Origin of the sequence: Paenibacillus planticolens (assembly GCF_013141725.1) — a bacterium.
GTDB lineage: Bacteria > Bacillota > Bacilli > Paenibacillales > NBRC-103111 > Paenibacillus_E > Paenibacillus_E planticolens.
The window spans coordinates 346,030-403,700 of record NZ_WHNZ01000061.1; the positions used below are offsets into that span (position 1 = coordinate 346,030).

Annotated in this window: 52 protein-coding genes and 1 other annotated feature (1 of these 53 running past the window's edge); of the genes, 9 read left to right on the plus strand and 43 right to left on the minus strand. The window is 47.6% G+C overall.

Annotated elements, in window-relative coordinates; translation table 11 throughout:
* The first annotated feature begins 192 nt into the window (after positions 1 to 192).
* The 4 genes from GC097_RS26030 (at position 193) to GC097_RS26045 (ending at position 5,761) form a co-directional block, all read left to right on the plus strand.
* On the plus strand, positions 193 to 1,917 hold the full coding sequence (locus GC097_RS26030; protein WP_171686181.1) for an ABC transporter ATP-binding protein: 1,725 nt from the start codon (positions 193 to 195) through the stop codon (positions 1,915 to 1,917).
* Complete coding sequence (locus GC097_RS26035; protein ID WP_171686182.1) at positions 1,914 to 3,800, plus strand: ABC transporter ATP-binding protein; 1,887 nt, start codon at positions 1,914 to 1,916, stop codon at positions 3,798 to 3,800. Before GC097_RS26030 ends, GC097_RS26035 begins: the two co-directional genes overlap by 4 nt.
* A gap of 108 nt (positions 3,801 to 3,908) precedes the next feature.
* A complete protein-coding gene (gene dapD, locus GC097_RS26040) occupies positions 3,909 to 4,619 on the plus strand; it encodes a 2,3,4,5-tetrahydropyridine-2,6-dicarboxylate N-acetyltransferase (protein WP_171686183.1) in 711 nt (236 codons plus the stop codon).
* A gap of 20 nt (positions 4,620 to 4,639) precedes the next feature.
* On the plus strand, positions 4,640 to 5,761 hold the full coding sequence (locus tag GC097_RS26045) for an N-acetyldiaminopimelate deacetylase (RefSeq protein WP_171686184.1): 1,122 nt from the start codon (positions 4,640 to 4,642) through the stop codon (positions 5,759 to 5,761).
* 61 nt (positions 5,762 to 5,822) lie between these two features.
* Here the strand turns inward: GC097_RS26045 and GC097_RS26050 are convergent, their stop codons facing one another.
* Genes GC097_RS26050 through lspA form a run of 3 tightly spaced genes read right to left on the minus strand, consistent with a single transcriptional unit; the run spans position 5,823 to position 8,452 of the window.
* On the minus strand, positions 5,823 to 6,977 hold the full coding sequence (locus tag GC097_RS26050; RefSeq protein ID WP_171686185.1) for an aminotransferase A: 1,155 nt from the start codon (positions 6,975 to 6,977) through the stop codon (positions 5,823 to 5,825).
* Positions 6,978 to 7,008: 31 nt separating this feature from the next.
* A complete protein-coding gene (locus GC097_RS26055; protein ID WP_171686186.1) occupies positions 7,009 to 7,959 on the minus strand; it encodes an RluA family pseudouridine synthase in 951 nt (316 codons plus the stop codon).
* Complete coding sequence (gene lspA, locus GC097_RS26060) at positions 7,934 to 8,452, minus strand: signal peptidase II (RefSeq protein WP_171686187.1); 519 nt, start codon at positions 8,450 to 8,452, stop codon at positions 7,934 to 7,936. The genes GC097_RS26055 and lspA overlap by 26 nt, the downstream gene beginning before the upstream one ends.
* A 168-nt stretch (positions 8,453 to 8,620) precedes the next feature.
* On the opposite strand from lspA, the gene GC097_RS26065 reads away from it, so the two are divergent.
* Positions 8,621 to 9,361 carry a TraR/DksA C4-type zinc finger protein gene (locus GC097_RS26065; RefSeq protein WP_171686188.1) on the plus strand — a complete coding sequence of 247 codons (741 nt, stop codon included), beginning with the start codon at positions 8,621 to 8,623 and terminating at the stop codon, positions 9,359 to 9,361.
* A gap of 51 nt (positions 9,362 to 9,412) precedes the next feature.
* Here GC097_RS26065 and ileS read toward each other — a convergent pair whose 3' ends face one another.
* The 39 genes from ileS to GC097_RS26260 form a co-directional block, all read right to left on the minus strand.
* The gene (gene ileS / locus GC097_RS26070; protein ID WP_171686189.1) at positions 9,413 to 12,181 is read right to left on the minus strand and encodes an isoleucine--tRNA ligase; all 2,769 of its coding nucleotides are present in this window, start codon (positions 12,179 to 12,181) and stop codon (positions 9,413 to 9,415) included.
* 68 nt (positions 12,182 to 12,249) lie between these two features.
* Positions 12,250 to 12,496: a binding site (T-box leader), on the minus strand.
* 73 nt (positions 12,497 to 12,569) lie between these two features.
* A complete protein-coding gene (locus GC097_RS26075) occupies positions 12,570 to 13,049 on the minus strand; it encodes a DivIVA domain-containing protein (RefSeq protein ID WP_167063776.1) in 480 nt (159 codons plus the stop codon).
* Positions 13,050 to 13,154: 105 nt separating this feature from the next.
* Positions 13,155 to 13,943 carry a YlmH family RNA-binding protein gene (locus tag GC097_RS26080; RefSeq protein WP_171686190.1) on the minus strand — a complete coding sequence of 263 codons (789 nt, stop codon included), beginning with the start codon at positions 13,941 to 13,943 and terminating at the stop codon, positions 13,155 to 13,157.
* A gap of 2 nt (positions 13,944 to 13,945) precedes the next feature.
* Positions 13,946 to 14,218, minus strand: coding sequence for a YggT family protein (locus tag GC097_RS26085; protein WP_512699055.1), 273 nt, complete (start codon positions 14,216 to 14,218; stop codon positions 13,946 to 13,948).
* 32 nt (positions 14,219 to 14,250) lie between these two features.
* Positions 14,251 to 14,673: a cell division protein SepF gene (locus GC097_RS26090; RefSeq protein ID WP_171686191.1), complete on the minus strand. Its 423-nt coding sequence runs from the start codon at positions 14,671 to 14,673 to the stop codon at positions 14,251 to 14,253.
* A 41-nt stretch (positions 14,674 to 14,714) separates the two neighbouring features.
* Entirely contained in the window at positions 14,715 to 15,401 is a 687-nt protein-coding gene (locus GC097_RS26095; protein WP_171686192.1) for a YggS family pyridoxal phosphate-dependent enzyme, read from the minus strand.
* Between the two features lie 45 nt (positions 15,402 to 15,446).
* On the minus strand, positions 15,447 to 16,280 hold the full coding sequence (gene pgeF / locus GC097_RS26100; protein WP_312875731.1) for a peptidoglycan editing factor PgeF: 834 nt from the start codon (positions 16,278 to 16,280) through the stop codon (positions 15,447 to 15,449).
* Between the two features lie 124 nt (positions 16,281 to 16,404).
* Complete coding sequence (locus GC097_RS26105) at positions 16,405 to 16,704, minus strand: YlmC/YmxH family sporulation protein (RefSeq protein WP_171686194.1); 300 nt, start codon at positions 16,702 to 16,704, stop codon at positions 16,405 to 16,407.
* Positions 16,705 to 16,843: 139 nt separating this feature from the next.
* Complete coding sequence (sigG, locus tag GC097_RS26110; RefSeq protein ID WP_127451991.1) at positions 16,844 to 17,626, minus strand: RNA polymerase sporulation sigma factor SigG; 783 nt, start codon at positions 17,624 to 17,626, stop codon at positions 16,844 to 16,846.
* A 215-nt stretch (positions 17,627 to 17,841) separates the two neighbouring features.
* On the minus strand, positions 17,842 to 18,564 hold the full coding sequence (sigE, locus tag GC097_RS26115; RefSeq protein ID WP_171686195.1) for an RNA polymerase sporulation sigma factor SigE: 723 nt from the start codon (positions 18,562 to 18,564) through the stop codon (positions 17,842 to 17,844).
* 117 nt (positions 18,565 to 18,681) lie between these two features.
* Positions 18,682 to 19,605: a sigma-E processing peptidase SpoIIGA gene (gene spoIIGA / locus GC097_RS26120; protein ID WP_171686196.1), complete on the minus strand. Its 924-nt coding sequence runs from the start codon at positions 19,603 to 19,605 to the stop codon at positions 18,682 to 18,684.
* A 235-nt stretch (positions 19,606 to 19,840) separates the two neighbouring features.
* Positions 19,841 to 20,977 carry a cell division protein FtsZ gene (ftsZ, locus tag GC097_RS26125; RefSeq protein WP_171686197.1) on the minus strand — a complete coding sequence of 379 codons (1,137 nt, stop codon included), beginning with the start codon at positions 20,975 to 20,977 and terminating at the stop codon, positions 19,841 to 19,843.
* Positions 20,978 to 21,007: 30 nt separating this feature from the next.
* Entirely contained in the window at positions 21,008 to 22,255 is a 1,248-nt protein-coding gene (gene ftsA / locus GC097_RS26130) for a cell division protein FtsA (protein WP_171686198.1), read from the minus strand.
* 297 nt (positions 22,256 to 22,552) lie between these two features.
* A complete protein-coding gene (locus tag GC097_RS26135; RefSeq protein WP_171686199.1) occupies positions 22,553 to 23,446 on the minus strand; it encodes a cell division protein FtsQ/DivIB in 894 nt (297 codons plus the stop codon).
* A gap of 126 nt (positions 23,447 to 23,572) precedes the next feature.
* Positions 23,573 to 24,841 (minus strand): UDP-N-acetylglucosamine 1-carboxyvinyltransferase, encoded by a 1,269-nt coding sequence (gene murA, locus GC097_RS26140; protein ID WP_171686200.1) that lies wholly within the window; start codon positions 24,839 to 24,841, stop codon positions 23,573 to 23,575.
* A 15-nt stretch (positions 24,842 to 24,856) separates the two neighbouring features.
* Entirely contained in the window at positions 24,857 to 25,762 is a 906-nt protein-coding gene (gene murB, locus GC097_RS26145; protein WP_171686201.1) for a UDP-N-acetylmuramate dehydrogenase, read from the minus strand.
* Positions 25,763 to 25,967: 205 nt separating this feature from the next.
* A complete protein-coding gene (murG, locus tag GC097_RS26150; RefSeq protein ID WP_171686202.1) occupies positions 25,968 to 27,038 on the minus strand; it encodes an undecaprenyldiphospho-muramoylpentapeptide beta-N-acetylglucosaminyltransferase in 1,071 nt (356 codons plus the stop codon).
* 7 nt (positions 27,039 to 27,045) lie between these two features.
* Complete coding sequence (gene spoVE / locus GC097_RS26155) at positions 27,046 to 28,143, minus strand: stage V sporulation protein E (protein WP_171686203.1); 1,098 nt, start codon at positions 28,141 to 28,143, stop codon at positions 27,046 to 27,048.
* A gap of 103 nt (positions 28,144 to 28,246) precedes the next feature.
* Positions 28,247 to 29,641 (minus strand): UDP-N-acetylmuramoyl-L-alanine--D-glutamate ligase, encoded by a 1,395-nt coding sequence (gene murD / locus GC097_RS26160; protein ID WP_171686204.1) that lies wholly within the window; start codon positions 29,639 to 29,641, stop codon positions 28,247 to 28,249.
* 3 nt (positions 29,642 to 29,644) lie between these two features.
* Positions 29,645 to 30,550, minus strand: coding sequence for a phospho-N-acetylmuramoyl-pentapeptide-transferase (gene mraY / locus GC097_RS26165; protein WP_216625910.1), 906 nt, complete (start codon positions 30,548 to 30,550; stop codon positions 29,645 to 29,647).
* A gap of 126 nt (positions 30,551 to 30,676) precedes the next feature.
* Entirely contained in the window at positions 30,677 to 32,062 is a 1,386-nt protein-coding gene (locus GC097_RS26170; RefSeq protein ID WP_171686206.1) for a UDP-N-acetylmuramoyl-tripeptide--D-alanyl-D-alanine ligase, read from the minus strand.
* Positions 32,059 to 33,546 (minus strand): UDP-N-acetylmuramoyl-L-alanyl-D-glutamate--2,6-diaminopimelate ligase, encoded by a 1,488-nt coding sequence (locus GC097_RS26175; protein WP_171686207.1) that lies wholly within the window; start codon positions 33,544 to 33,546, stop codon positions 32,059 to 32,061. The genes GC097_RS26170 and GC097_RS26175 overlap by 4 nt, the downstream gene beginning before the upstream one ends.
* A gap of 112 nt (positions 33,547 to 33,658) precedes the next feature.
* A complete protein-coding gene (locus GC097_RS26180; protein ID WP_171686208.1) occupies positions 33,659 to 35,587 on the minus strand; it encodes a stage V sporulation protein D in 1,929 nt (642 codons plus the stop codon).
* An 87-nt stretch (positions 35,588 to 35,674) separates the two neighbouring features.
* Positions 35,675 to 37,963: a penicillin-binding transpeptidase domain-containing protein gene (locus tag GC097_RS26185; protein WP_171686209.1), complete on the minus strand. Its 2,289-nt coding sequence runs from the start codon at positions 37,961 to 37,963 to the stop codon at positions 35,675 to 35,677.
* A gap of 15 nt (positions 37,964 to 37,978) precedes the next feature.
* The gene (gene ftsL2, locus GC097_RS26190) at positions 37,979 to 38,413 is read right to left on the minus strand and encodes a cell division protein FtsL (RefSeq protein WP_171686210.1); all 435 of its coding nucleotides are present in this window, start codon (positions 38,411 to 38,413) and stop codon (positions 37,979 to 37,981) included.
* Positions 38,414 to 38,433: 20 nt separating this feature from the next.
* Complete coding sequence (gene rsmH / locus GC097_RS26195) at positions 38,434 to 39,384, minus strand: 16S rRNA (cytosine(1402)-N(4))-methyltransferase RsmH (protein WP_171686211.1); 951 nt, start codon at positions 39,382 to 39,384, stop codon at positions 38,434 to 38,436.
* Between the two features lie 91 nt (positions 39,385 to 39,475).
* Positions 39,476 to 39,913 (minus strand): division/cell wall cluster transcriptional repressor MraZ, encoded by a 438-nt coding sequence (gene mraZ / locus GC097_RS26200; RefSeq protein WP_127451955.1) that lies wholly within the window; start codon positions 39,911 to 39,913, stop codon positions 39,476 to 39,478.
* Positions 39,914 to 40,037: 124 nt separating this feature from the next.
* Positions 40,038 to 41,129, minus strand: a complete 1,092-nt coding sequence (locus GC097_RS26205) for a DUF4349 domain-containing protein (RefSeq protein ID WP_171686212.1) — start codon at positions 41,127 to 41,129, stop codon at positions 40,038 to 40,040.
* 502 nt (positions 41,130 to 41,631) lie between these two features.
* On the minus strand, positions 41,632 to 41,793 hold the full coding sequence (locus GC097_RS26210; protein WP_171686213.1) for a hypothetical protein: 162 nt from the start codon (positions 41,791 to 41,793) through the stop codon (positions 41,632 to 41,634).
* A gap of 110 nt (positions 41,794 to 41,903) precedes the next feature.
* A complete protein-coding gene (locus GC097_RS26215; RefSeq protein WP_171686214.1) occupies positions 41,904 to 43,166 on the minus strand; it encodes an adenosylhomocysteinase in 1,263 nt (420 codons plus the stop codon).
* A gap of 12 nt (positions 43,167 to 43,178) precedes the next feature.
* Positions 43,179 to 44,807, minus strand: coding sequence for a bacillithiol biosynthesis cysteine-adding enzyme BshC (bshC, locus tag GC097_RS26220; protein ID WP_246294449.1), 1,629 nt, complete (start codon positions 44,805 to 44,807; stop codon positions 43,179 to 43,181).
* Between the two features lie 159 nt (positions 44,808 to 44,966).
* Entirely contained in the window at positions 44,967 to 45,929 is a 963-nt protein-coding gene (locus GC097_RS26225; protein WP_157321594.1) for an ABC transporter ATP-binding protein, read from the minus strand.
* A complete protein-coding gene (locus tag GC097_RS26230) occupies positions 45,922 to 46,956 on the minus strand; it encodes an ABC transporter ATP-binding protein (RefSeq protein ID WP_171686216.1) in 1,035 nt (344 codons plus the stop codon). The genes GC097_RS26225 and GC097_RS26230 overlap by 8 nt, the downstream gene beginning before the upstream one ends.
* A gap of 16 nt (positions 46,957 to 46,972) precedes the next feature.
* Positions 46,973 to 47,905 carry an ABC transporter permease gene (locus tag GC097_RS26235; RefSeq protein ID WP_171686217.1) on the minus strand — a complete coding sequence of 311 codons (933 nt, stop codon included), beginning with the start codon at positions 47,903 to 47,905 and terminating at the stop codon, positions 46,973 to 46,975.
* 3 nt (positions 47,906 to 47,908) lie between these two features.
* Entirely contained in the window at positions 47,909 to 48,841 is a 933-nt protein-coding gene (locus GC097_RS26240) for an ABC transporter permease (RefSeq protein WP_171686218.1), read from the minus strand.
* Positions 48,842 to 48,944: 103 nt separating this feature from the next.
* On the minus strand, positions 48,945 to 50,630 hold the full coding sequence (locus GC097_RS26245) for a peptide ABC transporter substrate-binding protein (protein ID WP_171686219.1): 1,686 nt from the start codon (positions 50,628 to 50,630) through the stop codon (positions 48,945 to 48,947).
* 396 nt (positions 50,631 to 51,026) lie between these two features.
* A complete protein-coding gene (locus tag GC097_RS26250) occupies positions 51,027 to 51,428 on the minus strand; it encodes a DUF3397 family protein (RefSeq protein ID WP_171686220.1) in 402 nt (133 codons plus the stop codon).
* A gap of 15 nt (positions 51,429 to 51,443) precedes the next feature.
* A complete protein-coding gene (locus GC097_RS26255; protein WP_171686221.1) occupies positions 51,444 to 52,412 on the minus strand; it encodes a ketopantoate reductase family protein in 969 nt (322 codons plus the stop codon).
* Positions 52,413 to 52,521: 109 nt separating this feature from the next.
* Positions 52,522 to 53,175, minus strand: coding sequence for an RsfA family transcriptional regulator (locus tag GC097_RS26260; RefSeq protein WP_171686222.1), 654 nt, complete (start codon positions 53,173 to 53,175; stop codon positions 52,522 to 52,524).
* Positions 53,176 to 53,485: 310 nt separating this feature from the next.
* Between GC097_RS26260 and GC097_RS26265 the strand changes: the two genes are divergently transcribed.
* Entirely contained in the window at positions 53,486 to 53,716 is a 231-nt protein-coding gene (locus GC097_RS26265; protein ID WP_028558057.1) for a DUF2626 domain-containing protein, read from the plus strand.
* 62 nt (positions 53,717 to 53,778) lie between these two features.
* On the opposite strand, the gene GC097_RS26270 is transcribed toward GC097_RS26265, so the two are convergent.
* Entirely contained in the window at positions 53,779 to 54,903 is a 1,125-nt protein-coding gene (locus GC097_RS26270) for a class I SAM-dependent methyltransferase (protein ID WP_171686223.1), read from the minus strand.
* A gap of 89 nt (positions 54,904 to 54,992) precedes the next feature.
* Here GC097_RS26270 and GC097_RS26275 point away from each other — a divergent pair, with 89 nt between their 5' ends.
* The 3 genes from GC097_RS26275 to GC097_RS26285 form a co-directional block, all read left to right on the plus strand.
* Complete coding sequence (locus GC097_RS26275) at positions 54,993 to 55,958, plus strand: hypothetical protein (RefSeq protein WP_171686224.1); 966 nt, start codon at positions 54,993 to 54,995, stop codon at positions 55,956 to 55,958.
* A gap of 103 nt (positions 55,959 to 56,061) precedes the next feature.
* On the plus strand, positions 56,062 to 57,156 hold the full coding sequence (locus tag GC097_RS26280; protein WP_171686225.1) for a coiled-coil domain-containing protein: 1,095 nt from the start codon (positions 56,062 to 56,064) through the stop codon (positions 57,154 to 57,156).
* A 37-nt stretch (positions 57,157 to 57,193) separates the two neighbouring features.
* A protein-coding gene (locus GC097_RS26285; protein WP_171686226.1) for a hypothetical protein crosses the window boundary here: on the plus strand, positions 57,194 to 57,671 show its 5' portion. Its footprint extends 11 nt past the window's final position; 478 of the gene's 489 nt are visible here — the first part of the coding sequence; it begins with the start codon at positions 57,194 to 57,196; its stop codon lies beyond the right edge, outside the window.

Here is a 57,671-nt window from a genome sequence, read left to right on the forward strand (position 1 = left end):
TCTCATCGACTACCTTGCCAGCCTCTCTGGACTGTTTTTAAAGGTACATATGTAATTAAAAGAATTATGCCACTTTCGACAAGACATGTCAATATGCATAACGTTGAATTTTTGAGCAGAGGATTTCCTATGTGTTATAATTTACATATTAAATAGGATTCCGCTTTGTTACGAAACTCTAAGGAGGAAAACATGTTCAAACTGTTCAAGCTTTTGAAACCGTACAGAATTTCAGTTGCTGCTATCATTACGTTAATGCTTCTGCAGTCGCTGGCCCAATTATATCTCCCCACTTTGCTCGCGGACATCGTCGATGTCGGGGTCTTAAAAGGAGATGTTGCATACATTCTCCGTTTTGGGGTTTATATGCTTTTAGTAGCTATGGGCGCTATGGGCTGTGTCATCATCGCAAGCTACTTGCTGGCTCGGACGGCTACTGGATTCGGAAGAGATTTACGCGGCAAGCTTTTCAGCCATGTCGAAAGCTTTTCATTGCATGAATTTGACAAGCTCGGCACCTCCTCTCTGATTACAAGAACGACGAACGACATCGCGCAAGTCCAGCAGGTAATCGTCATGATGCGGATGTTCATCGGCGCGCCGACGATGCTGATTGGCGGTGTGATTATGGCCACCTACAAAGATGCTCATCTGGCGATTGTCCTGATCTCCGTTATCCCGATTCTTGCGTTGGCGATCATTGGCATCATGCTCAAAGGGCTTCCGCTTTTTAAATTGCTGCAAGTCAAAATCGACGGCATAAACCTCGTGCTTCGCGAGCATTTAACCGGCATTCGGGTCATTCGCGCTTTTAACCGTTCCGGACATGAAAAACAGAAGTTTGAGAAAGCGAACCTCGATTACACCCAAACAGCCATCAAAGTAAACACCATCATGGCGACCATGATGCCGGTGATGATGCTGGTCTTTAACCTGGGCATTGTCGTCATCCTTTGGTATGGCGGAGTGCGGATTGACGATAACCAAATGCAGATTGGCGATTTGATGGCTTTCATCCAATATGCGATGCAAATTATGTTCTCGATGTTCATGATGACGATGATCTTCATGATGATACCTAGAGCATCCGCATCTTCCGTGCGTATTCATGAAGTTTTGTCCATGAACTCTACGATCCATGATGCCAATGAGGCGAAAAGCCTTTCTTCGAATCAAGCTGCGATCGAATTTAAGAATGTGACTTTCAGCTATCCTGGCGCAGAACAGCCGGCGATTCGTGATATTTCCTTCCGGGCCGAGCCCGGTGAGGTAACTGCCATTATCGGAGGTACAGGTTCCGGTAAAACGACACTGATTAATTTGCTTTTACGCTTTTACGATATAAACGGAGGCAGCATTACCGTTGGCGGCCTTCCCTTGCCTGCACTGAAGCTGGAAAGCCTCCGGCAGCATATCGGTTACGTGCCTCAAAAGGCAGCGTTATTTTCCGGAACCGTTGCCGATAACATCCGTTTCGGACATGAGACGGCGACGGACGAGGAGATCCGCCAGGCGGCTGCGACTGCGCAAGCGGCAGATTTCATTGCCGAGCTGAAAGACGGATATGAATCGATTCTCGCCCAAGGCGGAACGAATTTATCAGGCGGTCAGAAACAGCGGCTCGCCATTGCAAGGGCGCTCGCCCGCAAACCGGAAATCTATGTGTTCGACGACAGCTTCTCCGCGCTTGACTTCAAAACCGATGCTAAGCTGAGAGCAGCGCTTAAAGTGGAGACGGTACAAGCAACGAAGATCATCGTAGCCCAGCGTGTCAGCACCATTATGGACGCTAACCGGATCATCGTTTTGGAAGATGGGCGTATTGCAGGTATCGGCACGCATGCCGAGCTGATGAGCACCTGCAGCGTATATCAAGAAATTGTGGCTTCCCAGCTGTCAGAGGAGGAAATTGCATGAGTGAACAATCGAAAAAGCAGCCCCCTTCTTCCTCACAAGGAGTAAATTCGGCTCATTTTGGCCGTGGAGGCATGGGGGCAATGGGCAGGCCGGTTCAAAAAGCGAAAGATTTCAAAGGGACATTGCGCCGCCTTTTCAGCTATATGAAACCGTTCCGGGTATCCATCTTTTTTGTTATTGGGGCTGCTATCCTGAGTACGGTATTCAGCATCATTAGTCCCAAACTGATGGGGAACGCAACGACAAAGCTGTATGAAGGCTCCATGGCCAAACTGAAAGGTGTGGCCGGCGCCAAAATCGATTTCGATGCGCTCCTTCAGATCGTTTTGATCCTCGCTGCGCTTTATGTATTCAGTGCTGTATTAACCTTTATCCAGCAAAGGATCATGGTTGGCGTCACTCAGAAAATCGTGTTTAATCTTCGTAAAGATATCAGCGAAAAGCTGACCCGGGTCCCTCTTTCCTTTTTTGACACACGCAGCCACGGGGATACGATGAGTCGCGCCACGAACGACGTGGATACGATCTCGTCCACCATGCAGCAGAGCTTGACGCAGTTGATCACCTCGGTCGTAACACTGCTGGGGATCATCATCATGATGCTTACGATTAGCCCTTTGCTCACATTAGCCACCATCATTACTTTGCCTTTAAGTATTTGGGGAACGAAGATCATTGCTTCACGGTCTCAAAAGTATTTCAAAGGACAACAACAAACGCTTGGCGAGCTAAACGGCCACGTCGAAGAGATGTATACCGGGCATACCATTGTTAAAGCTTTCGGACGCGAAAACAAATCGATCGAGAAATTCAATGAAATTAATAACGGGTTATATCACTCCGGCTGGAAGGCGCAATTCATTTCCGGGATGATTTTTCCCCTCATGTCGTTTATCGGCAATATCGGTTATGTGCTTGTCAGCGTTATCGGGGGGATCATGGTTACGAATGGCTCGATCAAAATCGGTGATATTCTGGCGTTCATTCAATACTCCGGACAATTTGGAATGCCGATCACACAGGTTGCCAACATCGCGAACATTATTCAGTCCACAATCGCAGCCGCCGAACGAATCTTCGAGCTTTTGGATGAGCCTGAGGAAGTGTTGGAAGAGGCAGCCGGCAAAGCTTTATCCAATGTGCGCGGGATTGTGCAATTTAAGGACGTCGCTTTCTCCTACAAAGCGGATACGCCGCTTATCGATCATATGAATATTGAGGTAAAACCGGGACAAACGGTAGCCATTGTCGGACCGACCGGAGCGGGCAAAACGACGATTGTCAACCTGCTGATGCGCTTCTATGAATTGCAAAGCGGGACGATTTCCATCGATGGCGTAGATTCACGCAAAATGTCTCGCAGCGATCTTCGCGGACTTTTCGGGATGGTCCTTCAAGACACTTGGCTGTTCAACGGGACAATTCGCGATAATATTGCTTACGGCCGAGAGGGCGCGTCCGATGAAGATATTGTGAATGCAGCGCGGGCGGCTTACGCGGATCATTTCATTCGAACGCTGCCGGACGGTTACGAAACAGTGCTCAATGAAGAAGCCTCCAATCTCTCTCATGGACAAAAGCAGCTGCTGACTATTGCCCGGGCAATTCTCGCGGATCCTGCGATCCTGATTCTCGATGAGGCGACCAGCTCCGTAGATACACGGACGGAAGTTTCCATTCAGAGAGCGATGAACAATCTGATGGAGAATCGCACGAGCTTTGTCATTGCGCACCGTCTTTCTACCATTCGAGATGCCGATCTCATTCTTGTAATGAATCATGGTACTGTGATTGAGCAAGGAACTCACGAACAGCTCCTCTCGCAGCAAGGCTTCTATGCCGACCTTTACAACAGCCAATTCGCCTCAAATGCCGTTTCATAATCAGGGGACTGCGTACCGAGTTCATCGGGCTCCTTACGCAGTCCTTTTCACCTCGTCCCCTATCTGCTAATATAGGAGAGTCAATTTAATTTTGAAGGAGATGTCACCATGAGCGAAATGAATACGCTAGAAATCATTCAGTTTATTAAAGAAAGCAAGAAAAAAACACCTGTGAAAGTATATGTAAAAGGAAACCTTGACGGCATTAACTTCGGAGAAGGCAGCCAATCCTTCATTTCCGGCGGCAGCGGCGTCGTATTTGGCGAGTGGAGCGAAATCTCCCCTGTGCTGGAAGCTAACAAAGAGCAAATCGCTGATTATGTGGTTGAATCAGACCGCCGCAACTCCGCGATCCCTATGCTTGACCTGAAAGGCATCAACGCTCGTATCGAGCCAGGTGCGGTTATTCGCGATAAAGTACATATCGGTGACAACGCCGTTATTATGATGGGCGCACTTATCAACATCGGCGCATCCGTAGGCGACGGCACGATGATCGACATGAACGCGGTTCTTGGCGGCAGAGCGCAAGTCGGCAAAATGTGTCACATCGGAGCCGGAGCTGTTGTTGCCGGCGTAATCGAGCCTCCTTCCGCACAACCATGCGTAATCGAGGATGATGTGCTTGTAGGCGCGAACGCAGTTATCTTGGAAGGCGTGCGCATCGGTAAAGGTTCCGTTGTTGCCGCTGGTGCAATCGTTACTCAAGACGTAGAAGAATATACCGTTGTTGCAGGTGCTCCTGCGCGCGTAATCAAAAAAGTTGACGACAAAACAAAATCCAAAACAGAAATCTTACAAGATCTTCGTACCCTGTAAGATCATCTGGAGGGAACGCTATGCTTAGCCCTTTCACCCTTCTGCGCCGTGAGCTGCACCAAATCCCGGAGCCGGGCTTTCAGGAATTCAAGACGCAGCAGCTGCTTCTGGACCACCTTGCCAAGCTGCCGCAGGATCGGATGACCATCCGTACATGGCGTACAGGCATTCTGGTTTATTTGAAAGGAACGAATCCAACCAAACGCTTCGGTTACCGGGCGGACATGGACGGGCTGCCGATCACGGAGGAAACTTCTCTACCGTTTCCTTCGCAGCACCCCGGTTACATGCATGCCTGCGGACATGATTTGCACATGTCCATCGGAATGGGCGTTGTTGCCCATTTCGCTCAGCAACCGATGCGGGATGATCTGGTTGTCTTGTTTCAGCCAGCGGAGGAAGGCCCCGGCGGCGCCTTGCCAATGCTTGCAGCGGAAGAGCTGCAGGATTGGAAGCCAGATCAGATGGTGGCCCTCCATATTGCTCCCGAATACCCGGTGGGTACGATTGCCACGCGGCCTGAAATCCTGTTCGCCAATACCTCTGAGCTGTTTATCGACCTCTTAGGCAAAGGCGGACATGCGGCCTATCCGCATCAAGCGAACGATATGATCATCGCGGCGACACAAATGGTTGGCCAACTGCAGACGATCGTTTCCCGCAATGTGAATCCGCTGGATTCGGCTGTGGTTACCATCGGCAAAATGGAAGCTGGCACGAAGCAGAACATCATTGCCGAGAAAGGCCGCTTGGAAGGCACGATTCGCACCCTTTCCGCCGATTCGATGAACAAGATCAAGAAGCGGATCGAGGCGGTCGCAGCCGGTATCGAAAGTTCCTTTGAATGCAAAGTCACGATCGATTACGGTTCCAATTACCGCCAAGTGTTTAATGATCCTGCCCTTACGTTGGAATTTATGACGTGGCTGCGCACAAACGATCAGGTTCAGCTTGTGGAATGCACGGAAGCTATGACCGGTGAAGATTTCGGCTACTTTCTGGAGCAAATTCCCGGCTTCATGTTCTGGTTAGGGGTAGACACCCCGCACGGCCTGCACAACGCCAAGCTCGACCCGGACGAGCGCGCCATTGACGTGGCGATAGACACAATAACCGCATATTTTAGATATAAAGCCCAGTAAGTAATGCAAAAAAACCTCCAAGCCCTTGTGAAATGGGCTTTGGAGGTTTTTTGTGCGCAAGTTACAATTTGCTGATAAAACGTTCCAAACGGTTTAGCGACTCTTCCAATACTTCCTGCGAATAAGCGTAAGAAATACGGATAAAGCCTTCCCCATAGGAAGTAAAAGCATCCCCTGGCACAACGGCGACATGTTCTTCTTGAAGCAGTCTCATCGCGAATTCCTGGGAAGATAGTCCGAATTTAGTAATGGAAGGGAACAAATAGAACGCCCCGTCCGGTTTATCCAACTCAAACCCCATTGCCAGCAATCTATCATAGACATAGTCTCTGCGTGCTTCATATTCTTTCCGCATCGGCAGCGCATCGTCAATGCCGGCCGTCAAAGCTTCCAGCGCCGCATACTGGCTTACTGAGCTGGCGCAGGTGACATTGTATTGGTGCACCTTAACCATATGCTCCGTAATATTGGCTGGCGCCAGTGTAAAGCCTATCCGCCATCCTGTCATCGCATGGGATTTGGACAACCCGTTAATGACAATCGTTTTTTCCCGCAGCTTGCCGATGGTCGCAATGGATTGATGCGATTCCCCATATACAAGCTCGCTGTATATTTCATCGGATAAAACAAACAATTCCCGGTCTTCCAGCAGTTGTGCCAAATCGCTCAGTTCTTGCTTGCTCAGCACTTGCCCCGTTGGATTGGACGGATAGCACAAAATCACGCAGCGCGTTTGATCGGTCAAGTAAGGCGCAAGCAGCTCGGCTGTTAATTTCAAACCATTCTCTCTCGTATCTACATACACGGGAACGCCGCCGGCTAAGCGAATCAATGGCTCATACCCCGGATAAATCGGAGCTGGCAGGATGACTTCCGCACCAGGTGTAAGGATCGTTCGAAGTGCAATATCGACAGCTTGGCTGGCCCCCGCTGTCACGATAATCTCATCTGCCGCGCGGTAGGTTTGACCGTACTTCACGTTTACGAAATGCGACACCGCTTCTCTTAACTCCAATAAGCCCGGATTTTGCGTATACACGGTTTTATTTTGATCCAGCGCCTTTTGTCCCGCTTCAATGATATGGCGCGGCGTCGGAAAGTCCGGCTGTCCGATCGTTAATGTCAGCGCCCCTGGAATCGTGCTGACCAGATTGGATATTTTGCGAATACCTGAAATTTGAATCTCTTTCACTTGTGGATTAATTAAATGGTCCAAGTGATTCACTCCTCTCCCCAACAGATGAACCCTAGGATTTTCGTATGGTTTGCAGCAGGTGCTCCATATCGGATGGAATCGGCGCTTCAAACTGCAGCCATTCCCCTGTCCTTGGATGCTCAAAACCAAGAATGGCGGCATGCAGCGCTTGTCCGTCCATTAACATGCCTTTGCTTTTGCCGTACATCGGATCGCCGACTAAAGGATGTCCGATAAATTTCATGTGTACCCGGATCTGATGCGTTCTACCCGTTTCCAGCTTAAGCTCCACAAGCGTGAAATCGCCGAATCGCTCCAATACAACAAAGTGGGTCACCGCGTGTTTACTGTTCTTCTCCGTTACGGTATACATCTTGCGATCATGGGAATCGCGCCCGATCGGCGCATCGATGGTCCCCTGATCATGCTGCAGATTCCCATGGACTAACGCGATATATTTGCGGTTGACCGTATGAGCCTTCAACTGCTCGGCCAAACTGGCATGGGCTTTGTCATTCTTCGCCGACATGATTAAACCCGATGTATCCTTATCGATACGATGCACAATGCCGGGACGCAGTTCTCCATTGATTCCCGACAGATCTTTGCAATGATGCATCAATGCATTGACTAGCGTGCCTGAATAATGCCCAGGCGCAGGATGAACAACTAGACCACGCTGCTTATTGATCACAATGACATCCCCATCCTCGTAGACCACGTTCAGCGGTATGTCTTCAGCAACAAGCTCAACGCCCTGCGGGTCGGGGATTTGGAGCGTTATGATGTCCTGCTCGGACAGCTTATAGTTCGGTTTGATCGTTTTCTCATTGACTTTAACGTGCCCGTCTTTGACCCATTGCTGCACCAAGGTTCGGGACACATCTTCTTCCAATGCTTCCGTAATGAATTTATCGATTCTTTCATTGGCATACTGTTTGTCTACTGTCCATTCCACAACATCATTGGATGCGATCTCAGACGAGGTCTGATTTATGTTCATGTGCCGCTCCCTTTTTCTCTTTTCTCCAAACAAGAATCGAATCTAAGAAAATGAGGATAACCCCGATTACGATAGCGGAATCAGCAATATTGAATATCGGATAAATGTAGTAAATGTCCTTACCAAAAAAGCTGAAATCAAAAGTAACCTGCAGGAAATCCACAACTTCACCAAATAGTGCACGGTCAACAAAGTTGCCGATCGCTCCCCCAAGCAGCAAACTTAGCGCACAAGTTAACAACGTCTTTCGCTCGCGAATCGTCCGGCGCATATACCAAATGATTCCGATCAAAACAAATGTCGTAATCACGATGAAAAACCATCTTTGGTTTTGCAAAATGCCGAAAGCCGCCCCTTTGTTACGATGGGAGGTAATCATGAAGAACTCGCCTAGCACAGAACGTTCTTCGCCGATCGGAATCCTCTTGACAATGAACCATTTGGACACTTGATCCAAAATAAACACAACAAGCGCATAGAAATAATATTTCATGATCTTTTCCTCCTAAGAGTTTTGCTTTAGCAAAACTTACCTCGTACGCATTAACTTTTATCGAAAGCATGAAAGGTCCCTTATTTTCAAGGATTTACCTCACTAAAAACTACTGTCGCTCGGCATTATAACGGTAGGATCAGCTGTAAGAAGGGAGCTGTACGACCTATGAGCCATTTAACCGAGGAACAATCCAAACAATTATATCTGCAATTATTGGAGGAAAAGCTTGGTCTCGAAAAACATTTTGCCACGAATGATCATTTCGGCTTGTCCAACTCTTTCAGAGACGGTACAGGCGAGCTCTCGATGTACGATAATCATCCTGGCGATGTGGCTACAGAAATTTACGAACGCGAGAAAGATATATCGCTTAATGAACATGCCGAATTTCATTTGCAGCAGGTTGATGAAGCCTTAGCTCATATGGAAAAAGGGGATTATGGCCATTGTGTCTTTTGCAAAAGCCCGATTTCTTTTGAGCGTTTGCAGGCCATTCCAACCACGCTCTACTGTCTAGAGCACGTCCCTGATCCTGAACGATCTATCCGAAGACCCGTCGAAGAACAAATTCTGTTTCCGCCTTTTGGCCGGACAAGCTTTGACGAACGCAGCGACGAAACCGAATTTGACGGTGAAGACGCTTGGCAAATCGTCGAGAGCTGGGGGACATCCAACACGCCCGCCTTTGCGGAAGATCCTAACGTTGAGAACTACAATGAAATGTACATTGAAGCTGACGAGAATGAGGGCTACGTGGAATCTTTCGAAAGCTTCGTAGCCACGGATCTATACGGTGAACATGTTACCATCGTGCGCAGCAAAGCTTACCGGAATTACATGCACAGCAATGAAGGCGATCCGTTTCTTGAACCGGAACAACGTTCCCTCGATGACGAGCCGCTCTAAAAAACAGGACAAACGAGCTTCGCTATCAGCGCAAGCTCGTTTGCTCGTTGATTACTCGTGGTAATGAGCAGCAACCACTTCATTACATCTGACACACAGGGTCGGATGTTCTTTACTTTGCCCAACCTCTGGGGTCACTATCCAGCAGCGTTCGCACTTCTCGCCGTCTGCAACAGCAATGGCAATCGCGATATCCTTCGACTGATAAGCCCCCTCAGGCGCCCCCGTACCCGGTTGATGTACACTTACAGCAGACACGATGAACAATTGATCCAACTGCTCAAGCTGTGTAAGCAAGCTATACGTCGCTTCGTTCGGATACAGGTGTACAGCTGCTCCTAAAGAGTTGCCGATCACTTTCTCTTTGCGCGCTTCTTCCAGAGCTTTCAAAACTTCGTCCCGAACATCCAGGAAGCTGTTCCATTTATTTTCCAATTGCTCGTTGTACAAGCTGGTATCCACTTCCGGCAGCTCAGCCAATTGAACACTGCTTAGCTCGACACCGGGAATGTTCTTCCACACTTCATCAGCCGTATGAGCTAATATAGGCGAAATCAACTTCGTAACAGCGACTAAAGCCGTATACAAGACCGTTTGCGAAGCTTTACGCGCAGCATCTTGCGGTGCATTGGCATATAAGCGATCTTTAATAATATCCAAGTAGAACGAGCTCATCTCAACTGCGCAGAAATGATGAATCGTTTGATACACGACGTGGAATTCATAAGCATCATATGCTTTTACAACTTTCTCAATCATCCGGTTCAAACGAATCAATGCATAGCGGTCAAGCTCTGACAAACTCTCTGCGGCTACCTGGTCTGTCGCCGGATTGAAATGACTGAGGTTTCCGAGCAGGAAGCGCAGCGTGTTGCGGATTTTACGGTAAACTTCCGTCGTTTGGTTCAAAATGTTGTCGGAAATCCGGTGGTCGGATTGGTAATCCACGGAGGACACCCAGAGGCGCAAAATATCAGCACCAAGCTTACCGCACACAACATTAGGATCAATCGTATTTCCGATGGACTTGGACATTTTGCGCCCTTCACCGTCAAGTGTGAAACCATGGCTCAGAATGCCTTTGTACGGAGATTGCTCTTTCGTCGCAACGCCTGTAATCAAGGAAGAGTTAAACCAACCACGGTATTGGTCGGAACCTTCCAAATACAGATCTGCCGGCCATTGCAGTTCAGGGCGGGCTTCAAGTACGGCCACGTGGCTTGAACCTGAATCGAACCATACGTCCATGATATCCGTTTCTTTACGGAATTCGCCATGACCGCATTTCGAACAGCAAGTTCCCTCCGGAAGCAGGTCCTTCTCCTCTTTAATAAACCATGAGTTCGAACCTTCTTGCTCAAAAAGCTGAGCGACATGCTCGATCGTTTGCTCGTTCACCAGCGGTTCATTACAGCTGCGGCAGTAGAAGATCGGGATTGGGACGCCCCATGCACGCTGTCTCGAAATACACCAGTCCCCACGATCGGCGATCATGTTGTGCAAGCGGGTTTCTCCCCACTCCGGCGTCCACTTCACTTTTTTGATTTCATCCAGCATCTCTTGTCTGAATTTATCGATGGAAGCGAACCACTGCTCCGTAGCGCGATAAATAACAGGCTTCTTCGTCCGCCAGTCATGCGCGTACTGATGCTGAATTTCTCCCGCTTTCAGGAGCAAGCCTGATTCCTGCAGCTTCTCAATGATCAGCTTGCCGCCTTTTTCATAGAACAAGCCTTCAAAGCCCGGCGCTTCCGCTGTAAAGTGTCCTTGATCGTCGACCGGACAAAGTACGCCGATGTTGTAGCGCTGACCGATGGCAAAGTCGTCTTCCCCATGTCCTGGAGCCGTGTGTACACAGCCCGTACCCGCTTCCAGCGTAACATGCTCACCAACCATCACAAGCGACTCACGGTCATAGAACGGATGCTGACACGTTACGTATTCAAGCTCTTGCCCTTTCACAGTGGACAACACTTCGTAATCATTCCAACCAATTGCTTTCGCCGCCGCCTCTATCAGGCCTTTTGCCAGCACATACTTCTTCCCGTTTGCTTGCACCACAGCATAGTCGAATTCCGGATGCAGGGAGATCCCCAGATTCGCCGGAAGCGTCCAAGCTGTCGTCGTCCAGATGACGATGGCCGCATCTTGAGGAAGCTTGTCTTTACCGTCTTTAACCGGGAAAGCCACATAGATCGATGAGGACGTTTTTTCTTTGTACTCAATCTCCGCTTCAGCCAGCGCACTTTCTGACGATGGAGACCAATAAACCGGCTTCAAGCCTTTATAGACGTAGCCTTTTTGGACCATTTTGCCGAATACGCGAATTTGTCCGGCCTCATACTCCGGTTGCAGTGTGATATACGGGTTTTTCCAGTCACCGCGAATACCCAGACGCTTGAATTGACTTTTCTGCTTCTCTACGGATTGCAGCGCATATTCTTTACAGTATTCACGGAATTCAGGAACCGTCATTTTCTTGCGATCGACTTTTCCGCTGTTCGTGATCACCTGCTCGATCGGCAAACCGTGCGTATCCCAACCCGGCACATAAGGAGCATCATAGCCTTGCAGCGTTTTAAAACGTACGATAATATCTTTCAAAACTTTGTTAAGCGCATGCCCAATATGAATATCTCCATTTGCGTATGGAGGCCCATCGTGCAAAATAAATTTAGTTCTGCCTTTGCGACTCTCCTGCACTTTGGCATAGATATCTTCGGCATCCCAATGTTCTTGAATTTTTGGCTCCGCTTGAGGCAAGTTCCCTCTCATCGGAAAATCGGTTTGTAATAATTTTAATGTTTTGCCATAATCCATTTCAACCACTCCATTCTTACCCTTATCCATAATATTAACCAGAAAAACAAAAAAAGCCTCCCATCCCCAAAAGGGACGAGAAACTCTGCTCGCGGTACCACCCTCGTTAATAAGCAGCAGGAAGACGCTTTAACCGCGTGCCAAACCTCGCTTAATCACTCGATCATGTGTAACGGCATGACCCGGTTCTCTCTACTTGATTCAAGAGACACTCCTGGGGGATATTCGGCACGCTGCAGAGATTAGGCTCACACCAAGACCCCTAATTCGCTGACACTGCATTAACGTCCTACTCGTTCCAGTCATAGCTTTGCTGAGATACATTTAAAAGGAGTATAACGAATTCACTAGACATAGTCAATATGACAGCCGCCTAGCAGCTATCTACCTATGCTTCTTCCTTTTGATCAAACTGCATGCTCTGCCAGCCTTCATTGTTTAAAAGCTCCAATTGAGCTTCCAGCAGCGTCCGGAAACGCGTCCGGTAAATCGACGCCTGCTTCTTCAATTCCTCAATCTCCAGAGCTACCTTGCGGGAACGCGTCAAGGATTCGTTAATAATCCGGTCAGCATTCTTCTCGGCTTCCTTCAGAATGAGCTGCGCTTCTTTCTTGGCGTTGTTTCTCACTTCATCCGCCGCTTCTTGTGCAACGATAATCGTTTTGCTTAACGAATCTTCGATATTCGTGAAATGATCCAGGCGCTCCTGCAGTGCCACCGTTTGATTATGTAAGTCTTTATTCTCACGAATCAACGCCTCATAATCCTTAATGACTTGATCGAGGAATTCATTCACTTGATCTTCATCATATCCGCGAAAAGAACGGGAAAATTCCTTGTTATGTATATCTAACGGTGTTAATGGCATTCGTGCCCCTCCTTAGCGTCTTGCGCAGCAAAACGCACATCTATACAGAACACTTCGACAGAAAATAAGCAATTCCTGCAAAGTTCGTGGATAATTTATCCACGTTCAAGCGAACTTACCTATTTTCACACGAATCCTACCTTTTTTCGTTACGCCTTCCACCTCAAGCACCTTGAATCGGCCGAACCCTTGCATCGAGACCATGTCGCCTTCTTTCAGCGGCTTGCTCGGATCTTCCTCCGCCTTCCAATTGACGCGGCAGCGTCCGGCTTGGATAGGTATAAGCACTTTTGCCCGGCTAAGCCTGAATACATTGCTTACAATCCCGTCCATTCGCATGGAGGCAACGGACAGCGTCAGCTCGTCCAGCTTCACGGAGGATAACTCCAACTTATTGAGCGGCAGCAGCTCGGTTTGGACATGGACTTTATGTACTTGAGATAAGTTTAAGTGCAGGTAATCCGCAGCATCGCGAGTGACCAAGCAGTGGCAGCCACCCTCAATAACATGAATATCGCCAACCTTGTCCCGCTTCATGCCGAGTCCAAGAATGGCGCCCATGTAATCCCCATGTTCCAATACTAGAAATTTGCCGTCTCCGGATGAAACGGAGAGGACAGCCATCTCCATCTCCATCTCTTCCCCGTCCAAATCACGGTAATCGGGGGCGATTAACGCCCTCCTGCGTTCAGCATCCGCGTACCCGCCGTCCAGCCGGCAGTGCACATCCGGATGCCGATTGACCAATGACGTAAGAATAAAGGCTTGTCTGGGATCCAGAAAGTCGGTCAGCTTCACGGCATGATTCTGCGCTGCCCGCTCCACCCAATCCCAGGCTTTATCTACAAAGTAATGTTCGTCCGAATGAAAATGACTATAGAGTTCTTTATGCAAAGTTAAAACATCCCTACAATGAAATCTAGAACAGCCATAATCCCCATAACCACAAAGCGCAATGCGATCAGTGCTACGATTGGGGATAAATCAATGAACCCTATGCTGGGAATTATTTTTCGGAAAGGACTTAAATACGGTTCAACTAATTTCCCGAGCAAACCTCCGATAAAACTGTCGCGTGCATTCGGAAACCAGGAGAGAATTAAGTAACCGATGATCATGAAATAATAAATTTCCATCAAAATACTAAGATAATAGTGAACGTAATCCACGTACGCATCCACCTCTGTGTTAGGATATGCGCCTATTCCTCACCCATCATCTCGGAGATGTGGCCATGAATATCAACTGTGTCAGGGGTGCAAAGGAAGATATTCGGTCCCAGTTTGGAGATAGACCCATTCAAAGCATATACCGTACCGCTTAAAAAATCTACGATGCGTATGGCCTGATCGCCGCGAACACGCTGCAGATTGACGACCACCGCTCTTCGGGAACGAAGATGATCCGCGATGTCTTGCGTCTCTTCGTAGGTTCTAGGCTCACTCAGCACGACACGTGCATTCTTCTGTGAGTGAATACTGACGACATTAGCCTTATTTTTATTACGTAATTCATAAGGATTGGTTTCAGGTTCTTCCGCAGTTTCCACGATTCGCTCTCGCTCCACAACTTCTTCCTCTTCTTGCAGCCCAAGAAAATTCATAAAACGGTTATAAACTCCCATTATAATTCCCTCCTATCCGCTTCTTCAATCCTAAGCAACCGCTACGCTTCTTTTCCGACTAAAACAGTCCCCAAACGCACCCATGTAGCTCCTTCTTCTATCGCCACTTCAAAATCTCCCGACATCCCCATGGACAATTCTTTGATCTCGTAAGGGAAAATGGCCCGCTCATTCAAGCGGTCTCGCAGTTCTCGAAGTCCGCGGAACACAGGTCTTGTTGCATCGGCTTCCATTTCATAAGGCGCCATAGTCATTAAACCGGAGATATGTATATGCTGCAATTTGCTGACTTCTTCAGCAAATTCGAAGAAATGCCCGGGATCCATGCCGTACTTGGACGCTTCTCCGGAAATGTTGACTTGCAGCAGACAGTTTACTTTGATGCCAAGCGCCGCAGCCTGCTTGTCCAGTTCTCTGGCCAAGGACATCCGGTCGAGCGAGTGAATGTAGGCGAATTTGCCAATGACATCCTTCACCTTATTCGTTTGCAAATGACCGATGAAATGCCACGTTCCCCGTTCATGCAGCGCTTCCCACTTGGGCTTCACATCCTGCCAGCGGTTCTCGCCGATATGCAGAAGTCCGGCATCAAGTACGCTTCTCGTCGTCTCCAGGGAAACATACTTCGTTACAGCAATGATCTTGATCTCATTCTCATGCCGTCCTGACCGCTTGCATGCTGCGGCCGCACGAGCTTCAACTTCTTCTTTACGCGCCAGTAAACTCATGATATGCGAACACCTCAATTCCAAACATCGATTGCCTGCCTCTTCCTAACGAAGACCAATCCAAGCAACCATTCTACCTGTCGAGCCGCCTTCTTTCCGATGAGAAAAAAAATGATCGGTGCTGCAGCTCGTACATAACTGAGTTACTTCGATATGGGACGACAAAATTCCTGCTTGGATCAACAATTTTCGGTTCAATTCTTGCAAATTCAGCATGTACTTGCCGTTTGCTTTCCTTCTGATGACTGTAAGCTGTTCATCCGTCTCAGCTTGAATCTCACTAAGAACCGTATAAACACGGCTTGCAACGGTGTCGTCAACTTCATAGCAGCATATCCCGATGGAAGGCCCGATTGCCGCTCTGATGTCAGACGGCCGACTTCCAAAAGTATGTGTCATTAAGGATATTGTAGCCATGGAAATGTTTAGCACGGACCCTTTCCACCCGGCATGAGAAAGCCCTATAGCCTGTTGAACAGGGTCGTAGAAAAACAGCGGCACACAGTCTGCAAACTGCGCACAGAGCACAATTCCCTTCTCCTGCGTGATGAAGCCGTCCTTCGCTTGAATCGCCGATTCTCTGGACGTTCTCCCTTTGCCCTTCTCATTAAGGCTGACGACGGCCACCTCATTCCCGTGTACTTGCTCGCCATAGGTAAAAGCATCAAACGGCAATCCGACCGCCTCAGCAAGCAGCTGACGGTTCCTGATCACGTGCTCCGTCTTATCCTGCACATGCAGGCCGCAATTCAGCGTTGAATACGGAGCTTCACTGACCCCGCCATGGCGGGAGGTGAAGCCCGCCGTTAATTCTTTGTACGGTTCCATCCAACTATCTATCGTGAAAAGATCAGGTTGATTCTCTTGTATTTTTTTCACAAATGGTTCCACGTTAATTCCTCTCCCTTACATTCACCTATCTCTACTTTAGCACAAAACAAAAAGACACACGATTGTCTCTTGGCTAACTGCGAGGCAGCAGCCTGCATTCGTGTGTCAGACGTTAATTACGGAACTGCCGGTTAATCTCATACACGCCTTCATTTTCATCGGTTTGACGATACGGCCGAACATCTTCGAGCTTTACCAGCACAACGTCAGCGCCGATTTTTACAATATGCTTCCATGGAATAATAACGTCCGTCCCCGAACCGAACAATCCGAAGAAGCGGCTTTGGTTAGGCACTACAATCGATTCGATCCGCCCCTGGCGAAGATCGAGCTCCAAATCGCTGATCGTTCCGAGCTTTTTGCCGTCCACGATATTGATGACATCCTTCGTCTGAAAATCAGATATTTTCATGAGGCTTTTCACCACGAATCTCATTAGGATTTTAACTGATTTTGTACTAGTATATGTGCAGGATGGGCAAAATGTCCTGAAAATTAAAAAAAGACCGGCACAGCTTGTCACAGCCGTGTCCGGTCTTTATGTAAAGAAATTACGATTTCACGTGTTTCTGCATCTGGCAAATGGCCGATTTCTCAAGCCGGGAAACCTGTGCTTGGGAAATGCCAATCTCATCGGCAACCTCCATCTGTGTCTTCCCTTCAAAGAATCGCATGGAGAGTATCATTTTCTCCCTTGCATTGAGCTTGCGCATCGCTTCGCGAAGAGCGATTCCTTCAATCCAGGACATGTCCTTATTCCGCTCATCGCTGATCTGATCCATCACATAGATCGGATCGCCGCCGTCATGATAGATCGGTTCGAATAAGGAAACCGGATCCTGTATGGCATCGAGCGCAAAGACGACATCTTCCTTCGGTACATTCAGCGCCTCGGAGATCTCATAAATCGTCGGCTCGCGCGAGTTCGCATTCGTCAGGCTGTCTCTGACCTGCAGCGCCTTGTAAGCAATATCTCTTAAGGAACGAGAAACGCGAATCGGGTTATTATCTCGTAAGTAGCGGCGTATCTCACCTATAATCATCGGTACAGCATAGGTTGAGAATTTGACATTTTGGCTCAAATCGAAATTATCGATGGCTTTCATCAGACCGATGCAGCCAACTTGGAAGAGATCGTCCACATACTCTCCGCGATTATTGAACCTCTGGATCACACTTAGAACCAATCTGAGGTTCCCATTCACCAATTTTTCCCTTGCCGTTCGCTCCTGCTTGGTCTGCAAATCAGCGAACAGCTCGCGCATTTCAGCATTGGTCAGAACAGGCAGTTTGGCGGTATCAACACCACATATCTCAACTTTATTTCGGGTCACCGTGATTACCTCCCAAGGAGAAACATTACTGTTAATTATCCCCGCGAGTGAGTGATTTATTCCTCGTCCAACCGCTGTCAGGCCACTTGACAAAAGGCTCTCGACTCGCTCCCCCCTGTGACTCCTGAACAATTTCGACATTGCCTGCGAAAAAATATTTTTCACAAAAAAAAGAGAGGCAGGATGGCAACACCATCCTAAGCTCTCCTTTTCCCTTACACCATCTTATTAAATTCTTTACGAAGCCTTTTAATGATCCGCTTTTCCAGCCTTGAGATGTACGATTGCGAGATCCCCAGCAAATCTGCAACGTCCTTTTGCGTTTTTTCCTCGCCATCCTGTAAACCGAAACGAAGTTCCATAATAATTCGCTCACGCTCGCTTAGTTTATCGAGCGCCTTATGCAGCAGCTTGCGGTCAACCTGTTCCTCGATATTGCGGTAGATAGTATCGTTCTCCGTTCCGAGCACATCGGATAACAGCAGCTCATTGCCGTCCCAATCTATATTCAGCGGCTCATCAAAAGACACTTCCGTTCGTATTTTGCTGTTCCGCCGCAGGTACATCAGAATTTCATTCTCAATACACCGTGAGGCGTATGTAGCGAGCTTTATCTTTTTCTCAGGATCAAAAGTGTTCACCGCTTTAATTAAGCCGATGGCGCCAATCGAAACCAGATCCTCGATATTGATGCCGGTATTCTCGAATTTTCTAGCTATATAAACAACCAATCGCAGGTTGCGCTCGATCAGCATCGCTCGAATCGCCGCATCTCCGGACGGTAATTTTTCCAATAAGTATTCTTCTTCTTCTCTTGTTAGCGGAGGCGGCAAAGCTTCGCTTCCACCTATGTAATAGATTTCTTCTCCTTTAAGACCAAGAAGCATCAAAATTCTGTAGTACGTTAGTTGAAAAAGCATTTTCCACTTCAAGAACATGATCGTTTCCTCCTAAGAGTTTTCCGTAGGAAAACTAGCTTCGTAAGCATTCTCTGAGTTTTCCGTAGGAAAACTTGCATCGTATGCATATGCAGAATCGTAAGCGCTATGGAAATACTACCCGGCTGATATTAACGCCGGATGAATAATCGCTTGATAGGACCCGTCGTTGCAAAGCTTGCCTCCGTCGAGACCGATGAGTACCTTAGAAGCTTCAATTTGCGTATGATTATGGGTAATCACCACCTTATCCGGCTTGATGGCCAGCATGAATTGGGTGTTCCGGTTTACGCCCCGGTAAGGCACGAGACGCAAGCGGTCCTGCCAGATAAACTCCTCCACACCCAAACCGCTTATAATTTGGTCAACATCGGCCGACCGAATCCTCTGAAGCCATTCTGCAGGCAGTACATCGCCCCATTCCGATACTTCCATCACCATGACAGGGGTGCGTGTTAACGGATCATACAATTGATTTCCGGTATCAATGAGCCCTTTACAAGAGGCTGTGTAATCTCCTACGTGAATCGTAACCTCCGCTACAAAGGTTGTCAGCACCTCGCGCTGCTTCGAGCTTTGCAGCACAGTTCTGAACCACCACAGCAAAGGAATCAGCAGCAATAGGACAAAAAGTACGCTGCCAATCTGAACTTGGAACATGGCCACACCGGATTGGGTAAATACAATTCCTTTCATTACATCCGATGAGGATGCAAGGACATAATGGATGCCAAACATGCCGCCTGCGACAGCAAAATTTACTAAGAGGAACGTTCCGAGGTTTCTCAATAAATTTTGTAAAGAGCCGAACCCGAAAGCAGTCATAATCATCCCTATACAAAACATACATTTCACAGAAAATGTAAAAAGAAATAAAGGCACCGGCAAGAACATAATGACGACATAGGAGGCTCCTAGGAACGACGAACCTGCAATTCTCCACCACTTGAACGGTATTTTCCGTGTTTTGGCCGTTACAATCAGCATGGCCGCATCCATCAGAAAGTTCAGCAGGAAAATGAGATCCGCGTAGACGATCACAATGTCCTCACCTCCATGAAAGATGCTTTTTCAACCATTTTCCTGACGAAACTTTAAGGTTCTAAATCAGTATAGGGCAATCCTAGTTCAAAGTCTGTCTAAACTTGCTAGTAGGGAGCTACTTTTTTTGTCAGTTGATGAAGTCTATTTCTCAACTAGAAAAGCCTTAAGAATAAGAAAAAACCGAAGCCGCTACATGACGTAGGACTTCGGTCTCTTTACAAGTTTTGTGTAATTATTTGTCGTTATTCCGTCCGCGATTGCGCAGGAACGTCGGAATATCCAACTGATCGTTGGATGGCTGTGAGCCGAATGGCTTGAGGTTATTCAACCGATTGTCCGAAGCCGCGGAAGACGATTGGGGCTGCTCTTGGTGACCTGTTACCGGACGCTTGGCAGGTTGACTCAGATGGGATGTTTTATGCTCAAACCCTGTAGCGATTACCGTTACTAGAATTTCGTCTTTCAGCTTCTCATCGATAACCGCTCCGAAAATCATGTTCACTTCGATATCGGAAGCAGATGCCACGATATCCGCCGCTTCATTGACTTCGTACAAGCTTAGATTCACACCGCCCGTGATGTTCATCAAAACCCCGCGAGCGCCTTCGATGGACGTTTCCAAGAGCGGTGAGGAAATCGCCTTTTTCGCTGCTTCTGCGGCACGGTTTTCGCCTGTTGCCACTCCGATTCCCATTAGGGCGGAGCCGCGTTCCGTCATGATCGTTTTCACATCGGCAAAGTCCAAGTTAATAAGCCCAGGAACCGCGATCAAGTCAGAGATCCCTTGAACGCCTTGGCGAAGTACGTTATCCGCTTCGCGGAATGCTTCGAGCATAGGCGTCTTCTTATCTACGATTTCCAAGAGACGGTCATTTGGAATAATAATAAGTGTGTCTACTTTCTCTTTCAGCGCAGCAATCCCTTGCTCTGCTTGCAAAGAACGTTTGCGCCCTTCAAATGTAAACGGACGCGTAACAACACCAACGGTCAATGCGCCCACTTCTTTGGCGATTTCAGCAATAACCGGCGCAGCTCCTGTTCCCGTACCGCCACCCATCCCTGCAGTAACGAATACCATATCAGCGCCGCGAAGCGTGTTCAGAATCATCTCCCTTGACTCTTCTGCCGCTTTCTTCCCTACATCCGGGTTTGCGCCTGCCCCAAGACCGCGAGTCAGCTTGTCCCCGATTTGCAGTTTATGAACCGATTTCGCGAGGTGCAGAGCTTGAGCATCCGTATTCACGGTAATAAATTCAACGCCCTTTACGCCGTTCTCAATCATTCGATTCACAGCATTGCTGCCACCGCCACCTACACCGATGACCTTTATTTGAGCCAACTGTTCCATATCCATATCAAATTCAAACATGTGAGTCATATCCCCCTAACGTTGCTTTCACTATATAAATTCACTGAAAAAACTTTTAACACGTTCGATAAAACCTGGTTTTGTGCTTTCGGAGGATTTTTTGGGTACAGCCTTTGTTGCCATTTTTTTGGAGAAACCGGAATTCCGGTTTTTCATGTACTTGGAAACGAATTGAATGATGCCTACACCGCTTGTATAAGAAGGATCGCGCACACCGATGAAATCTGGAACGGCAATTCTTACAGAGGTTGCAAGTTCGGCTTGCGCGACGGCGAGTACGCCAGGCATACAAACGGTTCCACCCGTGAGCACATACCCACCGGCTAAATCGCTATAACCAAGACGATGCACTTCGGCACGGATCATTTGGAAAATTTCTTCAACGCGGGGTTCAATAATATTCGCAAGATCGACTTGCGAAAACTCTTTTTCCACATTGCTTCCCATTCTCGTAACCTTGAATACTTGATCGGGGGCAGAGTCTTCTACCGATGCGCAACCGTATTTCAGCTTTATTTTCTCTGCGATTTCGAGCTGAGTACGAAGGCCTATCGAGATATCATTGCTGATATACTCGCCGCCGATTTGAATCGTTGATGTGGCTATCAGATTCCCTTGTTCAAACACAGCGATCGTCGCCGCACCTGCACCTACATCAACCAAAACAGTTCCAACTGCTTTCTCATCCTTGGAAAGTGCCAACTGACCGGAAGCAAGCGACATTAAGATGAGGCCCGCGACCTTAAGTTCGGATTTCTCCACGACACGGATCAAATTATGTATCCCCGTCTTCGCGCCTGTGATAATCGTCGCTTCCACTTCTAAACGAACGCCTATCATGCCGCGAGGATCGTTAATGCCTTCTTGTCCATCAACTAAATACTGCTTAGGTACGACTCCAATAATTTCACGCTCGGGAGGTAATGCGATGACTCTTGCCGCTTGAATAACACGATCGATATCCTCTTCCCCGATCTCTCGGTCTTCATTAGAGACAGCTACAACGCCGTGACTCGACTGAAGAGAAATATGATTTCCTGAAATTCCAACGTAAACCTCGGAAATTTGTACGCCGACCATTCGTTCAGCATGATCAACGGCGCTTCTTATGGAATGTACGGTTTGATCAATATCAACGATGGCGCCTTTACGAATACCCTCTGACTCGGCAGATCCCACACCTATTATATTAATGGTTCCGTTAACAACTTCCCCAATAATAGCACGAACCTTGGATGTACCGATGTCTAAACTAACAATGATGTCATTGTTGCTCAAGCCCCTGGCACCTCCTATAACTTGGATAATAAAGTGTTTTCATTACATTTACATAAATACGTATTCCACACAACCGCCATTTTCCCTCTTTTTTCAACATTTTTTTTACCGGAAACAAAGTCGTTTTTTTTAACAGTTAATTTTCAAAAGAATATAGATTTATCATGTCTAGTAATTGCACTTACATTTCTAGGGTTTAATAGGATACTATTTAACCATAAAACTAATTTTAACATTAATTTTCATGCTTGAGTAGTCCATCAAACCGTTTTTTTCTCAGGAAGGACGCGCGGTTTCCTAGGATGACGATTTCGTCGTTCCTTTCGGAGGCTGCTTCGTTCCGGCTTTATTCCCATCCTTGTTAGGATCGGCCGATGGGCTGCTCGAGCCGTTTCCGGCCTTTTGACCGGAAGCGTTGTTCGATTCGCTCCCCGATTCTTCGTTTGGTTCGAATGGCGCGTGATATTCTACTTCTAGCATTTTGATAATGCCGCTAGTAATATGATCCTCTTGTAAGCTTGCAATATAAGCAGGCAAATTGTCAATTTTCTCAGGCAAGTAGGCGATCGTGGTGTACACTTCAAATTGCGATCTCGTGTACAGCTTGATTTTGTCGGGATACGGTTCCGACGGATCCGGCTTAATCTCGGAAATATCCGAGAGCGCGCTCTCCGGGATTTCACTTAGCACCTTGCACAGTGCGGCCTTATTCGGATCTCCGTCTGTCCACCCCGTCAAAATGGGCATATCCAGCGGAATGCTGCTGCCGGCAGGCAGTTCGACGACTGCCCCATCGGCAAGCACAGCTTGCTTCTTGCCGTCTGTACCGATTTGGAAGGCAACCTTCGGAAATTCCTGCACAGTAATATGTACAACACCAGGGAAATGTTTCTTTACTACCGCCGCCTTCACCATGGGAAGCGAGGAGATACGCTGCGCAATCGTCCGGGAGCTGAATGCAAAGAAACGGTCGCCGACGGCAATTTGACTAGCTTGTCCGATCGTTTCCGAGGACATAAGCTCATTTCCTTCAACTTCAATGGCGCTTACACGGCTTAGAGATGATTGCATAAATAAAATGAATAAAATGATGGCGAAAAAAATGAATAAGAAAAAGAGCAGCTTCCGATTGGTACGCGCTCGTGGCTTGGGAACTGGCGGCAGAGCGGGCACGTTGCGGTCGTCAGACAAGATGGGCACCACCTAATAGTTTCATATGAAGGCTAATTTTGACAAACCTGTATGTAAAATCGAATGAAACCGTGAATCCCTGCCTGTGTCCAGGAAGGGATGCGCGGCACTCATTTAACTGTTCAATCACTCGCTTGGGACAGGCGCTTGGCGATGCACGGAAGCCCCTAACCTTGACAGCATATGTTCAATTCTATCATAGCCTCTATCGATATGATGAATTTGCTCAACGATCGTCGTTCCATGCGCAGCCAGACCGGCGATAACAAGCGCTGCGCCAGCACGTAAATCCGTCGCCTCCACCGTCGCTCCGTACAGCCTCGGAACGCCTCGTATAAAGGCTGAGCTCATATCCACACGGATATCTGCGCCCATACGGGACAGTTCATCTACGTGTTTGAATCTACCTTCGAAGATTGTCTCTTTCATAACGCTCAATCCGTCTGCTAGAGATAGCAGCACCATGACCTGAGATTGCAGATCGGTCGGAAAAGACGGATGCGGCGAAGTCACGATTCGTTCAACGGACTTCGGTCTTGTCGGACAGCTTACATGTATTATATCACCGTCCGTGATGATTTGAACACCTGCACGCTTGAGGACGTGAATCACAGAGGTTAAATGGGCGGGGTTAACCTTCTCCAAGGTAATGTTCCCCTTCGTTGCAGCAGCGGCCACCATGAAGGTTCCGGCTACAATCCGGTCTGGAATGATGCGGTAGGTGCACGGTGACAGAGAGGCCACTCCACGAATGGTAATCGTATCCGTGCCTGCTCCGATAATGTCGGCGCCCATGGCGTTCAGGAAGTTTTGCAAATCCTGAATTTCCGGCTCCCGTGCCGCATTATAGATCGTTGTGATGCCTTCGGCCTTCACAGCAGCCATCATGATATTTTCCGTAGCTCCGACGCTTGGAAAATCCAGAACGATTTCGCTGCCATGCAGCGCTTCTGCCGTGCAAACAATTTTGTTTGCGAATTCTTCAATGTGGGCACCAAGAGCCTGAAGCCCTTTCAGGTGCAAATCGATTTTACGTTCGCCGATCGCGCAGCCGCCGGGTTGATACACCGTGACACTGCCAAATCTGGCGAGCAGCGGACCCATAAGAAAGATGGAGGAACGCATCTGCCCCATCAATTCTTCAGGAATATGCGAGGAATTAGCTGTGGATGTTGTGATGGATACCGTATCCCCTTGCTGTTCGGCACGACAGCCTAGCGCACAAAGAATGCGCAGCATCGTGTCGATATCCAGCAAATTAGGAACATTATGCAGAGTATGAGTGCCGCTAGCCAGGATGCAGGCTGCTAAGATTGGTAATGCGGCGTTTTTAGCGCCGTGTATCTGGATGGCTCCCGTGAGAGGTCTTCCACCTTCGATAACGAGCTTCTCCAAAATTCCACCTCCGATTTACCTCTCACCCATCACCAGTACTTCCGGTACAAGCGATATCCCGTACTGTTTCAGTACGATCTCCTGCACCTCCGCTATGAGAGTGAGAACGTCCTCGGCTTTAGCATCTCCGGTATTCACAATGAAATTGGCGTGCAAGGTGGAAATTTCCGCACCACCGACGCGTTTGCCTTTCAGGCCAGCCTCTTCGATGAGCTTTGCAGCGAATCCCCCATTGGGGTTGCGGAATACACTTCCAGCACAAGCTAATTGAAGCGGTTGTGTGCGGAGACGCCGATCCCGGTAAGCCGCCATGGCTCCAGCGATTTCTTTGCGTTCTCCAACCTGTAATTCAAAGACAGCTTCTGTTACGATGCCGGGCAGCGTGTGCAGAATGGAATGCCTGTAGGCGTACTGCAAATCATCCGCCTGCATCGTGACCAATTCTCCTGTGTCCAAGATGACTTCAGCCTGCTTGAGTATGCGTGACACATCAGACCCGTGAGCCCCTGCATTCATGTAGACGGCGCCTCCCACAGAACCGGGAATGCCCGAAGCAAACTCCAGTCCGGTTAAACCTTCTTTGGCCGCTAATACGGACAATTTAATGAACGAATAAGAGCCGCCGACATGGACTGTCGCACCTTCAAAGCGCAAAGTCTCCAGTGCTGTGCCGAGTTTGATTACGACTCCCCGGATTCCTTTGTCGCTGACAAGCAGGTTAGAGCCTCGACCGATGATCGTCCATGGCACTCCGCGTTGATGCAGGAAACGGATGACAGCAGCAACCTGCTCCTTCGTGTTTGGGAGAATAAGACAATCGGCCGGACCACCGATTTTCCAAGTCGTATAAGGGGCTAATCGCTCATTCGTTCGAATCTCGCCAATATTTGCTGCCCGTAAGTCGGATATTAACTGCTGCATGGGAAAACCTCCTTCACAGAACGTAGGGCGAAATTATCGAAAAATCGGTTGAAAGCTCCATAATTTCAAAAATACGGGCCAAATTTGAAGATGGCCGGGCTTCAAGCTTTGGCGCCGTATTAAGCCTTAGGTGTCTGTCACGGTTATAGTATAGTTTATGTAAGATCGGATAGAGTGTGACAATCGCCTATTCGCTTTCGCAAAACTAACCCGATAAGCTATAGGATTCAATCAGTTTAACGATCGCTGCGACGGCATCGCCGCCGCTTTGAGATTGCATGGCTGCCTTGTAAGCCTCTCTGTTTGCATAGAGAGCCTCCAGACGGGTAAGCAGCGTCTCCGCTGTTAGTTCTTCCTCTTGCAGGACATCCGCATATCCGGCCTTCTGAAACGATTTTGCATTCAGAATTTGGTCGCCACGGCTTGCTTGCAGCGATAATGGAATAAGCAGCATAGGCTTCTCCAATGCCAAAAACTCGTAGATGGAAGTAGCTCCAGCCCGGGAAATAACCAGCTCCGTCATCGCCAGCACATCCGGAAGCTCGTCGTTTAAGTACTCAAATTGCTTATATCCGCGCGTTCCTGCAAGCTCTTCGGCAACATTGCCTTTTCCGCATAAATGGACGATTTGGAACTGCTCCAGCAAGCGAGGCAGATTGGATCTGACGGCTTGGTTGATGACTTGGGAGCCTAAGCTGCCTCCCATAATTAAAATGACCGGCTTTTGCTTATGAAAATCGCAAAGCTGGTAACCGCGCGATGCTTTGCCGATTGTCATATGCTTGCGAATCGGCAGGCCGGTTAGAACGGCTTTTTCTTTTTGTACATGCTGCATAGACTCCGGAAAGGTGACGCACACCTTCGTTGCCAAAGGTATGGAAATTTTGTTCGCCAGCCCGGGAGTCATATCGGATTCATGAATAATGACCGGCACTTTGTTCATCCGGCTGCCCAAAACAACCGGGACGGAAACGAACCCGCCTTTCGAAAAGACGATGGCGGGCTTCAGACGACGGAGCAGTCTATATGATTCATACACACCTTTCATAACTCGAAAAGGGTCTTTGAAATTTTTCAGATCGAAATACCGGCGTAATTTCCCGGAAGATATCGGGTAAAAAGGAATCCCTTCGCGCTCGATAATGTCTTTCTCGATGCCTGCAGCCGAGCCTATGTATTTAATTTCCCAACCTAACTCCTTCAGCCTATGCATGAGAGCAATGTTAGGCGTAACATGTCCTGCGGAGCCTCCTCCGGTAAAGACAATTGTTTTCATTCCTTTGTCACCTCGAATAACGGGATATATTGAGCAGGATGCCGACCGATGTCAGCATAAGCGTCAATGACGAACCGCCTGCACTTATGAATGGCAGTGTAATGCCCGTAACCGGAAACATTCCGATTACAACACCAATATTGATAATAACCTGAACGGCAATCATACCGATAATGCCCACAGCGATTAAACTCGCAAACGTGTCCGGGGCCGTAAGCGCCGCACGCATCCCTCGCCATACAAGGATAGTAAACAGTAGAAGCACTAAAGTTCCGCCAATAAAACCAAGCTCTTCTGCAATGATGGAAAAAATAAAGTCGGTTTGCGGTTCAGGCAAATAGCTATATTTCTGGCGGCTCATACCCAGGCCTAAACCTACCAAGCCTCCGGGTCCGATCGCATACAGCGATTGAATCGATTGATAGCCTGCGCCGAGCGGATCCTGCCAAGGATCTAAAAAAGCCGTAATCCGCTTTAACCGGTATGGAGCGGCGATGATGAGCCCTACAAAACCGGCAACCCCTATCATACCCAGATACGCGAGATGAAGCAATCTTGCCCCTGAGATAAAAATGATCAGCAGCGATGCGCCGACAAGCACAGCACCGGTTCCTAGGTCGGGCTGCAGCATAATCAAGCCGAAAGCGAGACCCATAATCCCTAGAGGGGGCAATAATCCCTTGGAAAACTGGGTGATTTTGGACTGCTGCTCGGACAGCATTTTGGCTAAATAAAGAATCATACCCATCTTCATGAATTCCGACGGCTGGATACCGAAAGCGCCAATCCCCAGCCAGCTTCTGGCTCCGCCGCGAACGACCCCGATGCCGGGAATCAACACGATAATCAACATGATGAAACAAACGATTAGCGTAATTCGCGCTATCTTTTTCCAAAGAAGATAATCTACATTCATCGTAAAAAACATGGCGATGATCCCTAAAACAGCAAAAATCAACTGTCTTTTGAGGTAATACAACGAATCGCCGAATTCGCGGAAAGCAAGTACGCTGCTCGCACTGTAAACCATAATAATGCCAATTGTCAAAAGCAGCAAGGTTGGAATAATAATCCAAATATCAGGAGCAGACCGTGATTTCCCCATAACAGACACCTCTTTATGTGTTCTGGGCCACATCCAAAGGATGCTCAGCCAAACAGGCAACGATACCGTCACCTGCCAGCAAACACATGTGGATAAGCCCTATTTAAAGGTTATGCACGGACTCCTTAAACATGCGTCCCCTGTCCTCATAGGAGGGGAACATATCCCAACTTGCGCAAGCCGGTGAAAGCAGGACGATATCTCCGGGTTCACTCATCCGCCAAGCAAGCTGAACGGCCTTAGCGACTGCATCCGCTGCATCCTTAGCAGTATCGACGGATTGTATGGAGCTAATTCCTGCCATTTCGGCAATATGTGTAATTTTCTCTTTCGACTGCCCTAATGTGACAATGCCTTTAATACGTTCGCGGAATATAGGCAGCAGCTCCATATAATCGGAACCGCGGTCCAATCCGCCTGCGATCAGAATAAGCTTCTGGTCGAAGACTTCAATGGATTTAATGGTTGCCGCAGCGTTGGTTGCCTTCGAGTTATTATAAAAGGTAACGCCTTCCAGCTCTCTCACAAGCTCCAGACGGTGTTCAACGCCTTGGAAGCTTCTGAGTACATCCGCTATGGCCGTAAGCTCAACGCCCGCTGTAATGGCCGCTGCAGCTGCCGCCATCGCGTTCTCAACGTTGAAGTTGCCCGGAATCCCGATTTCGCGCGCCGGCATAATCGGCGTAACGTCTCCTTGTCCGTTCGCGTAAACAAGCGTCTCAGACGTTTGGTCGAAGTAGATCCCGAAAGATAATGTTTCTTTCATCGAGAAAGGAAACAGCTTCGCCTTCAGTGATGGAAGGAGAGATTGGCAGACCGGATCGTCCCAATTCAATATAGCCGTGTCTTCCTCCGTTTGATTGGCGAACAGCTTCGCCTTAGAAGCTATATAGTCATCCATCGAACCATGGTAGTCCAGATGAGTTTCATACAAATTTAACAACAGCGCAATTCTCGGACGGAAGGATGTCGTTCCTTTCAGTTGGAAGGAGCTCAGCTCCACCACCATCCAATTGTCAGCTGTAACTTCAGGGGCCGCTTCCGTCAGCGCGCGTCCGATATTCCCCGCCACCACAGGCGACAGCCCTGCTGAATCCAACATTAATCCAATCAATGTCGTCGTTGTCGTCTTGCCGTTTGAACCTGTAATGCCAATAATCGGAGCTTCGCAGAACTGAAACGCGACCTCAACTTCAGTAACGACTTCAATCCCCAATTCCAATGCTTTGCGGATCGGTTCTACCGCGTACGGGATGCCAGGGTTTTTGACGACCAGCGCAACGCCCTCATGGACCAAGGACTCCGGGTGGAACCCGCATACAACAGAAATACCCAGAGCCTCCAATTCGTCGGCTTCAGGGCATGCGCTGCGCTCTTTTTTATCGTTGACAGTGACCAGGGCTCCTTTTTGATGAAAAAGCTTAGCCGCAGCGACACCGCTGCGAGCCAAGCCCAGAACGACCACTTCAAGTCCACGATATTCACGCGGATGCTTCATGTTCTACAACACCTCATTCATATATAATCCGAGTACGGCAAGTACGAGACCTACGACCCAGAATGTGATAACGACACGCCATTCCGACCATCCGACCAATTCAAAGTGATGATGGATCGGACTCATTTTGAACACACGCTTGCCTCTTGTTTTAAAAGATACCACTTGAATGACTACGGAAAGAATTTCTATCAGGAATACGCCGCCTATGACCGCTAACAGCAGCTCAGCTTTGGTCAAAATAGCAACAGCCACCAAACCGCCGCCGATGCCGAGAGAGCCTGTATCTCCCATAAATACTTTGGCCGGATGCGCATTGAACACAAGGAAACCGAGTACAGCTCCCACCATTGCCGCTGAGAAAATCGCAGCTTCAGGCTGTGTATTGTTCATCGCAATTACCGTATACGCGCCAAAGGCAATTGCACTTGACCCTGCAAGCAAGCCATCCAGCCCATCGGTGAAGTTCACCGCATTGGAAGCTCCCAGCATGAGAATCGCCATCAGAGGGAAGTACAACCAGCCCGGATTGAAATGAAATTCCACAAACGGGATATATAAGTCCGTGCTATGTCCTTTCATCACCAGCAAGTAGCAGACAATAGCGGAAATCAAAAGCTGTCCGAACAGCTTTTGTTTGGCGGTAAGGCCAAGAGAGCGCTTGAAAATGATTTTAATGTAATCGTCGAGAAAGCCGACGAGCCCATAGCCGAGTGAAGCGATAAGCAAGATCAACAGATTTGAATTTTTATCTGCAAAACGAAGCGTCGCCAAGGCGAGCGCAAGCAAAATAATGACGCCTCCCATGGTTGGCGTTCCTTGCTTTTTCAAGTGCCCTTGCGGGCCGTCCTCACGGATTTGTTGACCAAATTTCATACGCCGCAAAATCGGAATAAAAAGCGGCCCCATAATAAGCGCAAGCACGAATGCCACGCCTATTGTTAATAAAATTGCGTTTTCCACGTCGGTTCCCCCTGCTCGTTTCCGCCAACCGAAAACGATCTACTGTTTCGTATTAGTTATTTCAGCGCCTAATCAGGCGAGTAAGGCATTCACAACTTGCTCAAGACGCATCCCGCGCGAGCCTTTCACGAGCACAAGATCCTCCGCTCGCGCTTCAGCTGCAAGCTCGCTCGCGAGCAGCTCTTTGTCCTCGAAGGATCGCACGCGATCCTTCGGGAAACGCGCCGCCGCTTCCTCTGCAATGAAGCGGCTGAGCCGGCCGAACGTGAAGACGCAGTCTACACGTTCCGGATTGAGCATCGCGCCAATCTCGCGATGGAACTGCTCTTCGTGCTCGCCAAGCTCCAGCATGTCGCCGAGCAAGAGGAACTTCCGGCCGAAGCCGCTCAGCTGTTCGGCAAGCGTAATGGCTGCCCGCATCGAGGCCGGGCTGGCGTTATACGCATCGTTCAGCACGGTCAGCCCGGAGGCTGCCGTCAGCTTCTCGATGCGCATGCTTGTCATCTGCAGCGAGCGAAGCCCCGCTGCTGCGTCTTCCGGCTGAACGCCGAAGGCTTCGCCGATGGCGATGGCCGCTAACGCGTTGATGACGTTATGCGTGCCGAGCAAAGGAATGTACAATTCCGGGTAGCCCGGTGAATTGAGCTGGAAGTGCGTGCCGTCCGCATCCATGCGGATGGCGGTCGGGTGCTTCGCATTGCCTTCGCCGTGTCCGAAGCGGAGACGGCGAAGCCCCTCCGGCAGGCTGCGCTCGGCGAGCGCCTGTTCAATCAACGGCTCGTCGCCGTTGTACACAAGCAGGCTGCCGCTTGGCATACCGCTTATGATCTCTACTTTCGCCCGGGCGATTTCTTCGCGCGAGCCGAGCTGGAGCATATGCGACTCGCCGATCATGGTGATGATCGAAGCTTCCGGCTCGGCCAAATGGCTGAGCAGCTCGATTTCGCCGCGTCCGCTCATGCCCATTTCGACCACGGCAAATTCTGTCGTTTCTTCGAGCTGCAGCAGCGTAAGCGGCAATCCGATATGATTATTGAAGTTCCCTTTTGTTTTATGCACCTTATACGTACTGCCCAAAACGGCAGCGACCAAATCTTTTGTCGTCGTTTTTCCGTTACTGCCCGTAATGCCTACGATGCGCACAGACAACTGCTTTCTATAGGCCTTGGCCAGCTGCTGCAAGGCTGCGAGCGTATCCGCCACACGGATATGCGGAACACCTGCCGGCGCCTCTCCGTGATTCTCCTGCCATAAAATAGCTGACGCCCCTTTATGATAGGCTTCCTCCGCATACGCATGTCCGTCAAACGTTTCCCCGATCAGCGGGACAAAAAGACTGCCGGCCGGAATCGAGCGAGTATCGGTAGAGACGCCAGCTATTTTCACGGTGCCGCCAGCAGTCCCTGATACTTCACTCCCCAACATTTCTGCAATTTGTTGTAATGTACGTTGGATCATCGTGTTCTCCCCTTTATCGCAGCCTTAGCCACCAAACGATCATCGAAATCATGCTTGACCCCCATGATATCCTGATAAGTTTCGTGGCCTTTTCCCGCTATCAATATTACATCTTTGGGGCCTGCCCCATCAATAGCCTTTTGTATCGCTTTTTTGCGATCCGCAATCAATTCATACCGGCTCTCGGGATAACCGACTTCCTGCAGACCGGGAACGATGTCCTGCAGAATCGCCTCCGGATTCTCGGTGCGGGGATTATCGGACGTTACATACAAATAATCGCTATAGGAGGACGTTACCTTCCCCATCAAAGGACGCTTCGTTCTGTCACGGTCCCCGCCGCAGCCAAACACGGTGATCACCTTGCCCTCCGCAAACTCACGGACCGTGGACAGTGCGTTCTCCAATCCATCCGGCGTATGGGCATAGTCAACCAGAACCAAATAATCCTGCCCCTCATCGACAACCTCCATACGTCCGTCAACAACGGCAATACTTTCTAAGCTATTCCGGATCGCCTCGAGAGGAATCCCCTCCGCCAAAGCTGCTGTAATAGCCCCTAAAGCGTTATACACATTGAATTTACCGACTAATTTCATTTGAAAATATGCTTCACCGGCATAAGAAACGAGCTTGAACGCCGTACCTTTTGCTGTCATGCGAATGTCGCTCGCTCGTACATCGCACGGATGCTCAATGCCGTATGTAATCACCTGTGCGGCCGTAAGTCTGTTGAAGGTTTCCGATGCTGCGTCATCCGCATTCAAGATCGCGTATTGACGATCTTTGAGATCGCCGGAGAACCCGTTCCCCAATCTGGAGAAAAGGAGTCCTTTCGCAGCTGCGTAGGCTTCCATCGTTTTGTGATAATCCAAATGATCTTGGGACAGGTTCGTAAAAATGCCCGAACGGAAATGAATCCCCTTCACCCGGCCCATCTCCAAAGCATGGCTGGATACCTCCATGATGCAGTAATCCGTCCCCGCCTCGCACATGCTGCGGAAACTGCGCTGCAGATCAACGGATTCTTGGGTCGTCCGTTCCATCTCGGTATAGGTATCCCCGATTTTCATTTGAATGGTTCCCATGAGGCCTGTCGCAAAGCCCTGATCCCGCAATATTTTTTCCAGCAAATAAGTCGATGTCGTCTTGCCGTTGGTTCCTGTAATTCCAATAATCTTCAGTTCTTTGCTGGGATAACCGTAGAAATGGGCAGACAACGCTGCCATCGCATATCTGGCATCCTTCACAACCAGCTGCGGAACCGGCACATCCAGCACCCGTTCCGTAACAAGCGCAGAAGCCCCAAGCGCAATCGCTTTTGGGGCGTAGTCATGACCGTCAACTGTTAGTCCAGGGATGCACAAAAACAAATCGCCTGGTTTTATTTTACGAGAGTCTGCTTCAATCCCCGTAATCTCTGTATCTGAATTTCCGTGTATGTGGGTGATGAGCAGTACCGAAGCAAGCTCCTGCAGTTTCATGAGCAACCCTCTCCTTAACATTTTTCCTATCTATTATGGACAATTTTATGCATATGGAAAAGCTAAACATGTCTTATTTGCCAATCTTTTTTCGAAGGATATCGGAACACCTCTACTGCGGCGGCTCATTGTTCGATAGAAAAATACGAATCGTTGAACCTTGATCAACCCGTGTGCCTGCTTTCGGCGCTTGGCTGATCACATATTTGCCGTTGCCGGACTTTGCCAGCTTAAAATTCATGTTCAGATCTTCTAATATATCATCAACTGACGCTCCAACCAAGTCCGGCACCTCAACGACAGGCGTTTCCCCATACCGGTACTCTTTGTCGAGCTGCTGCTTATTCGGCTCCACCTTCATATAGCGCAAAGCGTCAGCCATCATATTCTTAACTAAAGGCGCTGCGATCAAGCCGCCGAATTGAAGGCCTTTTGGATCATCCACAGCCGCATAAATCACAATCTTCGGGTTGTCCGCCGGGGCAAAACCAATGAAAGACACGATATGCTCATCCGGCGAGTATCGACCATTGATAACTTTCTGAGCCGTTCCCGTTTTGCCTCCGACCCGGTAGCCGTCGATAAATGCATTGCGCCCAGTGCCTAGCGCCACTACGCTTTCAAGCGCTTCGCGAACCTGCTTTGAGGTTCCTTCAGAAATAACGTTGCGCACCAGCTCTGGCTGGGTCACATCCACGACTTCTCCCGTATCCGGGTTCGTGAACGATTTGGCGATATAAGGCTTAAACAATTTGCCGCCGTTGATCGCTGCCGAAACAGCCGTAATTTGTTGAATCGGAGTGACGGATACGCCTTGGCCGAACGCTGTCGTCGCCAGCTCGACAGGCCCCACCTGTGACGGCTTGAACATAATTCCGTTCTCTTCCCCGCCAAGGTCAATGCCCGTCTTTTTGCCAAAGCCGAACTTTGAAATATAATCAAAAAGCTTTTCCTTGCCAAGCCGCTGTCCCATGACAACGAAACCGGGGTTGCAGGAGTTTTGAACAACTTGGAGCATCGTTTCGCTGCCATGCCCGCCGCGCTTCCAACAGCGCAGTCTGGCTCCGCCAACCTCGATGAACCCCGGATCATAGAATGGTTCATTCTTGAGATCCACTTTCTTCTCTTCCAAGGCAGCTGCGAGCGTGATGATTTTGAACGTCGAGCCAGGCTCGTACGTTTTCCAAATCGGCAGGTTCCGGTTGTATGTCTCAGCCGGATAATTTTTATAATTGCCGGGCTCATAGGTCGGCCGGCTGCCCATCGCCAAAATTTCGCCATTGTTCGGATCCATCATAATGGCGACGACATTTTGCGCTTGATACTGAACCATCGCTTGGTCTAATTCTCTTTCCATCACAGACTGCAAATGGCTGTCGATCGTCAGCTTTACGTTCAAGCCATCCTTTGGACTTGTGTACTTATCCGTTGTGCCCTTTAACGGTCTGCCCGCTGCATCCGTCATGTACGAAATGTTGCCGGGAATGCCCGTCAATTGACTGTCGTATTTCGCTTCAATCCCTGTTAAGCCTTTATCTATGCCAGCAAAGCCGAGGATATGTGCCGCCAAACTGCCGAAAGGATAGTATCGTTTATTATCTTCCGCGACAACGACCCCTGGGAGATGCAGATTGCGGACTTCCTGCGCTTTTTCAATCGTTATTTTACGTCCGGAAGGCTTGATGTCGACCTGGGACGTTTTTTTCGTAATTTGCTTATAAATATCGTCTGCATTGCCTTGAAGCACCTCTGCAAGCTTAGCTGCCGTACTTTGAGGATCTTGAATTTGAACAGGGATCGCCACGATCGTAGGCGTGCTCATACTATAGGTCAATGTGATCCCGTTGCGATCTTGAATTTCTCCTCTTTTCGGCGCAAACTCAATCTGTCTCCTCCAGCTGTCCTCCGCTTTATTCGCCAAGTCTTGTCCGATCCATAGCTGGACATAGGCCAACCGGAGAATAAGTGCAGCGAAAATGATCGTGCCGATGATGAGCGCAGTAAACAATCTGCGGCGAACAGTAACGTTAGAAGCACGCATGAACGTTCAGTCTCCCTTCCCAAGTAAGTCAGTCTCATTCCTAACATGACTATTCGGGACAAACAGGGGTTAGAACAAGCCTCTTGCTTATGGCGACTTTTTGACTGTGTTTCGCTGTGTTTCCGTCTTCCCATTCGGCGTTGGCGTCGGAGCATCTGACGATGACGTCGCTTGAGTGCCAAGCGTTACGGATTTATCGCTTAATGGCTTAAGCTGCAAAGTTGCGCTGCGCCCTTCGCCTTCGCCGGTTGTCGCTTGCTCGGAAACATAACCTTCACCGGAGGTTTGGCAATCCACCTTAAAAAAGGAGCACGCTTCGACCGCATCCCGCAAGGACCGCCCCACTAAATTCGGAAGAGGCATCTCACTGACGTTTTGCATCGCAATATAGATTCGTTGGGTGGACAAGATTTCAGTACCCGCTTTAGGGAATTGATCCATGACTTTCTCCCCTTTGCCGAATACTTCAAAAGATAAACCACTCTCTTTCGCTGCCGCTTTTGCGCTTTCGGAACTCATATCCATGAAATTAGGCACAGTTAGCTTATTCGCTTCTTTGACAACCATTTGCGTCTGCTTCGTTGTTTTAACACCCATATACTGCAGGGATGAACCGACAATTTCTTTGAAAGCCGGCGCAAGCACTTGACCGCCCAAATGATAGTTGCCGCCAAGATCCGGTTGATCCGCAATCAATGTGACGAGAATTTTAGGATCTTCCACGGGAGCATACCCAATGAAAGAAATAACCCATGAATTTGTCGAGTACGTTTTTTCTCCAGGAAGTACCAAGTTCGCTGTCCCGGTTTTACCGGCCACACGATACCCTTCCATGAAAGCGAGCTTACCTGTTCCTATTTCTTGATCGGAAACGACTTGCTCCAAGTAGCCGCTAACTGTTGCTGCCGTCTTCTCACTAACGACTTGCCTGATCACTTGAGGAGCAAAAGATTGAATCGGCTTTCCTGTCTTGGGATCAACGATATCTTTTACGATATGCGGCCACATTAATTTGCCGCCATTCGCCATCGCCGCGTAAGCAGCGGTTTGCTGGATCGCCGTAACAACGACTTTCCCTTGCCCGTACGTTGCGGTCGCATACTCAGACGGGTACCTCATATCAATGAGTCCGGATACTTCATTCGGCATATCGATATTCGTTTTTTCAGCGAACCCAAATTTTTCAATATAGCTCTTCAGCTTAGGTTGTGTCAACTTCTCTAAACCGAGCTTCACGAAGGCTACGTTACTTGACCGCTTCAATCCATCCAGATAAGAAATTTTGCCCCAACCGACGCGGTTGTGGTCATGCAGCTCTCTATCCTGCACGCGAATCATACCGGATTGATACATCTCATTCGGATTGAATAGGCCTTCTTCCACCGTTCCGGCCAAAGTGACAATCTTGAAGGTCGAACCAGGCTCATAGCGGGAGGCAATGGCATTATTTTTAAAATCGCTTTGATCTTTGATGTTCCAGTACTTATTCGGATTAAAGGTTGGCGTGTTCGCCATGCCCAATATTTCCATCGTCTTCGGATCGACCGCTATCGCCGTTAAGCTTTTCGGATGCCACTTATCATTGACTTTAGCCAGCGCGCTCTCCAGGTAAAATTGAATGTTCTTATCAATGGTCAGACGGACATTGCTCCCGTCCTCCGCCGGTTTGAAGTTGACCTTGGCATCCGGCAGCTCCACACCCTTGCCGTCCTTCTCATAGCTCAACGAGCCTGGAACGCCTTTGAGCGTGTCATCCAGCTTCAATTCCAAGCCAAGCGCTGCTTTGCCTTCTTTGTTCGTGTATCCGAGAATATGCGAAGCCAGCGTTTCTCCCGGATAATAGCGTTTCTTTTCTTCGGCAATGCCTATGCCGATATTCGTTTTGGACGATTTATTCAGCCTCGTCTGCATCGTTGCAATGAAATCTCGAACTTGATCCGCTTTTTCCTTGTCAATTTTCCAGCCTTCGTTGCGAATCTCGACATTGACCGCGAAATCGCTCCCGTCCGGCTTCTTTCTAGTAGCCAGCTCTCGTATCTTCGTTTCCAGCGCCGGTTTAGTCGCATCGGACTCTTTTAATATGTCCGCCAAACCGCGGGCGATATCATCCGCAACATGCAAGCTGTCTATCATTTTGGGATTCAGCGTAACCGTGTAGGCTGTCCCTTCGACGGCAAGAACTTTGTCGTTCCGGTCCATAATCGTACCGCGAACAGGCGCGATAATTCTGTCCGTCTCCCATCTTTGCTCAGCCTGCCCTAGCAACCAGGACGCATCTACCACTTGAATCCAATAGACTTTAGCTATGAGGACAACAAAAAGAAGGGTAAAGAACCCTCCAATAAGTAAAGAACGCAGCTTAATTTTTTTTGTCATATCGATACCTGCCCGTTACGGTTTAGAAGCTGCTTTGGTAGTTTTGCCGCTATTTGTGCCTGACTTTGCTTTCCCCGGTGTAGCTAGGCTTACTTGTTTCTCATCTTGCAGATTAAATCCGAGACGTACGGCTTCCTCTTTCAGACGGTCCGGACTTTGCAATTTCTCAACTTCCTGTTTGAGAGCGCTGTTCTGAGCTTGAATCTCGCGAATTTCCCCCTGCATTTTCAAGATACTTGCATTCATTTGATAGATGGACGCATATCGCCAGATAATCACACCTGCTACGATGACACAGAGGAGAACTGTGAACAGATACAGCATTTTCTCTTGGGCCGGCAGCGATTTGTTGCGATAAACAACTTTGGTTGTCTCCTTAATCTTTACCTTAGCCGCTGGAACAGAACGTTTCTGATCAAGGGCCAAATTTCCCTGGATATAAGATGGCATGTCAATTTCCTCCTTTTGGGTCAAAGCTTTTCTGCAATGCGCAGCTTGGCGGATCTTGCTCTCTGGTTCACCTCTAACTCATGCTCGCTCGGTATGATCGGCTTACGCGTAACTAATTTAAGATCACCTGATTTCTTGCAAACACACATTGGAAACCCCGGCGGACATGTACATTTTTCTACATTGTTGACGAAGAATTGCTTGCAAATACGATCTTCCAAAGAATGGAAGGTAATCACGGCGACTCTGCCTTCCGGAGCCAAACATCTGAGCGATTGCTCCAGCGCCTCTTCAAAAGCGCCCAGCTCGTCGTTAACAGCAATTCGCAGCGCTTGGAAGCTTCGCTTGGCGGGATGACCGCCTGTTCTTCTGGCTGCCGCAGGAATCCCTTCCTTAATCAGCTCCACGAGTTCGCCTGTGGTTTCAATCGGTCCTTTGGTACGGGCTTCCGCAATAACGCCGGCAATTCGGCGCGAAAACTTCTCTTCCCCATACTCATACAAAATTTTCGCAATGCGTTCAGGAGGCCATTCATTGACGATCGTTTTGGCGGTTAAGTCCGTCGTACGATCCATCCTCATATCGAGTTCCGCATCTTGATGATAGGAGAAGCCTCTCTCTCCGTCGTCCAACTGCGGGGAGGATACGCCAAGATCGAAGAGAATGCCATCGACCTGAGGTTTCCCATCGCGTAGTGCTCTCGGCTCACTCATGAGGACATGCTCCAAATCTCTGAAATTGCTCTTCACGATTCTCACCCGATCCAGATAGGGGGCCAAAACGGTCTGAGCATTGGCTAGCGCAACATCGTCCTGGTCAAGAGCAATCAGCAACCCATTCGGACCTAATTTAGATGCTATCAGAGAACTATGCCCCGCACCTCCCATCGTGCAATCCACGTAAACGCCATCGGGCTTTATATGTAATCCTTCAACTGATTCTTCCTTTAGTACCGTCACATGATGAAACATCTTGGTGTCCTCCTAAGAGCTTTGCTTTAGCAAAGCTTTCTTCGTAAGCATAATCTGAGTTTTGCCTTGGCAAAACTGTCTTCGTAAGCATCTATAAATCAAAATTAAAATCGACGAGTTTCTCAGCTATTTCATTGAATGACTGCTCAGATTCATTCGCATAGCTTTCCCAAATTTGCTTGCTCCAAATCTCCACCCGGTTGGAAACACCGATAACCACACAATCTTTTTCAAGCTTGGCATGATCGACGAGATTGCCTGGAATGTTCGCCCGGCCTTGCTTATCGAGGTCGCACTCCGTTGCGCCGGAGAAGAAAAAACGAGTGAAGGCGCGTGCATCTGATTTCATCAACGGCAGTGCTTTAAGCTTTTGTTCGAGTATCGCCCATTCGGAACGCGGATATACGAACAAGCACTGATCCAGACCGCGAGTGATAACGAAGGATTCGCCCAGGGCTTCACGAAATTTGGCCGGAATAATCATACGGCCTTTTTCGTCTATGCTATGTTGATATTCCCCCATGAACATAGCATGGCGCCCCCTTTCCCTCCACTTCCTACCACTTTTCACCACTTTTTAATGTTAATTCGCCAAATACGAAATAAATCCTGCTTCTTAAGCAGGATTTACGAATTTTTTTTCAATTTTAGGTCTATTCTGCGTCTATTGTTCCTTGTTTCTCTTCTTCAAGTGAGTTCAAAGAAGCATTTTGCTCTTTGAGCTGATTTCTCATCGCCAGCAGTTCTTTGTTTCTTTTGCGCCTGTATACCCAAATCGGAACACCGATAATTAGGGCAATTACGATGACCGGAAAAGCCGCAGCCAGGAAAACAAGAATGCCCTGCAGCACCGCCACTAGTACATTTAGGCTAGAATTCCATGCTTTCTGGAGCCGTTCTCCCAGTGTCATGTTGTTCGGATCTGACAGAAGCGGTTTCTTGTCCGTTTGCTGATACAGCCGGATTTCAATCGTAGAGTAAGCCACATTTTGATCCAAATATCTCATCCGGCCTTTAATCTGTTCGATCGTCTCTTGCACTTTGGACAGTTCATTGGAGAAAGCGAGCAAATCGTCCGTCTTTGAAGCTTTCTCCATAAAACCGAGCAATCTGGTTTCAACCATCTGCTTTGCTTTCAAACGTGAGCCAAGGTCCACGTACTCCTCTGTCACATCCTGACCCTGTACGTTTCTTTGCAGCGACGGACTGATTTTCTCCAATCCGTCTAACAAAGAAACAAAGCCGTTCGCAGCCACTTTGACGGTATAGGTGCCGCCTCGCTCTCCGGTAGTGGCACTCTCCGAAAACTGCAGGATGTAGGCTCCGCTCAAAGCTATCAGATCTCGGAGCGCCGTTTGGGCCTTGCTGTAATCCTCTACAGGCATGACTAGATTAGCGCGATAAATCAACTTGCGATTAAAGCCTGCTGCTTCATCGCTTCCAATGGCCGGCATCACCGTTATCGCGCCACCTTTGGCATCTCCTGGCGCACTCTCAGCCGCGGAGCCTGCCTCTTTTCCTTTGGCATCACTGGCCGCTTGCGCCTGAACCGCAGGAACGGAAGCAGACTGTGTTTCCGCGCGAGGCGAATCCATCTTCATAGCGTCGCTAGTTGCACTCATTTGCAGTCCTGAAGACGAAGACGTTTCGCTTTTGGACGAGCTGCAGCCTGCCAAGAGACTGCCTGCCAGCATACATACGGCAAACAGCAATGAAACCTTTTGAATCCACTTCATGACCCCCATCATGCCATCTCCTCGCTACCAAATATAGGTTATACACCCTATAAACGGAGATCGAGAATGGAAAGTTGCAGGAAGTGCGCATAAGTTTAAGAAAGAGTCTGTCCTATGAAAAAATGAGGGCTACCCTCATTCATTTCAATGACTTGTGGGACAGCCTTCCCAGAAGTTATGCTTCTATGGTCAAAATAAAAGGAAAATTTCCCTCTAAATCAACTGCAGAAGCTTGTCATATCCATTTAGAGAGAGAAACTCCCTCTATTTGCACCGATATTGTGATAATCTACTACATCCGCTCATATTAACGGGAGATTTTCCATCTAAACTCCCTGCTAGGTCATCATTCGAACCATTTAGTGGGAGACTTTCCAGTTAACTTGCCTCACCTTCTTCGTAAAGCATGGATTTGGAACTGGGACAGCCTCCTTATCTAACCCCATATGTTCGAGCATGCGGAGGAAGCTGGATATGAAGCTCAATCGTACGAGGTGAAGCCTAGGTCTCATCACACTTCGGACACAGCGGCCGTTATCTTCGCGAAAAGCGTCATATCACTCTGCGAGCGGACACCAGAGACTTTATTTGCCGATTTCGAAGCGAAATCCCCCCCCAGCGAGCAAGTAACAGCGCTGGTGTCCGCTACATGTTCAAAGAGGCCCTTTCCCATCGAATAAGGGCCCCTCAGTCCGTCAGCGAGGACAAAGGCTGCGCCAACGCCCATCACATCAAAAAAAACCTCCCGAACCGCGCTAAGCGGTCCGAAAGGCTGTCTTGTTCTTAATGCTCTGCCCAGCTGTCGAGGTATAACTTTTGCTCTTCCGTCAATGAATCGATACTTGTGCCTAGTGATTCTAATTTGAATCTAGCCACTTGCTCATCCAATACGTAAGGCACATTGACAACGGTTTTTCCTAATTTCTCGTACTCATCATTCACATATTTCAGAGACATCGCTTGGAGCGCAAACGTCATATCCATAATTTCAGCCGGATGACCGTCACCTGCAGCCAGGTTGACGAGACGACCTTCAGCAAGCGCATAAATTTTGCGACCATCGGTCAGTTGGTATTCTTCGATATTGCGACGAACTGTGCGCTTGGACACAGACTGCGCTTCAAGCTCAGGCTTGTTGAATTCTACATCGAAATGGCCGGCATTGGAAAGAATGGCGCCGTCCTTCATCACTTTGTAATGCTCGCCGCGAATCACATCCCGGTTCCCCGTTACTGTTACGAAAAATTCGCCTAATTTGGCAGCTTCAATCATCGGCATAACAGCAAAGCCGTCCATGTAAGCTTCAACGGCTTTAATAGCGTCAATTTCCGTAACGATGACATTAGCGCCCAAGCCTTTGGCACGCATGGCCACGCCTTTGCCGCACCAGCCATAGCCGACAACAACGACTGTTTTACCCGCTACAACCAAGTTCGTTGTACGGTTAATGCCGTCCCAAACAGATTGACCTGTACCGTAACGGTTATCAAACAAATATTTGCAGAATGCATCGTTCACGGCAACCATCGGGAACTCCAGCTTGCCTTCCTTTTCCATCGCTTTCAAACGAAGGATACCGGTTGTCGTTTCCTCAGCACCGCCGCGCACTTGAACGGCAAGATCCTTACGCTCAGAGTGAAGAATGGAGACCAGATCGCCGCCATCGTCAATAATGAGGTCAGGCTTCGTTTCAAGCGCTTTAATCAACAGCTCTTTGTACTCTTCCGGAGTAGGATTGTATTTCGCGAATACCGTAATGCCGTCCTCTACAAGCGCAGCACAAACATCATCCTGCGTAGACAGCGGATTACTGCCTGTAATGGTAACTTCCGCTCCGCCCGCTTGCACGACTTTAGCCAAGTAGGCTGTTTTTGCTTCCAAGTGCAAGGAGATGGTTACTTTCAGCCCTTTAAAAGGCTGCTCCTTCTCAAACTGCTCACGAATACGGTTCAAAACTGGCATATGTGCTTGGACCCAATCAATTTTCAAATGACCTTCAGGCGCCAATGCGATATCGGCAACAATACTTTTTTCAATAGTTGTCATGTCCATTTCCTCCTACAAATAATAAACACGGTGCAAACCATCCACAGGGATCGGCGTCTCCAAAAGTTCTTTGAGCCAATCATTCCCATATCGATTCATATAAGCACACCCATTATACACTCTTTCTTGCGGCTTTGCTAACGGTAATATCGTTAACCGGATGCGCTCCAACTGCCTTAACGTGGCATCAAACTGCGTTTTATACGCATCTGCTGCTTTGTGCTGCAGAAATTCGATCTGCTCTATAATTTTTGCCAGGTTCGTATCTCCGAGCTTTTTGACACCTTGATTAATCACGGCCAAGGAGTCCACCAGCGGCGCGTAGCTGTCACGGAATTCGGTTTTCACCCGATCAAAACGCTCATTTAACCGCAACGTATCCTGGGAGTCCAACCAATCTTGCTTTTTTTGCTCAAAACGATACATAACATCCTCAAATGTAAAATCATACTTATGCATTTGCTTCTGCACGGTGCCCTCAATTAAGGTAAATTCCAGGCGCGGCGCCACAATCGGCATCTTCATGCCAAAATGGCTGAAAGCTTGCTTGGTAAGCGCCCAGTAAGCTATCTCGCCAGGCCCTAGCACAGTCGCCAGCACAGGGAACAAAAACTCCTGCATGAGGGGACGGGACATGACGTTATTGCTGAGCTGCTCAGGGCTCGTTACCGCCATATCTTGCAGCTGCTCTTTGGTGAAGCGGTATTCCTTTTTCTTATCTGTAAAATATTCGCCTTCCCGGTGCAGCAGCAAACGATGTCCGCCGGCATACACGAAAAGATTAGCCCCGTCATTCGTCACGTCCGCTTGAGAACTGTATCCGGCTTGCTGCACATCCTCCTGACTCTTCAGCAGAGACGCTGCGAAAGCCTCATTTTGCCTAACAAGCTGTTCGAACATTGGGGATTCTATCGTGCGCAGAGAAGGCTCATCCGAATCAATCAGAACAAGTCCATACTCGCCAAACAACATAGCCATCCAACGGGCAAAAGCGTCGGAGAGCGTTGCTCCGCCTTCTGCAGCGCTTTCTAGTTTCGCCATCAGAGAAGCTTTGAACTCCGTATCCATCAAAGACTGGTCCAGCGCCGTCAAAGCAACCTTCCATGCTTCCGGCTCAAGCCGCAGCTTGCTGACGGACGTGCGCTGTCCTGTCGGATGGTCGACCTTGATTTTGTCAATCTGCTGCGTATTCGACAGCGTAAACAGATGATTGACCTCGTCAAAATCATGGTCCTCGCCGGCGATCCAGAAAATAGGAACGACTTGACGGTTTAATTTGGCGCTCCATTCTCGCGCTAACTGTATGATCGTTATAGCTTTGTACAGTACAAGCAGCGAACCGCCGAACAATCCTGCCTGCTGACCGCCTACTATAACAAGCGTCTCTTTGCCCTCAAGTGCGGCAATCTGATCAAATGCGGCTTCGGCATTCCCAATTCTCTCGTTATATGATCGCAGCACTTCCACCAAGCGTCCGCGATCAGCCGATAAGGTCGGCTGCCCTTCGTCCAACCACTTTATGCGGGACTGCCAGTCTTCTTGATGACCAAAATGATAAGGAAATAAGGCTGCAGCTTGTGCAGATTGATGAATATAATCTTCAGCTAATTTCTGATTCTTTTTCCAATGAAAAGTTTCCATTTGCATATGCGACTAGTGTCCCCTCTTCATACCAAATAAAACAACTATTCTTTGATTGTACACGGTAGGCCAGCAATCGTCAAAACTGTATTTCAAATAATTACAATTGAAATATTCGAACGCCAAAAAGCCGCCCCATTTGGGACGGCTGGACAAAACTTAGTACAAATGACAAGCCACAAAGTGATTCGGTTCCACTTCTTTGCTTGGCGGCATGGATTCCGCGCATTGCGGCATCGCTTGCGGGCAGCGTGTACGGAACGGACAACCGCTTGGTGGGTTGAGCGGACTCGGTACGTCGCCTTGCAGAATGATGCGCTCACGCGTACGCTCGATTTCCGGATCCGGGATTGGAATCGCAGACAAGAGCGACTGCGTGTACGGATGTAGAGGCTTCGCATACAGGTCATCCGAGGTTGTAACTTCAACCAGATTACCTAAGTACATAACTCCGATACGATCGGAAATGTGCTTCACCATCGCCAAATCATGCGCGATGAACAAGTACGTCAAGCCCATTTCTTTCTGCAATCTTTTGAACAGGTTAACAACCTGAGCTTGAACGGAAACGTCCAAGGCAGAGATCGGTTCGTCCGCAATAATGAATTTCGGTTCAATCGCAAGCGCACGGGCAATCCCGATACGTTGACGTTGACCACCGGAAAACTCATGCGGGAAACGGTTCGCATGCTCATCGTTCAGACCAACAGCGCGAAGCAGTTCCATCACGCGTTCCTTGCGTTTAGCACCGGAGTATAATCCGTGGATATCAATACCTTCGGCAATGATATTCCCTACCGTCATACGCGGATTTAACGATGCGTAAGGATCTTGGAATACCATCTGCATATTCCGGTTGAATTCTTTCAGCTTTTTGCCCTTTAGTTTATGGACATCCTCGCCGTCGAAAATAACTTCGCCTTCTGTCGCATCATACAGTTTAATAATGGTTCTGCCTGCCGTGGATTTACCGCATCCGGATTCTCCTACGAGACCGAATGTTTCACCGCGGTTGATTTCGATGGAAAAATTGTCAACGGCTTTCAACACTTTACCGTTGCCAAGATTAAAATGCTTCTTCATATTGCGAATTTGCAAAATGGGTTTATTGGCATTAGACATGTTGATGACCTCCCACTCCTACAGGACGTTCAACTTTCGGCGCATCCGGGTGCAGCAGCCAGCAAGCGGAACTATGCGTCTCGGAGAGCGTTGTGTGTTCCGGATCTACTTCCAAGCAATGATTCATCGCGTATGGACATCTAGCTGCAAAGGCACACCCTACTGGAGGTGCAAATAGATCTGGCGGCGTACCTGGAATCGGCACAAGCTCTTCATTCGCGTTTGTATCCAAGCGAGGCACCGAACGAAGCAAGCCCCATGTGTAAGGATGCTGCGGATTGTAGAAAATTTCATCTACGGTTCCTTGCTCGATAATTTTACCTGCGTACATAACCACGACGCGCTGCGCCATATCGGCTACAACACCAAGGTCATGCGTAATCAAAATAATGGATGAGTCCGTCTTCACGGAAATTGTTTTCATCAAATCAATGATTTGAGCTTGAATCGTAACATCAAGAGCCGTTGTTGGCTCGTCCGCAATAAGAAGCTTAGGCGAGCATGCTAATGCAATCGCGATCATGACACGCTGACGCATACCACCGGAAAGCTCATGCGGATATTGATGAATACGGCCTTCAGGCGAGTTGATGCCGACAAGCTTTAGAATCTCAATCGCTTTCTCGGTTGCCGCCTTCTTGCTTAAGCCTTCGTGCTTAATAAGACCCTCAGTAATTTGGTCGCCGATTTTCATTGTCGGATTGAGGGAAGTCATCGGATCTTGGAAAATCATACCGATTTCGGATCCGCGAATTTTTTCCATTTGTTTGTTGGAAAGCTTGGTAATATCCGTTTTCCCGTCAAACATGATAGAGCCGCTTTTTATATAACTAGGCGGAGTAGGAATTAAACGCATGAGCGTTTGTGCCGTAACGGATTTACCGCAACCGGATTCGCCTACAATCGCCAACACTTCACCTTTTTTCAAAGAAAAAGATACGCCGCGAACAGCTTGAACTTCCCCCGCATACGTACGGAAAGAAACTCGCAAATCTTTCACTTCAAGCAAATTGTTTTTGGTGCTCATCATTATTCACCCCTTCTTACTTGCGCATTTTTGGATCAAGCGCATCGCGAAGCCCGTCGCCGAGCAAATTGAAGCTTAACAATATTAAGCTGAAAATAATGGTCGGGAAAATCAGGCGATGCGGGTATAACCGGATATAGTTGGCGCCGTCAGACAGCAAGTTACCGAGCGATGCAAGCGGCGGCTTAACGCCAAGACCGATGAAGCTTAAGAACGCTTCGGTAAAAATTGCCGATGGAACGACGAAAGTGATTTGTACAATGATAATCCCAAGCGCATTAGGAATCAAGCTGCGCAAGATGATTCGCATTGGCGATGCGCCAAGCGTACGGGAAGCCAGTACGAATTCCTGTTCTTTGAGCGTGAGCATTTGACCGCGGACCAAACGCGCCATCGGAACCCATCCCGTTATGGCCATGGCCAAAATAATCGATGAAATACCGGAACCGATAACCATAATGAGCAGAATCGCGATGAGCAAGAAAGGAATCGCATAAACGATTTCAATTGCACGCTGCATCACTTCATCGACTTTTCCGCCGTAGTAAGCAGAAATACCGCCATAAATAACGCCGACAACCAAGTCAATCAATGCTGCAACAATCCCGATGAACAAGGAGATACGAGTTCCCCACCATACACGAGTCCAGATATCGCGGCCGAAGTCGTCCGTACCGAACCAGTGCTGGGCGTTAGGAGAAATATTTTTAATTTTAAGATCCTGCGTCTGATAATCGTAGCTTGAAACAAAAGGTACAATAATCGCTAGTACGATTAAAGCAACCAATATAATTAAGCCAGCCATAGCCAGTCTATTTTTCTTAAGTCGTCTCCAAGCGTCCTGCCAATAATTGAGCGAAGGTCTTACTATTCTTTCGCCAGCCAATGCTTCTTTTGCAACGGGAGCAAACTTGTAGCTATTCTCTGTTGCGTTATTCGGAGTTTGCATGAATTATTTCCCGCCTTTCCCAAGACGAATTCTAGGGTCTACAAAACCATACACGATATCTGTGATAAAGATAACCAAAATAAGAATGGCTGAATAGAAAATCGTTAATCCAGAAATCATGGTGTAATCGTTGGAATAAACCGATGAAACGAAATGTTTACCCAAGCCTGGCACTGAGAAAATTTGTTCAACTACAAGGGTACCTGTAATAACGTTTACAAATATTGGGCCGATAATCGTGATAACCGGTAATATCGCATTTCGAATTGTATGCTTCACAACAACCGTAACATTGGACAAACCTTTAGATTTAGCCGTTTTAATGTAATCTTGATTTAGAACGTCCAGCATCGATGTCCGCATCAAGCGCGCCAGAATGGCAATGGTACCAAATGAAAGAGCAATCGACGGTAAAACACGATAGCTTGGCCCTTTCCACAAACCTGCTGGAAGAATCCCCCATTTAACACCTACATAGTACGAAAGCAATGGACCTAAAACAAATGATGGGATGGAAACACCCAAAATCGCGATAAACATAGCTGTGTAATCGCCTGCTTTATTATGCTTCAGCGCTGCAATAATCCCTAATGTAAGACCAACAACAATCGCAATCACGATTGAAATCAAACCAAGTTCTAGTGAAGACGGAAACGCTTGTTTGATAATGTCTGTAACTTTATGTGCAGGGAATTGAAAGGAAGCTCCTAGATCGCCATGGATGATGTTGTTCATGAATGTCAAATACTGTTCCCACAATGGCTTATCTAATCCGTATTGCTTAAGCAGCATATCTCTCGTAGCTTTAGGAATCCGTTCAGCGCCTTCTCCTAGTGGATTACCTGGTAAGTTTTTCATCAATACGAATGTAAATGATGCGATCAGCCATAACGTAATAAGCGCATATAAGAAACGGCGAAGAATGAACTTGACCATATTGCTCCTCCTTTATTAATTTAAAGCTAAGAAATTTAGAAGGGGCCGCTCCCACGAGGTGCAAACGGCCCCTTCCCTTAATACACAAATCTATTGATCAAAATTATTTAACAGAAGCCCATTTCAATTCCCACTCTTGACCGAAGGAAGGAAGAAGCAAACCATCGATACTTGGTTTTTTCAAGTATGCGCGAGTACGGAAGTAAAGTGGAGCTACACCTTGATCATCCATCAGGATTTTCTCAGCTTCAACCAATGCTTTCGCACGTTTGGAAGGATCAACCTCTGTTTGAGCTGACTTAATCAGTGCGTCATACTGCGGGTTGCTGTAGTCGCCTTCGTCAAACTCTCCGCCAGTTACCCACATATCCAAGAATGTCATTGGATCGTTGTAATCTGCGCCCCATAGGGAAAGTGCGATTTCGAAATCATGTTTGGAGGACAATTCGATACGCAGTGCGTGTGGAACTGGGTTCGCTTCTGCTTCGTATCCAAGGTTTTGTTTCCATTGTGCAAGGATGAACTCAAGTGATTTTTTCGCAGTTTCTGTATCGTCTGCGTTCACTTTCATTTTAGGAAGAGCTGTCAAACCAGCTTCTTTCAAACCTTCAGCAAGCAATTGTTTTGCTTTAGCTGCATCGAACTTAGGTTGAGTGTCGCCAGCAGATTTACGGAAGTCGCCGCCTGCACCGTCAGAAGTACCGCCAGGTACCAGACCTGTGGAAGCTACTGAACCGTTAGCAAGAACTGTATCTACGTAAGCTTGACGATCGATTGCCATACCTAGTGCTTGACGGATTTTCTTGTTAGCCAAGGCTGGAACTTTCTTAGTTTGGTACATCAAGTAAGAGTTAGTCAACTCTGGTTTAGGCAGGTTGTCTGGCTTACCAGCGTATAGTTTCAATTGATCGCGGTTGATTTCAGTCAAATCAGCTGCGTCAGTTTCATACAGGTTAAGACCTGTGTTTGGATCTTTTACAATGTTGATTGTTGCTTTCGTAAGTTTAACGTTAGCAGCATCCCAGTATTTATCGTTTTTAACAAGTTCAAGTGTTTGGCCGTGATCCCATTTGCTAAGGATGAATGGACCTGCACCGATTACTTTGTCAGCTTCTGCTCCATATTTATCGCCAGCTTTCGTTACGAAATCTTCTCTTTGTGGCAAGAAAGTTCCGAACGCAAGCATTTGTGTAAAGAATGTAACTGGTTTCTCAAGAGTAATTTCAAGCTGCTTGTCGCTGATTGCTTTTACGCCAAGGGCATCTTGAGCTTTTTTAACTTCTTCAGGAGTTTTCGCTTTAGTAACAGCTTCTCCACCTTTAATCCAAGCTACTACGAAACTATATTGCCCTTTTGTAGCAGGATCCAATGTACGTTTGAAGGAGTATACGAAATCTTGAGCTTTTACCGGTTGGCCATCAGACCAGTTTGCGTTGTCGCGAATGTCGATTGTGTAAGTCAAACCATCTGGAGAGATTTTAGGGAAATCTTTTGCAAGACCTGGAGTTGCTTTACCGTCTTTGTCTGTACGGAACAAACCTTCGTTAAATGCGCTAATAAATGTAAAAGCAGCATTTGCAGTTGCTTTGGAGCTATCCATAACTGGCGGCTCTGCGGAAAAGTTAATTTTAATTTCTTGCGGTTTGTTCGATTTAGCTGGAGCTGAAGTTCCTTTTGTATCTCCGGATGGGGATGCAGAAGGACTTTCTTCACTCTTCGCGCAACCAATCGCAACGCTACCCATTAGCGTTAATGCTACTGCTGTTGAAACCCACTTCGTCGCTTTCATAAAACGCCTCCTCTAAAATTATGTATGTCTAGAATATCTATGGCTAGGTGTTGATAGTTTTTATGACATAAACCTTACACCTTTAACCCGAAAATAATTGAAACCGCTTCATACATGTCATAACATCTCACTTGAACCTCTGGTAAAAAAAATTACTAGACTCTACGCAAGGAATTATAACATAAAACCAAGCTTTGTCCAGACTTAATTTACCTTAGTAAGAATATTTGTAAATAAAGAATGAAGATTAAGTGCCTCACGGATTCTAATTATACAACCATCGGTCAATAAAATCTAGACGATTTTCATTGTTATTTTCTACAAATCTCAAATAAAATATTACAAAGACCTTCGAAAAATCTCAGCATTTGCCTAATTCCAACAAAAACGCTCTTTTTACGTCGAGAATATGTAATTTTTGCCGATATGCAAGAAGAAAAGCAGAATATAAAGGGCAGAGAGCCCTAAAAAGCTGAGCCTCCAGACGACTCTGCCTACTTTTAACAAATCCGTTTGACCTTTCAACTGTGTTTGATACCCGCCAATGACACCAAACGCAATGAGCAGGATGAGCGTAATCAGCCAGAACCCAAAGTTCGTATGGAATAATTGATTCCACATCAAGGAAACTGAGCCCAGGAGAAAGATGTTCGTAACGTCCATGGTCAGTCTAGTCGTCATTTTCTTATCGCGCAGAAAAAAGAACACCGCAAACCATAACAAAATAAACGTAATAAACGGTGCTACAGCCAGAACCGCATAAAGTGTGGAAATCCAACTTACTAGTACATCCATCATCTTCAACCACCTACTTTATTCTAGAGCTTTCACTAATCGATACACTGTGAGATGTGTTGGAAGCTCGAGGTTCAGTTCTTCGGCCATCTGTAGAAAGCTTCCGTTTATTCGGTCAATTTCGGTCGTTCTGGAGAGCTCGATATCCTGCAGCATGGATGAATGATTCCCACTGGTCGCTTCACAGACCGTTATAATGGTTTGCCACAAATCGTCCGGCAGCCCGATGCCTTTTGCCTTCGCGACCATACAGGCCTCCCAGTAAAGATCTTGCATGAGCGATCTTGTCCAAATGGAATCCAACAGCTCCCCATTTTTCACGCGCAAAATAGCTGTAAGAGGGTTGATCACGGCATTGATAATCAATTTGTTCCAGATCCTTACTTCCATGTTCTTCGACATAAAAGTCTGAAATCCTGCCTTATTGAGCAAGTTTACGATTAAAAATTCCAACGAATTTTCGTCATCATGATCCATTAGACCTGCAACCCCGATATAGGTAGTCCCATGGCCTGTGTGGGAAACAGCCGTAAGCCCTTCTCGTTTCGCCCCCTCCGTTGTTACTGCGAGCAGGAGCTTGTTCCTTTCGGCTGCTTGACTCAGCATAGATTCATGCCCGATTCCATTTTGGAAACTTACCAGATAAGTGCTGGAAGAACTTCGGGTATATATATAATGTGCGAGTTCTTGCGTAATTGCAGGTTGTTTTACCATGAGAAAAATATAGTCATAAGGCTGGACGGAGATATCCTTCGTTCCCGCTTCCATTTCCGTTTCCGTTTCCGTTTGATAATACCTAAAGTCTATTGAACCGCCGCGTGTAGTCCTATAGCTTTCCGATTCCCCCACTAACCGTATGCCTTCTTGAGCAAGTTGGTCTGCCTGCTCCTTCGTCCGTGCAACAACGGTCATATGCTCACACCAAGCAGACAGTTTCGCAGCAAATAAAAGCCCCAAGGAACCTGCCCCAATAATCATCATTCGCATCCCGATTCCTCCACTCTTAACCTTTGTCAATCATTATACAACAAAAAAGCCTCAGTCCAAGGTTTCCCCTAGGTCTGAAGCTTTTTCTTCTACTGGAACAGTAGTAGGCTTATTCTACTCTCTCTAAGTTACCGTTTGCATCCATCTTGAACCGCGGCTTCTCTTCTTCCTCTTCTTCCACTAAAAATGCCATCTTCCGGGCCCGGTCCATAATTTGGATCAAAGCTTTGTAATCGTCATTGACGACGCGATAATCCGTTTCCACTTCGTTTACTTGTTTATTGAGCTTGTTATTTTCTCTGCCCAGTCTATCTAGTTCGTCTTCCTTGTCTTGCAGCTCTTTTTCCAAGTTTTTAATATGACGATTCATATCTTGATACGTATTTCTCCATTGTCTCAGGAAGCGGATCACGGCATCGATCGATAGTGTTTCTTCCGTAAAGGATTCATTTTTGCCTGTTGACAATTCAGGAGCATCCAAGACACCGACAGCAGAAGAGCCTGAGATGGAAACGGCAGCATGTTTCTTGAGCTGCGTTCTTTTCTGACGCTGCGCTTTCGCTATCTGAATCGCCGCTTCATATTTTTTCCTCACAAAACTGTTCCATCGAAATCCGCATGCCGCCGCAGTACGTCCAATACGTTCCCCAACTTCCTCAAACGCGGATAATTGTGTACTTCCCTCTCTAATGTGACGCAGAGTCACTTCCGCTAAGATCAGATCGTCTTCATCGCTCCAAGCATCTTGTCTTATAGCCGACATAAGGTTAAACCTCCTAACATAATGTACAGAAAGAAGAATCAATTCGCAGGTACCGAAGTATAAATTGATTCGTGCCATTATTACTATTTCTATGCCCGTACTAGAGTTCATAGAATCTATTTGATACTAAATGGTATTGCCAAATTTTTTAACACTCATACATGGGATTCGGATAAAAAGACATACTACATCTATACGATGAAATGTTTGCAATTTCGTCACCGTTTGACGGTTTACACTGCTCGCTTCAAAAGGTATAATGTGATGTAGTTAAAAGTGCAACGTGGTACGAGAGGGGGATGTAACGAGAATGGATCGCATGTTTCGGGTTTTAGGTTTTTGGACACTTGTTATCGCACTGATGAGTTTAGCCGGCGATATGATACCTATGTCTCTGATTTTCTTTTTCCAAACAGCCGTATTCGTCATTCTAGGCTATATGCGCTTGTCAGAACGAACTTACATATTGTTGTTCTGGGGATATATGATTATTTCCTTCAGTGGGTTTACGTACTGGTCATTTTTCAAAATGTCCATCTAGTACAGAAACAAACAACAAACAAAAAGGTGAACCGATGGTTATCCATCGACTCACCTTTTTTTCTATTTCACGGCAAGGAACACTTTGAACAGCTCACTCATCTGATCGCTTAAGAGAAGCTGCCGGATGGCTCGGTTTCTTTTTGAAACTTCGCTGAACGGATTGGGGTCGTAGTGATTTTGCAACCGCTCAAAAATGCCTTGTTCTACCAGGAACTCCTTTTGTGTCTGCAGCTTAGTAAACGGAAATCCGCTCTGCCTTGCAGCTGTTTCCAAATCGCTGAAGTTCACATGAGAGGTCAAATCCTGTTCCCCCTGATATAGCAACGGGTTATCATGTGCCTGATGTTTCCGATAACCCATTAATGTTCCTCGGGAGCGATGCGCGGCATACAGCTCGTCTTCGACATCTCCGTAATCAATGACTATGCAGCACCCGCTCTTCATGCGCCGTGACACTCGGGAGATCCATGCCGAACTCTCTAGGTTAAATTCACCGATTTGACCTTCCAACCATTGAACCTTTGACCTAGCTAAGCTGTCTACTAATTGCTCGGAGAGATCGGGAAGCCATATTTCCGTGAACATCTGCTCTTGTTCCAGCCAACTAACATAGGCTTCCTCATATTTCCCCTCTTTATAGCGGATTCGGTGTACCGGGAAAGCGTCCAACAGTTCGTTGGCAACAATAAACATATGCTCTTGAGGCTCCTGAGCGAGCCACTCAGCTTCGCTGGCAAACTCAATCAGCTGCTCATGTGCCTCCAAAGCACTTTGCTGAAGCGCGCGGTGATAGGCGCTTGACTCAATTAGCGTATAAGTTAATCGATCGTAGACCGCAGGAGAACTTCTTTTCAATTCGTCCAAAAGGTGAAGGGCCATTCGCCCGTTTCCCCCACCCCACTCAACAAGATGAATCGGCTCCGTGCCCGAAAGCTGGCTATGCTGCTGCAGTTGACCGTTTATGAAGGACGCTATCATTTCCCCCATCACAGATCCGATGGAAGAGCTGGTATAGAAGTCTCCTTCCTTGCCTATCTTGACGTTCTCATTGCGATAATAGCCGTAAGGCTCGCTGTAAAGACATATTTCCATATAGTCACGGAAAGAGATTGCTTTTTTTTCTGCGGATTGTATGGCTTTAATGATCGTTGCAACAACTTCCGGATGTCCGAGCTGAAGATTCAAATGAACCCCCTCCAATTGTTTACTTAAAGACAAAGCTGCTGGAAACCTTTATAATGAAAATGAATAATGGAAGGAGAGACAAAACTCGCATGTCAAAGAAGTGGATCACCTTTACAGCGGTAACGGCAATCAGCCTGCTATCGTTGACAGCTTGTACAGACAATACGCAAGTGAAAGACGCTTTCGAACAATCGCTCAGCAAACAAAACGAAATGAAATCTTACACCTTTGAAGGCAGCACAACGCTTGCCATTAGTGATGCCTTATTGAAATCGTCAAACCCTTTAACGAATGGACTTCTCTCTTTAATGAAAGAAAGCACCCTGGATTGGAAAGGGATCAGCAATGTAGAACCGCTCGAATTCCAAACGGATTTGAAAATAACGCCTAAAGGCTCTACATCGCCTATCGAGATACCGATTCTCATTAAAGATAGCAAATTGTATTTTAATATGCCAGCATTAAATAAGACGCCTGACGAGTATTATGCCATTGATTTGCAGCAAATGAGCCAAAACGGCAAGAGCGCTTTATCGTTAGACACTTTGAAGAACACATCCCAGCTGTCCAGCGCGCTTAGCAATCTCGTTTTTAATGGCATTGATCCAAAATGGTACAAAGAAGCCAAGGAACCCGTCAAGCTAAAAGACGGATCATCCGCCAAATCGATTAGCGTCGAGCTCACAAGCAAAAACGAAAAAGAAATCAATACATTATTCCAAACAAAGCTGCCTGAATTTTACGGGTACCTGCAAAACAACGGACTTCTTACAGCAGACAAAGCCGAACAGCTCAAAAAATCGCAACCTTCTGCCACTCAGCTGAAAGCACCGAGCAAAATGGTTGTCGCAATTGATGACAGCGGCTTTATACGTGATCAAACTTTCGATATCACCTTTCAAATGACTGTCGATGGCAAGGCTCAGGACAATCATATCGTCCTTCACCAGAGCTACGACGCTATTAATAAAGCTACCCCGTTAACCAAAGAAGTACCGAAGAAAGTGAAAAGCTTTGATGATATTTTGAAACTCATAGCGCCCGCTAAAAAATAGATATCGTACCTAATACTTACTTCATCCCCCGAAGTAAGTATTTTTTTGTGCTTCATTTAATAGAAATATATGATAATCTGTTCATAGGGGGAGAATGCGTTCGATGAAATATAAATTCATAGCTATGATGACGTCCTTACTATTACTGCTGCAGCTGACGCTGCCGGTTCATACAGTAATGGCTGAAGAAAATAATCCGGGAGCTGAAGAAGCCAAAGCACTCGTACAAAAAGGACTTACCATCTTTGAGATCGACAAAGAAGTTAGCCGGCTTAATGAGCAAGATGCCAAGATCGTCCTGCAAATTAAGCAAAATGAACAAGATATTATGAAGCAGAACAGCAATGTTGACAGTACGCGAAAGCATGCAGGCAAAGTGATGAGGGCTTATTACACCGGAGACCGCGATTCGATCTGGATGCTGCTGTTTTCCGTTAATTCCTTTGCGGATGCCTTGCGCATGTTCGAATATTTGCAAATGATCATAACGAATGATCATCGCGCCTTAGCGGCTTTTACGGATTCGTTTAATAAATTGAAAAGTTTGCAAGGCGTGCTGCAAGCCTCTCGCGACGAACTGCAAAAGACGAAAGATAAATATCTTGAGCAGCGGGAAAGGCTCGTGAAGCTGCAAGAAGAGCTGGATACACAGCTTGCCGTCAGTGCCCAAGCACCCGCCATCGAGGCGCAAATTAAAAGCTTAAATGAACAATGGAAAAAAGAGGGGATCCCCTTATTCCGCGAGTATTTGAATAATTTATCCGCAGCGTTCCGGGAGCTTCCGCAGTATGTAACGAAAGAAAATAAATTTATGGACTTATCTTCGATTAAAAATCCTGTTATTACAATCAGCGACACGGATTTTAACACCTATTTGCATGACAAAAACGAGCTGCTGCAAGACTTGAACTTCCAGTTTGCCGATGATGCCATTATTGCCAAGGGTCAGAAGGATCAAGTACAGGTAACAATCGCTGGCAAATTCATATTGAAGGAAAATCCGGACATGAATGAGGTCCGATTTGTCGTGGATAACCTTGAATTCAATGGCTTCCAACTGCCCGACACCACAATTGAAGATTTCTCAAAGGAATTTCAACTCGGTTTCGTGCCGAAAAAAATCGTCAGCTATCTGGATGTCGTTAGTGTTCAAACGAAAAATGGCACCGCAGTTGTGAAACTCAAATTATCCTTGTAAACTAGCTATGGATCACTAAATGAAGCGAGGACATACGATGCAATCGAAAATTGGACTATTAATGGATGTACCCGAAGGAAGACTGCTCAGCTTTTACGCTGAGATCGAGAAAGCGCTAGCCGGCAAAGCGGAAATATTCGACCGCGACAACGAAATGTTAATTGTCAGCAATGAAGCGCAGAAGTTTGCTGTTCTGGAAGTCATGGCGCAGCACAACGTCGATACGGACCAAATGGCGCTGGGCCTGCTCCCGGAAGACGCGGAATTGACGGACCTTTTCAGCGATTATGGGTTTACAAGCGAAGGCGAGCACAATTACTTGTACGAGAAATTGATTGTCCCTTTCCGCTTTACCGAAGATAGCAAAGAGGCGGATGTCGATCAAGCCTCGCTGCAAATCGAAGAACATCTTCTCGCCCTCTACAAGGACGATCAACGTGATATTTATGTCGTAGACCGCCAGCTCGAAGAGCTTATGCATGGTATCGCTAAAGCTTATCGATGCCGCATCGAAA

Bases quoted from the DNA above. Each gene is read 5' to 3' on its own strand.
- GC097_RS26030 (WP_171686181.1), top strand. From the start codon at position 193: ATGTTCAAACTGTTCAAGCTTTTGAAACCGTACAGAATTTCAGTTGCT.
- GC097_RS26035 (WP_171686182.1), top strand. From the start codon at position 1,914: ATGAGTGAACAATCGAAAAAGCAGCCCCCTTCTTCCTCACAAGGAGTA.
- dapD (WP_171686183.1), top strand. From the start codon at position 3,909: ATGAGCGAAATGAATACGCTAGAAATCATTCAGTTTATTAAAGAAAGC.
- GC097_RS26045 (WP_171686184.1), top strand. From the start codon at position 4,640: ATGCTTAGCCCTTTCACCCTTCTGCGCCGTGAGCTGCACCAAATCCCG.
- GC097_RS26055 (WP_171686186.1), bottom strand. From the start codon at position 7,959: ATGAACATAAATCAGACCTCGTCTGAGATCGCATCCAATGATGTTGTG.
- lspA (WP_171686187.1), bottom strand. From the start codon at position 8,452: ATGAAATATTATTTCTATGCGCTTGTTGTGTTTATTTTGGATCAAGTG.
- GC097_RS26065 (WP_171686188.1), top strand. From the start codon at position 8,621: ATGAGCCATTTAACCGAGGAACAATCCAAACAATTATATCTGCAATTA.
- ileS (WP_171686189.1), bottom strand. From the start codon at position 12,181: ATGGATTATGGCAAAACATTAAAATTATTACAAACCGATTTTCCGATG.
- GC097_RS26075 (WP_167063776.1), bottom strand. From the start codon at position 13,049: ATGCCATTAACACCGTTAGATATACATAACAAGGAATTTTCCCGTTCT.
- GC097_RS26090 (WP_171686191.1), bottom strand. From the start codon at position 14,673: ATGGGAGTTTATAACCGTTTTATGAATTTTCTTGGGCTGCAAGAAGAG.
- GC097_RS26095 (WP_171686192.1), bottom strand. From the start codon at position 15,401: ATGAGTTTACTGGCGCGTAAAGAAGAAGTTGAAGCTCGTGCGGCCGCA.
- GC097_RS26105 (WP_171686194.1), bottom strand. From the start codon at position 16,704: ATGAAAATATCTGATTTTCAGACGAAGGATGTCATCAATATCGTGGAC.
- sigE (WP_171686195.1), bottom strand. From the start codon at position 18,564: ATGTTCTTGAAGTGGAAAATGCTTTTTCAACTAACGTACTACAGAATT.
- ftsZ (WP_171686197.1), bottom strand. From the start codon at position 20,977: ATGTTTGAATTTGATATGGATATGGAACAGTTGGCTCAAATAAAGGTC.
- murB (WP_171686201.1), bottom strand. From the start codon at position 25,762: ATGCAGCAGTTAATATCCGACTTACGGGCAGCAAATATTGGCGAGATT.
- murG (WP_171686202.1), bottom strand. From the start codon at position 27,038: ATGAAAACAATTGTCTTTACCGGAGGAGGCTCCGCAGGACATGTTACG.
- spoVE (WP_171686203.1), bottom strand. From the start codon at position 28,143: ATGGGGAAATCACGGTCTGCTCCTGATATTTGGATTATTATTCCAACC.
- murD (WP_171686204.1), bottom strand. From the start codon at position 29,641: ATGAAGCATCCGCGTGAATATCGTGGACTTGAAGTGGTCGTTCTGGGC.
- mraY (WP_216625910.1), bottom strand. From the start codon at position 30,550: ATGGGGCCGCTTTTTATTCCGATTTTGCGGCGTATGAAATTTGGTCAA.
- GC097_RS26170 (WP_171686206.1), bottom strand. From the start codon at position 32,062: ATGATCCAACGTACATTACAACAAATTGCAGAAATGTTGGGGAGTGAA.
- GC097_RS26175 (WP_171686207.1), bottom strand. From the start codon at position 33,546: ATGAAACTGCAGGAGCTTGCTTCGGTACTGCTCATCACCCACATACAC.
- GC097_RS26180 (WP_171686208.1), bottom strand. From the start codon at position 35,587: ATGCGTGCTTCTAACGTTACTGTTCGCCGCAGATTGTTTACTGCGCTC.
- GC097_RS26185 (WP_171686209.1), bottom strand. From the start codon at position 37,963: ATGACAAAAAAAATTAAGCTGCGTTCTTTACTTATTGGAGGGTTCTTT.
- ftsL2 (WP_171686210.1), bottom strand. From the start codon at position 38,413: ATGCCATCTTATATCCAGGGAAATTTGGCCCTTGATCAGAAACGTTCT.
- rsmH (WP_171686211.1), bottom strand. From the start codon at position 39,384: ATGTTTCATCATGTGACGGTACTAAAGGAAGAATCAGTTGAAGGATTA.
- mraZ (WP_127451955.1), bottom strand. From the start codon at position 39,913: ATGTTCATGGGGGAATATCAACATAGCATAGACGAAAAAGGCCGTATG.
- GC097_RS26205 (WP_171686212.1), bottom strand. From the start codon at position 41,129: ATGGGGGTCATGAAGTGGATTCAAAAGGTTTCATTGCTGTTTGCCGTA.
- GC097_RS26210 (WP_171686213.1), bottom strand. From the start codon at position 41,793: ATGGGAAAGGGCCTCTTTGAACATGTAGCGGACACCAGCGCTGTTACT.
- GC097_RS26215 (WP_171686214.1), bottom strand. From the start codon at position 43,166: ATGACAACTATTGAAAAAAGTATTGTTGCCGATATCGCATTGGCGCCT.
- bshC (WP_246294449.1), bottom strand. From the start codon at position 44,807: ATGGAAACTTTTCATTGGAAAAAGAATCAGAAATTAGCTGAAGATTAT.
- GC097_RS26225 (WP_157321594.1), bottom strand. From the start codon at position 45,929: ATGTCTAATGCCAATAAACCCATTTTGCAAATTCGCAATATGAAGAAG.
- GC097_RS26230 (WP_171686216.1), bottom strand. From the start codon at position 46,956: ATGAGCACCAAAAACAATTTGCTTGAAGTGAAAGATTTGCGAGTTTCT.
- GC097_RS26235 (WP_171686217.1), bottom strand. From the start codon at position 47,905: ATGCAAACTCCGAATAACGCAACAGAGAATAGCTACAAGTTTGCTCCC.
- GC097_RS26240 (WP_171686218.1), bottom strand. From the start codon at position 48,841: ATGGTCAAGTTCATTCTTCGCCGTTTCTTATATGCGCTTATTACGTTA.
- GC097_RS26245 (WP_171686219.1), bottom strand. From the start codon at position 50,630: ATGAAAGCGACGAAGTGGGTTTCAACAGCAGTAGCATTAACGCTAATG.
- GC097_RS26250 (WP_171686220.1), bottom strand. From the start codon at position 51,428: ATGATGGATGTACTAGTAAGTTGGATTTCCACACTTTATGCGGTTCTG.
- GC097_RS26255 (WP_171686221.1), bottom strand. From the start codon at position 52,412: ATGCGAATGATGATTATTGGGGCAGGTTCCTTGGGGCTTTTATTTGCT.
- GC097_RS26260 (WP_171686222.1), bottom strand. From the start codon at position 53,175: ATGTCGGCTATAAGACAAGATGCTTGGAGCGATGAAGACGATCTGATC.
- GC097_RS26265 (WP_028558057.1), top strand. From the start codon at position 53,486: ATGGATCGCATGTTTCGGGTTTTAGGTTTTTGGACACTTGTTATCGCA.
- GC097_RS26275 (WP_171686224.1), top strand. From the start codon at position 54,993: ATGTCAAAGAAGTGGATCACCTTTACAGCGGTAACGGCAATCAGCCTG.
- GC097_RS26280 (WP_171686225.1), top strand. From the start codon at position 56,062: ATGAAATATAAATTCATAGCTATGATGACGTCCTTACTATTACTGCTG.